Here is a 57,671-nt window from a genome sequence, read left to right on the forward strand (position 1 = left end):
GGTCGGGTGTGTAAGCGCTGTGAGGCGTTGAGCTAACCGATACTAATGGCCCGTGCGGCTTGGCCATATAACGCCCAAGGGGTGTTGGCGCCGTAACGCAAGACAAAGAATTGAACGACTTGGATCGCCGACGACGGAAAGCGCCGTCGGACAGACACTTGAGAAGAGACTTGATCAGTGCGAATTGGGTGTACTGCACCGGAACGGGAAAGCCATAGTGAGCGATCCTGAACCATACCGCAGTCACCAACCAGTTTGCTTGACGACGATAGAGCTGTGGAACCACCTGACTCCTTGCCGAACTCAGAAGTGAAACGCAGCCTCGCCGATGGTAGTGTGGGGTATCCCCATGTGAGAGTAGGTCATCGTCAAGCTTTTAATACCAACCCCCGGTACCGATAGGTATCGGGGGGTTTTTATGGTCACCGCTTCGGTTCGTCAGACGATGACCGACTCAACGAGTAGCGGAGCGCCGCCCGGGTCCTCGTAAAGCTTTTAATACCAACCCCGGACCAGAGATGGTTCGGGGTTTTTGCGTTGTGGGGTCGGGACATTGGCGTGCCGATGGAGTGTTCCGGCGCAGCGTGAGGTTCGATGGTGGGCATAACGCGCCCACCGTCACTCACCACCGCCTCAACCTACTCTGTGTTCTATTGAAGATGAACCTGAGGTTCAGTAATCTGAACCCGAGAATAGGTTGCCGATGATTCTACCTTTAGTTGTCTGTTCTATTATGATGCAGATTCAGTGAGCTTCTCCCGGTTTATATTTCCTTGAGATAGCTCGAGGGCTTGGCTTTGGTCGAGACAGCCTTTTCTCTCAGACTGCAACCCAAGTATATTAGGATTGACCAATTAAATACCCGGTAGCAGTAATCCAATCTAATAACTGAAAAGGATTGTCCGGATGGCCAATAAATTAATTCCCGCCCTTATGGCATTGTGTGCCCTGACCCTTTCACTTCCTGTTTATGCCTCGAACTTAGGTTTGCAATTTCAAACGGGTCGATATGCGATAGATTCGGAAGTGGCTGAGCGTGAGGGTATTGAGGATTCAGGTTTTTCCCTGGGTTTCGATGCTTACACTGTGCTGGCTAACCATGTTCGCTTAGGTGGCGGTTTTTTCACGGTATTCACGGAAGACCATGAGAGCTACAGCGTCATGGTCGAGGATCAAAATGGGAATGTCAGTGAGGCTGATAGCTCCGCAGCGGTTGGTTCCTTTTATGGTGAAGCGGGTTTAACTGCAAGACCACTTCCCTGGTTGGTCACTGATTTGACAGCTGGGTACGGTGTCGGTCTATCCACCCGTACCGTCAGTAACTGTATGGATTGTCCCGGCGAGAAGTTGGATGTTCCCATCGGTGCTTATATTAAACCCAGAGTCAGTTATGTTCATGCTATGACCGATGATGGTTATTTCAATATTGGCCTTGAATACGTTGGTTTCCTCGGGGAGTCGGGGATGGAAAACGGGATTATGCTGAACTTGGGTTTGTTTGTAGATTTCTAGGATTCCGCCAATTTCATTCGGCTGGACGTCAGGTCGCCATCATGCGACCTGACTTAAGCTGTGTTTGCTAATGATAGTCTCTGGAAGCGATTCTTGGTTCCTGGCTGGAGATAGCCTGCACCCCATCCATACTTTCGGCTATCACATGAATCACATCGTTGTCCCACGCCTTCTCCAGTAACCCCGTCACCTTCACCAGTTGCTCGGTCGTCAGCACCCTCATGAACTCAAGCGCCTGCCGACGCCAAACCACGACATTGATATTTCCCGTGTCATCTTCAAGCGTCACGAACGTCACCCCGGTCTTGGTTTTCGGGGCCTGACGGTTCACGATTACGCCAATCACCTGAATTGGAACCCTGACCCGGTCCGGTAATGTCAGGCCTTGTTCCTGGGCCAGCCGCGTCAACCTGTCCTGTTCTACCTTGGCCAGATCCAGCAGTTTATTCGCGGCGTGGGTATTCGGAATCTGTCGACTCTCGCGCAGCAATTGAATCAGATGCGGTCCGAGGCTCAGCCCCTGGCTGTCATAGTCTTCGACCAGGTTGGCCCAGGCATCGGGCGCGGGCAGTGCGTATTGCTCGGGCAGGGTCTCATCGAAGGCATCGCTCAGCAGTGGCGCCTGCAGGCGCAGCGCCGAGGTTTCCCAACGGGCCTGATGACGATGCTCGGTCAGATACTGGAAGGCATTGGCCGAGGCCAGGGCGTCGAGATCGCCGGTCGTGATGTCGGGCAGGCGTTCGAGTTCCTTGATGCGACGGTAGCCGGCCTCGGGACGATGTTGGACCAGGCTGCGCCCCGCCTCTTCACTCAAACCTTTGACGCGCCGGAAACCGAGACGAATGTCGGGATGGTCCCGGTCGCCTTCCAGACTGCTGTCCCAATCACTGGCGTTGATGTCGATCGGTAAAGCAGTCACACCGTGGCGCTGCACGTCCTGAACCAGTTGCGAGGCGGAATAAAATCCCATCGGCAGGCTGTTGAGCAGCGCGCAACAGAATGCAGCCGGATGATGGTACTTCAGCCAGGCGGAGAGGTACGCGATCAACGCGAAACCGGCGGCGTGGGATTCGGGAAACCCGTATTCGCCGAAGCCCTCGATCTGTCGATTGATGCGCTGGATAAACGTATCCGGATAGCCGTTGGCGCTCATGTTGGCGGTCAGTTGATCGCGCAGTTGGGTGATGTGCCCGGTTTTTTTCCAACTGGCCATGGAGCGGCGCAATTCGTTGGCCTGCTCCGAGGTGAAGTCGGCGGCCGTCATGGCCAGCGAGATGACTTGTTCCTGAAAGATCGGTACACCCAGGGTCCGTTCCAGAATCGGTATCAATGCGGGGTTGGGGTATTCGACTTTTTCCTGACCGACGCGCCGTTTGAGGTAGGGGTGGACCATGTCGCCGTGAATGGGGCCGGGCCGGACGATGGCGACCTGCACCACCAGGTCATAAAATTTCTCCGGCTTCAGTCGCGGTAACATGTTCATCTGAGCGCGGGATTCGATCTGGAACACGCCGACGGTGTCGGCTTGCTGGATCATGTTGAAGACGTCGGCGTCGGCCCGGTCGATGTTCTGGATCTTCAGGGTTTTTCCCTGATGCTCACGCACCAGGTCCAGCGTCTTGCGCACCGCGCTGAGCATGCCGAGGCCAAGCACATCTACTTTCATCAGACCCACGGCCTCCAGGTCGTCCTTGTCCCATTGAATGACGGTCCGGTCGGCCATGGTGGCGTTTTCGATCGGGACCAGGTCCGCAACCACCCCTTCGGTCAGGACGAAGCCACCCACGTGCTGCGACAAGTGACGCGGAAAGCCGTGGATCTGATTCAGCAACGATTTGAACAAACCGATCTGATGGTCGGACAGACCCATGCCGTCTTCGATGATCTCGTCGATCCAGTTCTTGCTGCGATAACGCCAGCCATAGTTTGCGATTTTCTGATTCAGCTGGTCGAGGTTCAGCCCGAGAACGCGACCGATGTCGCGCAAGGCGCTCTTGCGCTTGTAGGTGATCACGGTGGCGGCCAGGGCGGCTCGTTTACGGCCGTATTTTCGATACAGGTACTGGATCACTTCCTCGCGCCGCTCATGTTCGAAATCGACATCGATGTCCGGCGGTTCCTTGCGGCCGGCCGAAATAAACCGGTCGAACAGCAGCGAGGCTTCCTTCGGGTTCACTTCGGTGATGCCGAGGCAGTAACAGACGACGGAATTGGCGGCGGACCCCCGGCCCTGACACAGGATCTGTTGCGAGCGCGCGAACCGGACGATGTCGTAAACGGTCAGGAAATAGTGCTCGTAGCCCTTCTGCCGGATCATCGCCAATTCACGCTCGATGGTTGTTTCGAGCTCTTCGTTCAAGCCTTCCGGGAATCGTCGCCTGGCCCCCTGATACACCAGCAGTCGCAAATACTCCGGTGCCGTGTACTGGCCCGGCAGCACATCCTTGGGATAACGGTACTGCAGTTCATCCAGAGTGAAGTGACAACGCTCGGCGATGCGCATCGTCTCCGCCCGTTGTTCGTCGGTGTAGAGCGAACGCAACTTGTTGAAGGAGCGCAAATGGTTTTCCGCGTTGGGAAACAGGTGCGGCATGGCTTCGTGCAGTGTCAGGTTATGGCGGATGGCGGTCAGCGCATCCTGCAGATTCTTGCGATCCGGGTGGTGCATGTGCACATTGTTGGCGCAGACCGCCGGCACGTTACAGCGCTCGCCCAGCCGTTGGCTGTTGCGCGCCTCCTCAAAACCGGTGTTGGTCAGCAGGTTTTCCACCAAGACCCAGCAGCGTTCGGGGAAATAGTCTTTGAACCGAAGCAGGGAGGCTTCATCCTCGTCGATGTGCCGGGGCGACCAGAGACACAGGCAGTGATCGAGGGCCTGTCTGAAGTCCGCTTCGGTGACGCGGTAAGCGCCCTTTTCGCAGCGCCGCCGGGCTCGGGTGATCAACTGACACAACTGGCTGTAACCGGTCATGTCCGGAGCCAGCAGAATCACCAACTGGCCTTCGAAACGGAACTCGGCACCGATGATCAGCGTCATCGGTAGCTCGTGCGCATCAATCACCCGCCAGGCCTTGACCACCCCGGCGACCGAACATTCGTCGGTGATCGCCAGGGCCCGGTAACCCAATTCGTGGGCGCGCCATACCAGCTCTTCCGGGTGGGAGGCGCCGCGCAAAAAACTGTGGTTGCTGATGCAGTGCAACTCGGCGTAGGGAAAGGGGGCGGTCATGAAAACACCCCTTCGAGAAACCAGCGACGGTCGTCGTGGCGCGCCAGCCAGTGAAGTTGTTGATGCTGTCGGTGCCAGGCCCGGAAATAGTCCCGGCGGAAGGGGGCCGGTTGCAGCCAGTCCCCCGGCGCGATGCGTTCCGGTCCGCTGAGCCAGTCGTAATCCCCGGGACGGACCGCGACCGGTTCGGGCAGCAGGAACACCGGATGATGTCGGCTGAATGTCGCCGATTGAACGGACCGGTCGGCCTCGGTGGCCGGATCGAGCCGGCCGGCTTGCAGCGGTCGCGGATCGGCGCCGCACATCGGTGTGCGCACCCGGTCGTGCCCCAGGCGCGAGACCAGCAGGGACAGCAAACGGTCGGCGTCGGCCGCGGGGTAGGCCGTGCCCAGCAGATCCCCGGCCTGACCGGCATCCGCATGGAAACGGTGGGCGCGCACCAGCACCGCGAGCACCGGGGCCGGCAGCGGCTGGCGTTCCAGCGCCAATCCCACCAGGTGCTGCCACTCCTGCGCCGTCTTGGCGCCGCGTACCGCCTGAACGTGCAGCCGGGTGGGCGGCTGTTCGCGATGCTCCAGTTTCAGGTGCAGACTGTCGATGCTCTGCTGACGGGCCTGCAGATAGGCCTCCAGGGTGACCAGCAAGCGTTTGACCGGGAACAGCAAGCCATCGGCCTGGGTCGCCTCGTGCAGCAATTCCAGGCGCTCGTTGAAATGCGGGGGCAAGGTGAACCGTTGCCCCAGGGCATCCGGCTGTTCCAGGGCGTTCAGGTGGCGCACCATCTCCGGGCCGAAGCGATAACCCAGTTCGGCCCGGGGGGCACGGCGCAGTTGGGCATAGGTGGTCAGCCCCATTCGGGTCAGTTTGGCGGGGTCCTTGATCGGTAAGTCGAGCGCGTCGACCGGCAACGGGTCGAGTTCGGCGCGGATCCGGACGGCATCCTGGCTGAACAACGCGATCCTGTTCCGGGCCAGCAGCCGCGCCGCCAGGGCGGTGTGCCCGGTGGCGCAGTGGTAGCGGTAGCCACTGCGGTGCAGGTGCGCCCACAGCTGTTCCAGGAAGGCGTCGAGCCCACCAAACAACCGCAGCATGGAGCCGATTTCCAGTAACATGCCCGACGGCGGGCACAGGCGGATGTCGGCGCACAACCGATACAGCACCAACGCCAGCCGGCCCAGTTGCTCGCGTTCGAGCTGGGCGTCGTACTGGGCGATCTCGACCGACTCGAGCAGGCAGTAGGCGGTGTTGGTGCTCATGCCTTCGCGAACGCCGAGCGCTGTGGCCGCGGCATTGCATTGCAGGACCGACTGGCCGTTCCCGGCCAGCAGCAATTGCGGCGGCCGCTGCGGGTCATCCGGCCCGAACCAGGCTTCGAGCGCCAGCGCCGGGAACTCGATGAACAGCCAAAGGCGCCGTGTACTATCCATGGCCCCCCGCTCCTTCGCCGAACAACGGCAACGGCAGTTCAATGTCCTGCACCGGCCAACCGGCCCGGCGTTTCAGAATGTCCACACACGCACGCTCCGGTCCGGGCGAGGTCAGCCGCAGCCTCAATGCGGCCACCGACGGGGCCGACTCGAACCGTGCCGGGCGCAGCAGAAACACAGGAATGCGCCCTTTCTCCGCCGCCAGTTGCAAGCGGCGCATCCGCGCCTTGTCGAGCTGTTCCACCCAGGCCACCACGGCCTGGCTGCCGCCGGTGTTCAGGCATTGCTCCAGGCTCCACAGCAGGTCGTCCGCCCCCCGGGTCTGACACACCAGCATGCGGTCGAGCGCCAGCCCCCACTGGGCCAGACCCGGCCCGTAGGGCTGAAAGGGCGGGTTGAACCAGACCTGCCAGCGGCTGTCGTTCCGGCTCAATTCCGACAGGGCGGGCAGCAACAGGCGCAGCTCGCCCTGACCGGGACGATGAACCAGGATCTCGGTGACGGCGCCGAGAGGCCAGCCGCCGCCGGGCAATTCGGTATCCAGGGCGGCATGGCCGCTGGGCTGGGCTTGTTGGCGGGTGCGGCGCCAATCGTGGCCGGTCCAGACCTGGCCATTCCGGGTCAGTTCATGCAACAAGGTCATGGTGTGGGGACTGCTCGATACTGTATGTATGTACAGTATAATCAGAGTCGAAAGGGATGCCAGTGACGGTTGGTATCGGTCTGTATCCGGTGCCAATCTTAGGTGCTGTGGCTGGTTTTTCACGGCTGGGTGGTCTTGGTTATCCGGAACACGTACCCGGGCTGGGTGATGCTCTTCCAGGGACCGCTATAAACCCATCCCTGGGCGCTTAGCTTCGGCATCCTGCCTCAGATGTCCCCTACAGAGCATCACCCACCCCGGGTACTCACCCATGCAGTCACATTCCTACCATACCATCTGCCAAGAACCCTAAGCAGACACGGATTCCCAGCAGCCAAGCCGTGCAAAACCAATCACTTACCTCAGCCCGGATGCCACCAAACTCCCTCCGGACCCGATCAGCAACGCGAACGCCAACCGCCGCATCCAGAGCTCGGGCAGTGGCGGCCCAAAACGTTTGCCGATGAGGGTGCCGGTGGCGACCACGGGCAGGCCGAGCAGAGCGGTGATGATCAAAGCCGGGGTGACATCGAGATAGGGCAGGGCCATGGGTAGGCGGATGATCGATGTCGCGGTGAAGGTCATCAGCAGGGTCAGGCGCACGCGCAATAACGGTAACGGTTGGCGATACATAAGGAAGGCCAGCGGTGGGCCATAGGTGGCGAACAGGCCGCCGAGCACTCCGGCCAGGGCACCCATGGAGGCGAAGGTCCAGGAGCGGGATACTCTGGGTTGCGGGTGGGGTTTCCACATCATCAACAGGCAACTGGCGATGATGGTGGCGCCGAGTATCAGCTTGAGGGTGCCGACGTCTTCGGCGCTGAATCGGGCCAGCAGCCAGAGGCCAAGTCCGGTCAGCGGGATTGCCGTGGCGAGCATGGCGAACAGGGCCGGCTTGTAGACGTGGTGGGTGTGGCCGCGCAGGGCGATGCCGGTGTTCAACAGGCTCAGCGCACTGGTGACGAAGGCGGCGAATTCGAGTGAGACCAGGCCGAACGCCGAGGTCAGACCCATGACCACAAGGCCGAAGGCGAAACCGGTGACGGTCTGGATGTAACTGCCCAGGAAGAAGATGCCGAGCAGGGGCAACAGAAGAATCGGATCCATTGATTAATGTTATCAGATTTGGAGGTGGCTGAACCCGCACCGGCGGCCGGGTAAACCTATTCGGGTGGTGCGACACATCGCTCGTCGTGTACCCGTCCATGGGGGCTTGGCGGCCGCCATCCCCGAATAAGCCTACCCGGTAGCCGGTGCTGGCCATCCGAGAAGTCAGAAACCAGAGTCATCGCATTCAGATGAGAGAAGTGAACTGAAAGAGATTCAACTGAAACGCAGTGTTCAACCGTCGGGCAGGAGCGCGCCAATGTCGGTGTGCTGGGAGACCAGTTGTTCCAGCGCTCCCGGATTGATCAGCTGGTAGAGACGGTCCTCTTTTTCGAAAGTGCCCTGGATGTAGCCGCCGGCCATGTTGGTGTCCATGTTGTCGACATCGAAATACTGCACGCCTTCTACCTTGGTGACGGCGAATCCGATGCGGGATTCGGAAAAGTCGAGCACCAGCATGAAACTGGGGTTTTCCATGACGCCGTAGCCGGTCATTTCCAGCAGGTCGATCACCGCCAACGTCTCGCCCCGCAGGCTGACCAACCCCATCACGCCGATGGCCTCGCTCGGTACCGGGTGCAGCGGCTGCCAGGGCACCACTTCCTTGATCATGGTGGCGGGGAAGGCGAGGGGTTCCGAGTCCAGCTGTACCACGACCCACATTTCATTCGACATAATGACTGGCTCCTGAAGCCCAAAACGGACCGTTGAACAGACGTTGCTACCCGAATAAGCCTAGACAGCCCTGGTTCGGTGCGCAACAGCGATGCTCTTTGTATCGTCCGTTGGATGAAAAATTGAAGGATTCTGATAGCCTTGCGGCCCTGACGCGAGGACCCTCATGCCCCTGACCGACGAACAACAGGCCATTATCCGGCATCCGGACGGGCACGCCCGCATCGTCGCCGTGGCCGGATCCGGCAAGACGGCGACGTTGACCGCCTATGTCTCCCGTCGCCTGCGCGATGGTGTGAACCCGCGTCGCCTGCTGGTGCTGATGTACAACAAGGCCGCCCAGCAGGATTTCTCGCGCCGGCTGCAGCAGCAGAACCGGGCGTCCGGGCTGAGCCTGCCCGAAGTGCGCACCTTTCACTCCCTGGGCTACCGCATTTACCAGCGCCTGGTCAGCGACGGCGATCTGCCGCCGTTCGACCGCAACCTGATGAACGATGCCCAGGTCGAACCGATGGTCTGGCGACTGTTGCGCGAGCTGGCGGATGACGAACAGGCGGAAGACATCCTTAATCGCAAGAAAAAATGGGTCGAGCCGGCGCTGTCCTATTTCGAACTGGTCAAAAGCAATCTGGCGAGCCCCACCGCTGTGTTCGAGCAGAGCGGATTGCCGTCGCAGTGCCGGATCTTCATCGAGGCGTTCGAGCGGTTCGAGGCCTGGCGCTCGGACCATCGTCGTGTCACCTTCGCCGACTTGCTTTACGACCCGGTGCGCTGTCTGAATGGCGACCCGGCCATCGCCACTCGCTTCGCCGGACACATGGAAGAGATCCTGGTCGACGAATTTCAGGACATCAACCCGATCCAGCAACGCCTGCTGGAAATCCTGCACGGCGATCGCGGCCAGGTCATGGCCGTGGGCGATCCGGACCAGACCATCTACGAGTTCCGGGGCTCCGAGCCCGCCTTGTTGACCGAAGGGTTCACCGAAGCGTTCAACGACGTGCGGGATTACCAACTGAGCTGGACCTTTCGTTACGGTCATCACCTCAGTCTGCTCGCCAACCAACTGATGGGTGCGGCCGACGATCCGGTCGCCGTACGCACGCTGTGCCTGTCCTATCCCGATACGCCAATGACACGAGTGGAACAGGTGCGCAGCGACGACTGTGCCAGCGCCGCCCTTGGGCTGATCCAGCAGTGGCGCCAACAGCGGCCGTTGGCCGATATTGCTGTTCTTAACCGGCTCTGGGCGAACAGCGCGCGTCTGGAACTGCTGTTACTGGCGGCCGATGTGCCCTATCACCTGGACCACCACCAGACCGTGCTGGAACGCTACGAATTGCAGGGCTTTTGGGTCTTGCTGGATCTGGCCAGCGGCACCTTCACCCAATACGACAATGAGACTCGCCGCCAGGCCTGGCGCACCCTGCTGACCCAGCCGTATCTGAAGATCCGCAAAGTCGTGGTCGACGATCTGGTCGAGCGTCTCAAGGGCGTGTCTACCGAGGCGGGCCGTCATTTGCGCAACGCCATCCCGGAAAGTTTGTCGGCGTTCCAGGCCGATCAACTGCTCGAACGCGCCCGCTTGCTGGACAAGGCCGAACGTGCCAGGTGCATGGCCACCGAATTGGTCAGCGGCTGGATCCGTGTCACCGACTATTACAACGCCCTCAAAGACAGCGCCTTCTCCGCCCAGCAGGTCGACGACCAGATCGCCACCGTCAAAGCCTTCGCCCAGTTTGTCGCCGCGCAGGACTGGCCGGCGGCGGAGGCCGGCGACCGGTTGCGTCAACTGCAACAGCATCGGGCCGGGCGCGGCCAGGACGGGGTCCACATCACCTCCATCCACAAGGCCAAGGGCCGCGAATGGCCGGTGGTTCTGATCCCCGAGCTGAACGCCCGCTTCTTCCCCTACCATCCCGAAGGCGATCTCAGCCGTCCGACCTCGGACGCCAGTGAACGCCGGCTGCTGTATGTCGCGATGACCCGCGCGCGGGAGCAACTGGTGTTGTTGACGCCCGCGGACCGCAGCGACAACCCGGACAGCCCTTTTCTCGCCGATCTCGCCTGGGACGACTGTCTCGCCCTTTCCCAGGCCATTAACCAGAACCGCTCCGCTGTGGGACTGACCCGAAACCTGGATCCGGACCGCACCGAAAGCTACCTGCGCGCCATTCAGTGTTCGCTGACCATCGACTGGCGCGACCCGCCCAAAGATACCCGTTCACCGAAGGATGCCCTCAGCGACGAACCCATCCGGGTGCGCCACGCCCGGTTTGGCGCCGGGCGGGTGCTCAGCCAGGACGAACACCGCCTGACCATCCGCTTTCTCAAGGACGGTGATATACGCCAGTTCGACCGGGCCACGGTGGCTCCCTTGCTGGAATGGCTGAGTTGAGGTCGATCCGCACCGACCCCGCATTCGTATAAGGACAGTCAATCAAACGAGGAGTGGAACAGTGTGGAAACGCATTATAGGTCTGGTCACAGCCTTCGCTCTTGTCGGATGCAGTTCCGTGCGGGTCAGTGACTATCAGGGTCGTGAACCCGAGTTCGACCCCGAAGAGTTTTTCAATGGCACCCTGGTGGCCGAGGGGGTGGTGTTGAGCCGGGGCGGCAAGGTGAACCGGTATTTCACCGCCACCATCGATGCGCGATGGGACGATCAGTCCGGCGTGCTCGATGAAGTCTTTCAGTGGAACGACGGCGAACGCCAAACCCGGATCTGGCGTTTCGAGCGGGTTGGACCCCGGCATTTTCAAGGCACCGCCGGCGATGTCGTCGGTACGGCCGACATGCGCTATGAGGGCAGCGCCGTCAACATGGCATACGTCCTTGAGGTGCCGTTGTCCAACGGCCGGACGATCCAGGTCAAGATGGACGATTGGCTCTATCAAACCAGCGACAATACCTTGATCAACGTTACCGAGATGACCAAGTTCGGTTTTCGGATTGGTGAGGTTGTGCTGACCATGCGCCGACTGTGAACGGTTTGCCAGCAAGCCGTCAGTAAACTGAAAAATTCCGGGGCGGATCAGGTCCCGCCCCGTTGAAACCCCTGTCCGCTGTTCCTATTTTCTGGTTCGTCGTGCCTGCCTCGGTCGGCATTCGAGCGGACCTCCCTGTCCCTGCTCGACGCACGACAAAGCCGCTGCCCCGGTTCGGGATTCCTCAGCGACTTTGATATCCGCAGTGCCTGCCCAGGTGTTGCGAACGATAGAACTGAACAACGACAACCCATCTCATCCAAAGGGAGAGATCGCTATGCTTGAATGCCAGAGCGTCACGCGTCGCTTTGCATCCTTCACGGCGGTGGATTCGGTGAGTTTCCGGGTGGAGCCGGGCGAAATCGTCGGCCTGCTCGGTCACAACGGGGCCGGTAAGACCACCATCATGCGTATGATCACCGGAGCGCTGGAACCCTCATCGGGCCAGGTCACGCTCGACGGCCTGGACATGCAACGCCACAGCCTCGAACTGCATGCCCGGATCGGCTACCTGCCGGAACAACTGCCGCTCTATCCGGAAATGACCATCGTCGAATACCTCGACTACTGCGCCGGCCTGCGTGGCATCGATAACCGGCGAGAACGCAAAGAGGCCGTGCAGCGGGTGGTGTACGACACCCAGCTGGAAGACAAACTGACCAGTCCCATCCAGACCCTCTCCCGCGGCTACAAGCAACGCGTCGGCGTTGCCCAGGCCCTGTTGAACAATCCCAAGCTGCTGGTTTTGGACGAGCCGACCAACGGCCTCGATCCGGAACAGACCCGACACATGCGCGACCTGATTCGCCGCCTTGGTCAAAGCGCCACCGTTATTCTGTCCACGCACATTATGCAGGAAGTCAACGCCGTCTGTGACCGGGTGCTGATGCTCCAGCAAGGCCGGTTGACCCTGGATGAGCCGATCGCCGAGCTGGCCGATCGCGCGGTACTGCACGTTCAGTGCGGCGACCCGAAACGTGCGTTGGAACGGATCGAATCGATGGCCGGCATAGACCGGACAACCCTGACCGACACCGGGTTGCGACTGGCGCTGGCACACACGGCCGATCGCCGACAACTGGCCGCGCAGGTCAGCCGCACCCTGGTGAACGACGGCATCGACCTGTATCAGATCGCCGGCGAACAACGCGATCTGGAACAGCTCTTTTTCGAAGCGACCGACACCGAACCCCGGGCCGCTCAACCGAAGAAGGAGGCAGCAACCGATGTGGCTTAAAGGAACCGTGCAGATCGCCCGCAAAGAACTGGGCATCTTCTTCGCCTCGCCGTTGGCCTATTTATTCCTGGGTGCCTTCGCACTGATCAACGTCTTTATCTTTTTCTGGGTCGAAGCCTTCTTCGCCCGTAACATCGCCGACGTGCGCCCCCTGTTCGAGTGGATGCCGGTGGTGTTGGTCTTCCTCGCCGCCGCGCTGACCATGCGCAGTTGGAGCGAAGAGCGCCGTACCGGCACGCTCGACCATGTGTTGACCATGCCGGCGCGCAGTGTCGCCTTCGTGTTCGGCAAATTTCTCGCCGCCTGGTCCTTGCTGCTTATGGCGCTGGTGCTGACCTTGCCGATCCCGGTCATGGTCGGTGCCGTCGGCGAGCTTGACTGGGGACCGGTCTGGGCCGGGTATCTGGCGACCGCGTTGCTCGGAGCGTTGTATCTGGCCATCGGCCTCGCCGTCAGCGCCCGTACCGACAACGCCATCGTATCCCTGTTGCTGACCACGGCTGTGGCCGGCGCTTTCCTGCTGATCGGTCATCCGCTGCTGACCAGCCTGGTGCCGACGAATCTCGCCGACGGGATGCGGCTGATCGGCAGCGGTTCCCGGTTCGAGTCGATCACGCGCGGCGTCATCGATGCGCGCGACCTGTATTATTACCTGGGCCTGACCGGGGTCTTCCTGGCCTACAACGTCTACACGCTGGAACAGGTACGCTGGGACAAGCAGGCGCACCAGACCCAGCACGGCCGCTGGCGAGTGGGCATCGGCCTGCTGGTGGCGAACCTGCTGCTGGTCAATGTCTGGCTGCAGCCGACTCACGCATTGCGTGTCGACACCACCGAAGGCAACCTCTATTCGATATCCGACACCACCCGCCAGACCCTGGCCCGGCTGGACGAACCGCTGGAGCTGCGAGGCTATTTCAGCGCCAAGACCCATCCCCTGCTGGCGCCGCTGGTGCCGAGATTGAAAGACTTGCTGCGGGAATACGGTGCCCTCGGTGGTGACCCGGTTAAAGTGCAATTGATCGACCCGACCGAGGAGCCCGAACTCGAACAGCAAGCCAACCAGACCTACGGCATCGAGCCGGTTCCCTTTCAAGTGGCCGACCGACACCAGTCGTCGGTGGTCAGTTCCTACTTCAACGTCTTGGTCAAATACGGCGACGAGCACCGGGTGCTCGGCTTCGACGACATGATCGAGGTGAAACAGGGCCGGAACGACCTGAACGTGCGCCTGCGCAATCCGGAATACGACCTGACCCGGGCGATCAACTCCGTGTTGGAAAGCTATCGGGCCGGCGGTGAGATTTACCCGCTGCTGGACGAACGCGTGACCCTGACGGCCTATGTATCCCCGGATGACACCCTGCCGGACGCCCTGGTCGACTTCCGCGCCACGCTGGAAGACACCGCCGGCGAGATGGCCGACGCCTCGAACGGTAAACTGAACGTCGAGGTCCGCAACCCCGAAGCCGACGGTGGCCGGCTCGCGCAACAGATCCGGCAGGACTACGGCTTCCAGCCCATGGTCGCCGGACTGCTCGATCCACAGCCGTTCTACTTCTACCTGATGCTCAGCGACGGCAATCAGAACGTCCAGGTACCCTTGCCGGACGACCTCTCCGAAAATGCCCTGCGCGACGGACTGGAAGCCGGGCTGGAACGCTTCGTCACCGGTCTGACCGAGACAGTCGGCCTGGTCACACCGTCACCGGGCGCCAACCCCTATGCGGCGCAACGCGGCGGCAAGCGGTTTACTCAACTGCGCCAGGCGTTGACCGAGAATTACAGCGTGCGGACCCTCCAGCTCGACAACGGCCAAGTGCCGGCCGCCATCGACCTGCTGATGGTGATGGCGCCCGAGGTGCTGAGCGAAAAAGCCGTCTTCGCCATCGATCAATACCTGATGCGCGGCGGACGCGTCGTCCTGGCGACCGGCCCGCAATCGATCCGGTTGTCGCGGCAGCAACTGTCGGCCAGCGCGCACGACTCCGGACTGACGGATTGGCTCAGTGGGCAAGGCATCTCAGTCAGCGACCAACTGGTCATGGACCCGCAAAATTCCGCCTTCCCGGTACCGGTCATCCGCGAGGTCAACGGCATGCGCTTCGAGGAACTGCGCATGTTGAACTACCCGTATTTCATCGACGTTCGCGGCGAAGGTCTAGCCGATCATCCGGTCACTTCCAACCTGGGGCGGCTGACCGTTCCCTGGGCCGGTGCGGTTCAGTACCAGGCGCCGCAGTCCGAAGCGGATGAATCCACCGGTGCCCTGTCCGTCACACCCCTGGCCCAGAGCTCCTCGAGAGCCTGGCTCGGCTCGGCCAACCAGGTCATGCCGCGTCTGAACGCCAGCGGCGACGTGACCTACACACCGGCCGAGACCACCGAGCGGTATCCGCTGATCGTCTCGCTCACCGGTCAGTTCCGTTCGCATTTCGCCGGGCAGGATTCGCCCTTGCTGGAAGCGGAAACCGAGACGACCGAAGAGAGCAGCGAGGGGTCCGAGGCCGCGGAGTCGGCGGATACCCAGCCGACCATCGGTACCGTGATCGAGCGTTCGCCTGAATCCGCCCGCTTGATCGTCATCGGCTCGAACGACTTCGCCGAAGACACCGCCCTGCAAATGGCCGGCGCCGCCCAGGGCACCCAACTGACCGGCGAAATCGACTTCCTGACCAACCTGGCCGAATGGTCGCTCGACGACAGCGGGCTGATGAGCATCCGCTCCGGCGGCGAATACAACCGCACCCTGCCCGCCATGAGCGAAGACAGCCAGCGTGCCTACGAATACGCCACTTATGGCGCCGCGCTCGTGCTGCTTGCCGCGCTCATCGTCATCCAGCGCTGGCGCCGCCGTCAGCGTTTGCATCAACTGACCCAGTGGGCCTAAGGAGGACCGACCGATGTTCAACCGATTCAACCAGGGACTGCTCGTCGCGTTTGTCCTGCAGCTCCTGCTTGTCGCCGTCGTTCAGGGCAATGTTCTATGGAACGACGACGGTATCGATACCGAACCCCTGCTCGCCTTCGAACGCGAGCAGGTCACCGAAGTGCGCATCGACGACCACAGCGGCGACACCGAACGCAGCCTCACCCTCGTCCGCCAGGACGACCGCTGGTGGCTGGAACGCAACGGCCAGCGCTACCCGGCAAGCTCGGCCACCGTCGACACCGTTCTCGGTCCCCTGGCCGAGGCTCAACTGACCTGGCCGGTCGCCGACAGTGGCACCGCCGCCGAACGCTTCGAAACCGCCGACGACAACTACCAGCGCCGCTTGGCGCTGGTCACCGACGGCGGCGATAAACAGCACCTCTACTTCGGTACCTCTCCGGGGTACCGCCAAGTGCATGTGCGTCGCGGTGACCAGGCCGACGTGCACTCGATTCAACTGAACGCGGTCGACCTCAACGCCAAGGCCGACGCCTGGCTGGATCGCGGTTTATTGCAGGTCGATCTTGAGCCAGTCACCGAAGTGGCACTGGGGGAACGGTCCGTCCAGCGTCGGGAGGATGGTTGGCGATTGGCCGATGATGCCGACGCGAACCTGGACCAGGGTGCCTGGAAGGACTGGCTGCGCAAATGGTCCACTCTGACTGTCAGCGGCTGGGTGGATGAGGAGCTAGAAACCCAATTGGCCGACGCTGAACCCGCTTTGACCGTTGAATTTGGTGGCGCGGAACCGATGCAAGTGGCCCTGTACCACCAGGACGGCACCTACGCCATCCAGCGCAGTGACGTGCCCGGGTATTTCCGGGTGGCGAATGGTGTGGCGCAAGGATTGGTGGACGTTGATGGACTGTGGGTGGCCGTTGGGAAGGATGAGGCCTCGATCACCGAATGAGGCGGGGTGTGATTGTTGGATTACGGCCTTCGGCCTAATTCAACCTACTCCTAGGGTGGGCACTGCCCACCATGGATGGGAACGGGCCACGGAATGCCGTGATTTAATCCACTTTTATCGGATATGGGTGGATTTGCGGTTGCTCTGACCCTTTTGGTGGGCCGTGCCCACCCTACAGGTGCCAGGAACATGGGTATGCATCCACAATTCCGAGTGCCGGCTGGGTGGGGTGCCCCTGCAGGGATGTCCGCAGCATGGATGCTGCGGTCAAGCTTACATGGACGTATTCACAGCGACCCTGCAGGGGCACCCCGCCCAGCCGGTACGGGCCCTTGGCACCCACGCAAGCCCTGCCACCTCAAACTATGGGCACCCAAGCCATCCAACCCCCAAGCACTGTAAAACCCAAACAGACTCTGGCTTAATACGCCCCTCACATTCGATGCTCGGGAGAGAAACCACATGTTGTTAGCCTGGTTGGCTGTCATCGCCGGATTGGCCCTGCTTGTCTGGAGTGCCGACCGCTTTGTCGACGGCGCCTCCGCCACCGCCCGATACGCCGGTATGTCACCGCTGCTCATCGGTATGGTCATCGTCGGCTTCGGCACCTCCGCTCCCGAACTGGTCGTTTCCGCCATCGCCGCGCTCGATGGCAACCCCGGCCTCGCCCTCGGCAACGCCTACGGCTCCAATATCACCAACATCGGCCTCGTGGTCGGTCTGGTCGCCGTGCTGTCACCCATCCAGGTGCATTCCAGGATCATCACCAAGGAACTGCCGATCCTGCTCGCCATCACCGTGCTGTCCGGCTGGTTCCTGCTCGACAACCAACTGACCCGGGTCGACGCCACGGTCCTGTTGATCGTCTTCTTTGTCATCATGGGCTGGTCCATCTACCAGGGCAGCAAAGGCGGTGATGACATCATCGGCGTCGAAGTGACCGCCGAGCTCGATTCCCACCCCATGTCGCTCAAAGTCGCGCTGACCTGGCTCGTCGTCGGTCTGATTCTGTTGGTCATCAGTTCGCGCCTGTTGGTCTGGGGCGCCGTCATCATCGCCCAGAGCCTCGGCGTCAGTGATCTGATCATCGGCCTGACCGTCGTCGCCATCGGCACCTCCCTGCCGGAACTGGCGTCCTCGCTGGCCGCCATCCGCAAGAACGAACACGACCTCGCACTCGGCAACGTCATTGGCTCCGGCCTGTTCAACACCCTGGCCGTCGTCGGCATCGCCGCCGGTATTTCGCCGCTGGCGACCGACCCCGAAGTACTGACGCGTGACTGGATCGTCATGACCGGCCTGACCATCGCACTCCTGGTCATGGGGATCGGGCTGAAAGGCCGCCAGGGGCGTATCAATCGGATCGAGGGCAGCCTCCTGTTGATTGTCTACGCGCTCTACACTGGCTATCTGGTTCAACTGGCGTTGACTTAAGTCAGGGCAATACCTAAACACACTGTCTAAATTATGGCGAAACCCTGAAAAGCTGACTAAATTTTAGTCACTGGTCCGAGTTCCCGGTACCAATTTTCGGCGGAGGGTTCGTCATGAAGTTTTCAACCATCGGTGGGCGGTTGTTATTGATTCCGGCTCTGTGTCTGCTCGGGCTGGTTCTGATCGGCTGGGTGTCGGTGTCCAGCCTGGAACGCAGCCTGATGGAAGGGCGGGAAGCACGGGTCGTGGCCGTGGTCGAACTCGCCCAGGGCCTGGTCGATTTTCATCAGGACCAGGTCGCCGCCGGCGCCTACGACCGCGAAGAGGCGCAGCAGCGGGCCAAGGACGCCATCCGCGAATTGCGTTACTCGGGTACCGAGTACATCTGGATCAACGATCTGGGCCAACCGCATCCGCGCATGGTCATGCATCCCACCGTGCCGAGTCTCGACGGCCAGGTGCTCAGCAGCTCCAACTACAACTACGCCACCCTGGCCCGCAGCCTGGATGGCGACTTCGAACAGCGCCTCGACAACAAGAACCTCTTTGTCGCCTTTACCGACCTGGTGCAACGCGAAGGCAGCGGTTTCGTCGAATACCAGTGGCCCAAACCTATCGAAGGCGGCGGCGTGACCGAAGAGAGGTACACCAAGTTGTCCTTCGTAACCAAAGACGATCAGTGGCAATGGGTCCTCGGATCCGGCATCTATGTGGACGACGTACGCTCCGCTTTCATGTCCCAGTTGCTGAGCGTCGGTACCGTTGTGCTGCTGGTTGTGGCCGCCATTCTGGCGTTGTCGCTCTACACTCGTCGCTGGGTCCTGTCCAAACTGGGTGGCGAGGTCGATGATACCGTTGCCATCATGAACCGTATGGCCACGGGCGACTTCAGCGTCGACATCGAGCTGCGCGAAGGCGACGACAGCAGCCTGATGGCGGCGGTCAGCCGGATGACCGACAACCTGCGCGATCTGATCGGCACCCTGACCGGGTTGTCCGGCTCGCTGGCCGAACAGTCCTCCACCCTGGCGTCCTCCGCCGAGCAAACCCAAGAAGTTCTGGGGCGCGTCCAGGGTGAAACCGCCCAGGTGGCCACGGCTGTACACCAAATGTCCACAACAACCGGCGATGTCGCCCAGAACGCCACCTCGGCCGCGAAGTTCACGCGCGAAGCCGACGAAGAAGTCGGCGAGGGGTCCCGTGCGGTGGAATCCACCATCGAGGCGATGGAAGCGCTGAACACCAGCATCACCGAACTGGCCGGTGTACTCGATAAACTGGCCTCCGGCGGCGAGGAAATCGGCGTGGTGACCGAAGAGATCGGCGGCATCGCCGAGCAAACCAACCTGTTGGCGCTGAACGCGGCGATCGAAGCCGCCCGCGCCGGTGAACAGGGCCGGGGCTTCGCCGTGGTGGCCGATGAAGTGCGCAAGCTGGCCAGCCGTACCCAGGATTCGACCCAGGAGATCAGCGAGAAGATCGGCCGGGTTCAGGAAGGCTGCGAGCAGGCGGTGAGCAGCATTCAGCAGGGCCAGGCACAGGCGTCGAAAACCATCGAACAGGCGGGACTCTCCGGCCAGGCACTGTCGGGCATTCGTCAGTCGATGACGACCCTGACGGACATCAACACCCAGTTGGCGAGCGCGGCCGAACAAATGGCGGCGGTGTCCAACGACGTGAACCGCAACATGGACAGCATCGCGCAGGCGATCGAGCAGACAACGGCGGATGCGAATCGGATCTCCGAAGCGAGTCAGTCGCTGCAGACCATGGCGGACGAGTTGTCGCACCGGTTGCACGAATACCGGCTCTGATCACCGGAGCCCACGAACAAGGGACGGGAAGCCGGCGACCCTGGACGGGCGTCGGCTTCTTTTTTTCGGGAACCGGGTAGCACCAATCCAGGGTGGGCACTTGGGGGGCAGTAGGTTGGATTAGGATCGAAGATCCGTAATCCAACAACGTGGTTCATGGCACGACCCGTCAGTTAACTCTTGGCCGCCAACAAGGCCCCGGCCCCGATCATGATCGACCCGGCTGTCCGGTTCAGCCGTCGCATGGCCTTGGTGGAACGGGCATAGACCCGAACGCGGGACGCGCCCCAGGCGATCAGCATCAGACCCAGCATCAAGGCGGCGACCGTGAGGCCGCCGGCGAGCACGATGTCGCCGGTGGAAAGGCTGGACAGATCCATGAACGTCGGCAGGAAGGCGACGTAGAACAGAATCACTTTGGGGTTGGAAGCGGAAATCAGAACGCCCTGCACCAGACTGCGCAGCGCACCGCTGCGGGGAGCGGCGTTGTCGAAGTCGGTGTTCACCGGACTGGTCCACATTTTCCAGCCGAGGTAGAGCAGATAGGCGGCGCCGGCCAGGCGAATGACAGTGAACACCTCGCTGTAGTGGGTCGCCAGCGCCGAGAGACTGAAACAGGCGAGGACCAGATAGACCAGGTCGCTGATCACCATGCCGAATGCGAGCGGGGTGCAGGCGAGGGCGCCCCGGGTGAGGGCTCGCGCCAGGATAGCGAAGATGCCGGGCCCCGGAGTGATACTGAAAATGAAAATGGCGATGAAGAAGGTCAGGCTGCTTTCGATTGTCATGGCGACGTCCCCGGGGCGCGAACAGGCGCTATTGTCTCAGGTTTCGGTGGTGCCGGGGAAGAGGCGTCGACGGAAGCGGTCTCAGGCGCCAAGCGTTTGGTGTAAATGGCTAAATCGAACGTCCATGCAGGGTGGAAAACGCCATAATCCGTGCGGTTGCGGCTTGGCATGATTCCTGTAAGGCCCAATATAGACCTTACAGCCTCATTTTTGGGAGCAACACCTGATGGCCTACTATCGATACGACGACTATGATCCTTATCCGAGACGCCGACGCGGCTTCTGGGCAACGCTGTTTCGCCTGGCGGTCATCGCTGTGTTGGTGGTCTTTGCCCTCAGCGGCGCCTTATGGTTGCTGGGCATCGCCCTGGGACTGGTGTCCACACTGTTTGTACTGGCGCTGATGGCCGCCCCTTTTCTGTTCCTGGTCTGGCTGATCTGGATCGTCTGGGTGGTCATACTGGGCAAATAGGGCTTAAAACCGCCAAACGGTTGGCAAAATACACCTTTGGGGGCACTTAAACCGTTTGGTTAACCTCTGTAAGGCGCTACACTGTAAAGAGTTTATCAATAGTCGACCCACAGAGCCGATGGTGATCAAGGACAGAATTCAAACACTGGGCTGGGTGCTGACCCTGGCACTGGCCCTTACAGGATGCAATCTGGAAAGCGTCAGCGACACGCCCGAAGCGGAGCTGACCTATCCGGAGATGCCGTTGCGTGCGCGTGAACACTCCAGCTTCGGCATCGTAGACCACAGCCCCGTCGACGGCGAGCGGAACCAGTCGCTGGTGCGCGACGTCATGGTCAGCTTCGACGCCCCGCTGTTGATGGAAACCATCACCGACGACACCGTTCGGCTGTGGCGGGACGACACCCGGGTGAACGCCGCCGTCGTCTACGTGGCCGACACCCACACCATTCGTCTGTTGCCCGAACAGTCCCTGCAGCCGGATCAACACTACCGAGTCGAGCTGACCCGGGAACTGATGTCCAACACCGGCGAGCCCTACGGGGGCGCGGACTGGTCCTTCACCACCGCCGGCCAGATCGGCCAAACCTCACAGGAAACCCTCGATCGCTGCGTCACCCCGGAGCGCCAGGCCCTGCTTGAAGCCGTGAACGAGGCGCGACAAACCGCCCGTCAATGCGGCAACCAAACCCTGCCGCCGGCTCCGCCCCTGACCTACCAATGCGCCCTGACCGACATCGCCCAGAGCCATGCCGACGCCATGGCCGAACAGTCGCTGCTGAGTCATTACTCCAGCGACGGTACCACCCTGCCGCAACGGGCCGACGCGCACGGCTACGACTGGCAAGCCCTGGGCGAGAACATCGCCCGCCTCAGCTCGACCGATGCGGACAAGGTCGTCGATGGTTGGCTGGCCGAGACGATCCCCTGCGACACCCTGATGAACCCCGACTACAGCCACATCGGCCTCGGGCTGGCGTTCGACGACAAAGGCCGCGCCTACTGGGTTCAGGACCTCGCCAAACCGGCCTCGGGTCCGCGGGACGATTGATCGGCGGATCAGTCGCCATATCCTCCCTGCGTCTGTCGTGCCTCCCGGGCCATATCCAGCCGGAGCAGGAGTTCACCGCCTTCTTCCCGTCGGACCGTTTGCCAATGCCGGTCGCTTATAGCACCTTCCAGAGCATAGAGAAGATTAAGAGAGAGTTTGAATCCCAGCTCTTCCACGTCGAGAAAGGTCTCAACTGAACCTCGAGATCGCAACTCATCAACGGTAGTAATACCGGCATTAGCCAACCATTCCGTAGATTTGGGACCGAGATTCAGAGCTTTGAGCGCCATGGGGGTGTACCCGTTAAAGAGTTATTGAAAGGGCTAGCGTTCGGAGGTGGGGTGCAGGTCCTGCAGGGGAGTCCGCAGCAGGACCGGTTTGTTGCTCCTGCAAAACCGGCACTTCCGCCATCCATGGCGGTCGGCTGCTGCGGCCTAGCTTACATGGATGTATTCACAGCGACCCGGCAGGGCCTGTACCCCACCTCCGAAGGCGGGTTATGAACACTGAATTACTATTGGCCACGGGATAGCTGATTCGACCACAGTCAGTAACAGTAACGCACCGGATGCGCCTGATTCTGGAAACTGAAGAAAGCGTTATCGGAAACCTGGACCGTGACTTTCGCCTGGAACCGGAAACTCGCCGTATCGACCTGAAAATTCAGATCATCCTGCGCTCGCGCCAAACCGGCCTTGAACGGCGGCCGCCAATCCACATCGTAGGTCTCCCACAGCGTCACCTCCACCGGGATCTGACCGTTCAAATCCGCCTGCGCCGCATTGTTGATCTGGCGCATCAGACTGCCCAGCTTCAGCTCGATTTCCGTATCGCCGCTGCTCAGACTGCGATTCAACGTCCAGCTCTCATCCCCACACCAGGCGGTAAACGACCAACCGCGCGGACGATCCGTCTCGCCTCTCACCGACAGCGTCAGCTCATCGTTGCGATCGAACAACTTCCCGCGAATCGACGACGTCCCGCTCAACCGAACCGGCTCCCCGATCGGCAACGTCATCTCCGCAAACCCCGGCAACACCAACCGGTACGGACCCAGGTCCGGATCCAGTTCCAACCCGTAGCGGCCGTCTTTTACGCCCCGGTTCAGCGTCAGCACCTCACCACCACTCGTCACCAATTCAGGCCGGTTCGACTCCGCATCCACACGCCGATCCCAGAACCCCGTCTTGAAGGTCGTATCCAGATCCACCCGATTCGGCCGATGACGATAATCCACCGTCACCTCCAACTCCTCGGGGTCCACCTTCTCGATTGGCACCGCACTGCATCCCACCAGCGTTGCCACCGCCAATAAACCCGTTGCCAGCTTCCACATAACCTTGATGCTCTCAACCCGTAAATAGTGTCGCCATTATAGTGCTTGTCCCCGTTGAACACAGGCGCCATCGGTCACAGAGCTGGGTCAAATTGTTTGGAAACTGTTGGAGCGACCGCCTTGAATATTGTGGATGCAACCGCTCAAGGTCAGTGTCGGGGGGAGGGAGTTGCCCTAAGGGGATGTCCGCAGCAGGGATGCTGCGGTCAAGCCCCCATGGACGGGTACACGGCGACCCCTTAGGGCAACCCCCTCCCCCCGACACGGGTTAGAAGGCACAATAAGCAACCACCATCATCGATAGGAGCAAACAGAGCATGCGGATAGACGGCCCGGATTCGGCTACAACCCTGGTGCTGGCCCACGGCGCCGGCGCCCCCATGGACTCCGACTTCATGAACGATATCACCCGCCTGCTCAACGACCGCGGCATCCGCGTCGCCCGCTTCGAATTCCCCTACATGATCGAACGCCGCCAAACCGGCAAAAAACGCCCCCCGGACCGCGCCCCCAAACTGCTCGACAGCTACAACGCCATCCTCGACGAGCTCGGCCACCCCGAACGCCTCTTCATCGGCGGCAAATCCATGGGCGGTCGCATGGCCACCCTGGTCGCAACCCAGCGCCCCGTCGCCGGTGTCTGTGTCCTCGGCTACCCCTTCCACCCGCCTGGCAAACCCGACAAACTGAGGCTCGACCACCTCGGCGACATCCAATGCCCCACGCTGATCTGCCAGGGCGAACGCGACGCCCTGGGCAAACGCGAGGAAGTCGACGGGTATGACCTGCCGGAAGCGATTCAACTGCACTGGCTGCCCGACGGCGACCACAGCCTGAAACCGCGCAAGGCCAGTGGCCATACACTGGAGGAAAACCTCGCCAACGCCGCCGATGCCCTGGTCGACTTCATAAACCGCACCGGAACCGGACACTGAGCATGCGACTGCTGCCCCGGGAACACGTCCTCCAGTACGACTGGCTGGTTCATGTGATGAACTACGGCCCGGTCATCTTCTTCCTCGGGCTGTTGTTCGAAGGCGTGCCATTATCCGATTGGGCCCAGGCCGTGGTGATCGCGGGAGCCGGCTCCCTGTGCTGGTATTCCGGCATGTGGGCGCGGCCGTACTACAACCTGATCTTTTTCACTGTCCTGACCGGGCTCGGGCTCTGGGCTGTGTCCCTGCACTGGACCGGCGCGATGTACCTGTTCTACGCCCTGGTGTTCGTCATGGTCATGCCCCGTGTTTGGCAGGTCACCCTCGCCCTGGTTCTGCAGACCCTGATTGTGATCGGGCAGGGTGTCTGGCTGGACATGGGCAACCTCTACAACTCGATTCTGGCGATCCTGATCCTACTGGGTGGCCACGCTGACTATCTCTTCTTCCGGCATATGACCGCTCTGCGCGTACTGCTGCGCAGCCAGGAAGACCTCGAACACCTGACCCGGGAGGCCGAACGCGAGCGGATCGCGCGCGATCTGCACGACGTACTCGGGCACACGCTCAGTTCGATTGCGCTGAAGTCCGAACTGGCGGAGAAATTGATGACCCGGGATCCGGAGCGTGCCGGCCACGAGATGCGGGAAGTGGCCGAATCCGCCCGCCGGGCCCTGGCCGAGGTGCGCCAGACCGTGACCGGCTATCGCAGCGGCAACCTGGCCAACGAGCTGTCGCTGGCCCGACACGCCCTGGAAGCGGCCGACATCGAGGTGGACCTCCCCGAGCGGGTGCCCGACGGGCTGGATCGGCAGCAGGAAAACGTCCTCTGTCTGGTACTGCGCGAGGCGGTCACCAACGTCGTGCGCCATGCCGAGGCCCGTCATTGTCGCATTCACTGGCAGGCGCGCGACGGTCAGTGGCTGCTCAGCGTCGAGGACGATGGCCGGGGCTGGAGTGGCCGTTTCGGCAACGGTCTGGAAGGCATGCGCGAACGGCTGGGGTTATGCGGCGGTGCCCTGCATCTGCGCTCGGCACAGCCCGGCTGCCGTCTGGAAGCGACCATCGGCGCCTCACCTGCGACACCGACGACGGAGGAACCCGCCCGATGAAACCCATACGTGTGCTGGTGGCCGAAGATCAGGGCATGGTGCTCGGCGCGCTCTCGGCGCTGCTGGAACTCCAGGGCGGATTCGAGGTCGTCGCCCAGGTCATGGACGGTGAGGCCGCGCAGCAGGCACTGCGCGCGCATTCCATCGACCTGGTGCTGACCGACATCGAGATGCCCGGCCTGACCGGCCTGGAATTGGCCGCCTGGATTCGCCAGCAACCGGAACCCCGCCCCCGTATCGTGATTCTGACCACCTTTTCCCGCCAGGGTTACCTGAGCCGGGCCCGAGAACTGGGCGTCGACGGCTACCTGCTCAAGGAGGCGCCGTCGGACGAGTTGGCACGCAGTCTGAAGCGCGTGATGCGTGGGCAATCGGTGTTCGACCCGTCGCTGGAGGGGCTGGCCGACGCCGACACCGGCCCCCTGAACGACCGCGAACGCCGCATGCTGCGTCTGGCCGGGGACGGTCTGACCACGGCCGAAATCGCGGCCCGGGTCTTCCGTTCCGAGGGGACGGTACGCAACACCCTGTCTGATGTGATCAAGCGGCTCGGGGCCCGCAACCGAACCGAGGCTACGCGTCTGGCCCGTGAGCGGGGCTGGTTATAGAGGCAGGCACACGCCTTCTGTAACATAGGTTTTCTTTTCTGCCCGGACTCGCACTGTTATTCTAGGCGTCTGAGCGATAAATCGGTCGCCGGATCGGCTATGCCGGCTCGATGCATCCGCCACCGGCCTGTGCCCCCTGTGCCCCAGGCTGTAAATTCTCTGGTTGCAATTAAGTAAGCAGCCGCCTCCAACAGGAGTCCCCTATGAACATTGCTGAACAACGCGTTGTATCCATCCACTACGAGGTCAAGGATGAAGACGGCGTTGTCGTAGATTCCTCTGAAGGCCGCGAACCGCTGGTCTATCTGCACGGTCACAAGAACATCATTCCGGGCCTGGAAAAAGCGCTGGACGGCCTGGACGTCGGTGAAGCATTCGATGTCACCGTCACTCCCGAAGAAGCCTACGGCGACTACCAGGACGGCCTGGTGCAGTCCGTACCCAAAGATGCCTTCCAGGGCGTCGAAAAGGTGGAAGAAGGCATGGTCTTCACCGCCCAGACTCAAGGCGGTCCGCTGCAAGTGACCGTAACCCAGGTCGAAGACGACACCGTCACCGTGGATGGCAACCATCCGCTGGCCGGCAAGTCTCTGAGCTTCAAGGGCGAAGTGGCCGAGGTACGCGAAGCCACCGCCGAAGAACTGGAACACGGCCACGTCCACGACGAAAGCTGATTGTTCATTGAACGGCCGGACACCACCGTCCGGCCGTGCCGACCCCCGGGTCGGCGCATGTCTTTATCCGACAGGGACCGTTTCTGGGTCCGACAGGCACCCGGCCAGTGACCCAGCGGTTACCATCGTCTCTCTGACCGACACCGGTCGGCCCATTCGATGCCGTACACATCAAGGAGGAATTCAATCGCCTGCCTGGCGCTTTTGGGCGGGTACAGCGTAAGAACAACGAGAACATTATGACCGTCAAGTTCTGGCCGACAGCCGTTCCCGGCGACAGTGAGCTGCGCAGTCTGTCACTGAGGATGTCGCTCTGGGTGGGATTGATTGCCTACGGCATTTACATCCTGGCACTCGAATTCACCGCCGAGTCCGGTTTTTTGGTACCTTTTCTCCTGCTCTGCGCCGGCCTGCACGGGCTCGCCCTGATCTCGTATTATCTGGACAAACCGCTGTTCGCCGCGACCTGGATGGTGCTGGTGTTCCTGTTCTGCTTCACCATCATGAATCTGTTCGGCTTCACCCGCATGCAGTCGGCGGAATACTACTTCCTGCTGATTCCCGCCCTGATCTTCATGGTACTGCCACCGGAACGCCGCGAATGGCAAAACACCCTGCTGACGCTCACCCTGGCGCTGTTGACGCTGGTCTTCATCGTGCCGGAACCGGCCGAACCCTGGTTCGTGATGTCCGAGGACGCCTACCGCCGTTTCAAATGGCTGGATCTGGTGGTCTGTTTCATCGGCATGGCCGTGGTGTGCCGTTATTTCATCTACCGGTTGATGCACCAACGCAATCAGCTCGAACGCCTCGCCCTGACCGACGCCCTGACCGGCCTGCCCAACCGGCACGGCCTGATGCGGCAGTTGGCGACCTGGTACAACCAGGGGCAGCCGTTCGCGGTGTACCTGCTGGACGTCGACGAGATGCGCGCCATCAACCGTCGCCACGGCCATGAGATCGGCGATACGCTGATGCGCAAACTGGCCCAGCGTCTGCGCGCCGACATCGACGAACTGGCGCTGATCGCCCGCGTCGGGGCCGACCAGTTCGTCATCGCCGTCGAGGCCATGACGGACGAGGATGTCACCCTCAGCCTGGCGCGACGCATCCAGTCCTCGGCGTCGCGCATGGCGTTCGATCTGGGTGGACGCGCCGAGCGCATCGAGGTCAGCATCGGAACCACGCTCAGCCTGGACCGCGAAGAACCCCAGGCTCTGCTGGCCCGGCTCGGCCAGGCCTTGCGGCAGGCGCGTGACAAGGCGGACCGTGTCCACCTGATGCCGGCTCAGGCCGACGTCGCCGAGGGTGTGTCCGCCGAGCCTTCCTCCGCACCCCTGGCCACTCGACCCTGAACGCCATGGCACTGTGGCGGCGTTTGTTCGGCGCGCTGGCGCTGGTCGCCATGGTCTGGCTGGTGGTGTTCTCGGACGGTAAAGGGCTGGTCATGGCCTGGCTGCAAGCGCGCGACTACCCATTGGTCTGGGTACTGGTCGTGACCTCGTCGCTATACGCCCTGGCGCTGGCCGTGCCGTTCCTGCCGGCCGTCGAGCTCGGCTGGATGATCATGGCCGCCTTCGGCAAACCCGCCATTTTATCCATCTGGCTCGCCACACCGATCGGCCTGCTGGTGGCCTTCGCCCTCGGCTACTGGATGCGTGAATGGCCCTGGGTCGGGCGACTGCGGGGGCGTTTTCAGGACCGGGTCGAGCAGGCCACCGGAACCGGCTTAGGCGACCGGGCGCTGCGTTTCTCCGATCGGCACATCGCCAGTCATCCGTATTGGATGCTGGTGGTGCTGATCAACATGCCGGGCAACTGGCTGATCGGCGGCGGAGGCGGTATCGGCATCCTCGCCGGCGCGTCCGGCATGTACCACCCGCTGCGCTATTTTCTGGTGTTGATTCCGGCAACCGGCGTAGTGGCCACCCTGATGCTGGCCGGCATCCACACCGGCCGCCCCTGAAGCAAGTACCGCTATCCCGTAGGGCAGAAGAGGCTACGCCGACATCTGCCAAATGGGCGAAGCCCATCCGGGGAACCCATGGTTTCACCTGATCCAGAGAAAACGGCAGATATCGCTCCGCCCAAGATGTCGGACCACTTCAACCCTACCCGGTTTCGTCACCCATCAGGTTACAACAACGGGCTCGCCAACTGCGCCAGATTCTCCAGCACCCGCTTATACACCGGCCGGCGCCGCCACTGCGTTAGTTCCAGTCGATGGCTGGATCGTCTGTACTCGTCGATGACATGGGACATCGCCCGATAAAAGCCGTGGTCGTCGATCACCAGGGTCGATTCGAAGTTCAGCCAGATGCTGCGCATGTCCAGGTTCACCGAGCCGATCAGCACCAGATGGTCGTCGATGATGACGCATTTCGTATGCAGCAAACCGCCAGTGAAGCGCAGGATTTCCACGCCGACGCTCATCAGTTCGTCGTAGAAGGAGCGGCCGGCATACTGCGCCATGCGGCTGTCGATGCGGCGGGGCACCAGTAGGGTCACCTTCAGCCCGCGTTTGGCGACCGATTTGAGGGCCTGCATCACCGCTTCGTCCGGCACGAAATAGGGCGTGGTGATCACCACCTGCTCACGGGCGTTGTGGATAGCGGTCAGCAACACCTGCAGCATAATGTCTTCATCGAAGGCGGGTCCGGTGGGCAGGAACTGCATCAGACTTTTCCCGGTGGCCGAGTCTTTGGGCCAGGCCAGGCCGTCAACAAGTCGCTTGCCGGTTTCCATTTCCCAATCGAAGATCATCGAGCCCTGCATGATGGCGGCCACCGGGCCTTCCAGTCGCACCATCAGGTCGATCCAGGGGCCGACCCCGCTGTCCTGGCGGAACCAGAGCGGGTCGGCGAGGTTCATCGAACCGGTGTAGGCAATGTGGTTGTCGATGCTGATCAGTTTGCGGTGCTGGCGCAGATCGACCCGCTGCAGCGACATCCGGAACAGGTTGGCGTGCAGGACATCCAGCACTTCAACACCGGCGGCTTGCAAACGCTGGCAGCGTCGGCTTTTCAGGAAGTCGTTGGAGCCGACACTGTCGAGCAACAGCCTGACTTCCACACCCCGGGCCCGAGCCGCTTCCAGGGCCTGAAGGACCTCCTCGACCCGGCCTTTCTCCTCGACGATATAGAACTCGATGAATACTCTTTCGCGCGCCTCGGCCAAATCCCGCAGTAATTGATCGAACACCACGCTCGGGCTGTAGAGTAAACGCCAGTGATTGCCGTGCAATGCGGGCATGCCCAGGCTGCCCAGCGTTAATTCCATCACCGGACGCAGCGGCGAGTTGGTCTCTTCGGTCGACAGCAGCCGGCGTTCCGAGACTTCGTCCAGCCATTGCCGGTAGAACCCGTATTGTTTACGGGCCCGTTTGACCCTTAGACGGCCGAGGTAGCGTTCCCCGAACATGCCGTAAAAAATGAACCCCACCAACGGCAGTGCGTAAATCAGCAACAGCCAGGACAAGGTCACACCGACGCTGCGCCGGCGCATCAGAATACGCAGGCTCAACGCCAGCAAGACCGGCGGGTAAATCCAAAGGAAGAGGGTGAGCAGCCAGTTCCAGTTCATCTAGGGAGTCGAACAGTCATAGACAGCGCCAAGAGTGACGACTTTTCACGTCGAGCACAAGCGTGGTGGTTCGGCGTCGGTTAGGCGGGGGAGGCGTCCAAAACCAGATGGCGGGTATATTCCTGCATGTAAACGCCATAGCTGCCGTCCAGCAGCATCGATTTGACCCGAAAACGCGCTTTGCCCTCGGCATCGCGCAGTTGCTTCAGGTTCACCACATGCTCGGCGACCGGATTTTTGTTGCGATCGCGGATGATCGCCACCTTGGGCAGCAGACGGGCATCGTGATTCTGGCCGATCACCACGGCCACTTCACCGCTGCTCAACTCGACCAGGGTACCCATCGGGTAGACGCCCATCAGCTCGATGAACTGGTCGACCAGGGCCGCGTCGAACTGGCTGTTGCGACCGTGGTACAGCACCCGGATGGCCTCGTAGACAGTCCTTTGCTGGGCGTAGGGCCGGTAGCTGATCATGGCGTCGAAAGCGTCGAGAATATGGATCAGGCGGGCGGCCAAGGGCACCTGGGTCCCGAGCTTTCGAACCGGGTAGCCCCGACCGTCCGGTCGCTCATGGTGGTAATAGCACGCCATGACCACGTCCTGTTCGAAACCGGATTTTTCCAGCAAATAGCGGGTCCATTTGGGGTGCTCGCGGAACAGTTGCCACTCGGTCTCGGCCAGTGGGGTCGGCTTGCCCAGCAGGGCCTTGGGTATGCGTAGCTTGCCGAGGTCGAACAACAGTCCCGCCAGACCGGCCTGGCGAACCTCGTGACGCGGCCAGCCGCAGTGAATACCGAACACCATACACAGCAGGCTGACGTGCATGGCGTGTTCGTAAGTGTAGTCGTCGTGGCTTTTCACGCGTGACAGCCAGGTCATCGCCGGAATGTTGTCGATCAGGGCGTTGATGCACTCGTCCACCTGACCGGCCAGCCGTTCCGGGTTCAGCGGGTGGCCACGGCCGACTTCGCGCAGTGCCTGTTTAACACCTTTCAGCGTGCGGGTGTAAGTCGGCAGCACCTCGCGCAGACCGAGACGAGCCATGTCCCGGTCGACCGTGGGGGAGAGGGTGGGCGGCTCCGGTGTTTCGCGCCTTGACCGGCGACGTTCGCGCGGCGAGCGCAGTTGGATCAGGCTCTTGTTCGGATCGACGAAGACATGACTGCACAGGGCGCGGACGCTTTGCAGAGTCTCCCGGTTGTCGATCAGGAACCCTTGCATCAGGAAGGGTGTGCCCAGCCAGGGGCGGTCCAAACGGCACACGAACATCCCTACCTGAAGCAATGCCACCGGCATCTTCAGTGTGGTTTCGTTGACCTTTTGGGTGTACTGGGTCACATGTGTCGCCCGGAAATCGCTCTAAGTGTGAGGGTGGTCACAAAACAAACAGAAACTCCATTGTTTGCTATATCCTATTTTCCGTCAAGGTGCGCTCACTGTTTTAATCGGCTCCATAACGGGCCACTTTAGCGCGGCGCTGCGCCCAATGGAGCAAACTCATCGGTAGGTGGCGCAGTGCTGTGACGATCAATCGGTAGTTCCAGCCCGGTATGCAGACGATGCGCCCCCGCGCCAGATCGTTCAGTGAACGGTCGACCACCTGGTCCGCCGTCCAGGCACGCACCAGGCCTTTCGACCGGTAAAAAGAGGCGGGATCGATGCCCAGTTTCTGGTGAAAGTCGGTCACCGTGAATCCCGGACATAAAGCCTGTACCTTCAGACCGTCCGGGTGATAACTGAGTGCAAGCGTCTCGGAAAAGCTGCGCACGAACGCCTTGGTCGGGCCGTAGAGCGCACTTTGTGGCGTCGGCAGCCAGCTGGCGACCGAGGCCACGTTGATCACAGTGCCTCGCTGTTCCAGCAGCTGGGGCAGTGCCGCGTGTGTCAGTTGCATTGTGGCCTGCACATGCACATCGAGCAGAGCCTGGTGACGCGGCCAGTCGATGTCGCCAAAGCGGCCGTCTTCGGCGTAGCCGGCGTTGTTGATCAGCACATCCAGGCGAGGCAGGGCGCGGATGCGGTCTTCCAGGGCCTGGCGGTCCTCCGCCCGGGCCAGATCGCCCGTCTGGAACGTCGCCGATATACCGAATTGCTCTTCAAGCTCGCGACACAGTGTGGCCAATTGCGGTTCGCGCCGGCCGGTCAGAATGACATCGTGACCCTCGGCCGCCAGGCGTCGGGCAAAGGCCGCGCCGATGCCGCTGGTGCCGCCGGTGATCAATGCCTGTTTGTTCATCGTGGTCTCCGTAGGCTTCTCTTGAAAGCCCCTGTCATCGTGAATGCCCGTCATCTATACTCCGCGCCGCGTCCGAATCCGTGAGAATGGCATGTCCGAGCGACCCAAACCCCAAGCCTGGCCCGGCTACCGCTGGCCCCATCTGATCAACCTGACCGACCGCCTGGTGCGGGAAGACCGCTGGCCACAAACCGACCGTTGGCTGGCGTTGCAGTTCCGCGAACACAAAGCCTTCGGGCGCAAGGATCGCCGCTTTTACAGCGATGCCATCTTCCGGCTTTGTCGTGAAGCCGCCGCCCTGGTGTGGCTGCAAGCCCGCTTCAAGGACGAGGTATTGGACTGGCAGCGTGACGCTGTCTGGGCTCGACTGCAAACCATTCCCCCGGCCGAACTCTGGTCGTGGCTCGTGCTGCTGGACGGTGCGGACGACCAGCTGCCCCGCGAACTCACCGACGCAGCCGAACGCCGCCGATGCCTCGATGCGCTGAGCGACGACGAACAAGCACAGCTCAACCCATTACGTCAGGGCTGGGTGCCCCCTTTGAAAGCCCGGCTGGAACGGCGAATTCAGACCAGCGACTGGAGTGCGGACACCTTACATCACTGGCAACAGCTGCAACAGCGGCGCCCACCGCTGTGGCTGCGCCTGGTGCCCGGACATGAACGGGAGGCACTGGAATCACTGACCGGCAATGGACTGACCCCCATCGAACAGGACGGTCTGGCCGTCGCCATCGATGGCGACAGCCGCCTCACCGATATCGATGCCTGGCGCAACGGCTGGCTCGATATTCAGGACCGGGGCAGCCAGCGCATCGTCGAAGCCGTGAACGCCCGACCCGGAGAGCGTATCTGGGACCTGTGTGCCGGCGCCGGCGGCAAAGCCCTGGCCCTCGCCAGCCTGGTCGGCCCCGACGGCCACATTCTCGCCACGGACATCCGCGACCACGCTCTGGACAAAACCGTCCAGCGCGCCAAACGCCTGGGCCTACCTCAGCTCGAAACACGCACGCTCGACGCCACCGATCCGGAGCAGATCCACCCCCTCAACGGACTCGACTTCGACGCCATCTTGATCGACGCCCCATGCACCGCCAGCGGCACCTGGCGCCGCAGCCCCGACGCGCGCTGGCGGCTGGACGAAGACAGCCTGCGGGCCTTCACCGACCTGCAGGACCGCCTGCTTGCCCAGGCGACCGGAGCCCTGGCTCCGGGAGGTCGTCTGGTGTATGCCACCTGCAGTTGGCTGGTGGAAGAGAATGAAGATCGGGTGTCCGCTTTTCTCGCTCAGCATTCCGACTTCAAACTGGTCAGCCAGAGAATTGTCGGGGCTCCCGAAGATGATGCGGATACCTTGTTCGTGGCCGTGATGAACAGGCGCTAGCGCTCACCGCCTGTGACGCCCTATCAGCGTGTCTTTGCTACCATCGTTAAGGAACATCCCTGCGGGTGTTGTGTGGCTCCATATCCACACCCACGCTCGTTAACAATGGCTGGAGACACATCAATGCACTACATCCTTTTCTACGAATACGCACCGGACTACCTGGAGCGGCGCGGTGAATTCCGCGACGCGCACCTGGCCCTGGCCAAGGCGTCCATCGATCGGGGCGAGTTTTTCCTGGGCGGTGCCTTTGCGGATCCCGCGGACGGAGCTGCCATTGTGTTCAAGGGCGCCTCACCCGAAGTGGCCGAGTCGTTTGCACGAGCCGACCCTTATGTCACTCACGGCCTTGTTACATCCTGGCACGTGCGCGAATGGACCACGGTCGCCGGTAAAGACGCCGACAATCCCATCGTGTCCTGATCTATAGTGACTTTATCGGGTGTGTTCCCAGCGGGTGCACGACACTAGCCAGAAACGTTCGGAGGTCGAATGGTGTCGCTGTCGAGTACCGGGTTTGCCGTGTTTGGCGCTTCATTGGTCGCCATCAGTTATGGTCTCGCACGTTTCGCCTTCGGGCTGTTTGTGCCTCCCATCCGGGCGGACCTGCAACTGACCCCTTATGTGGTGGGGATCATCGGGGCGTTGCCGCTCATCAGTTTCCTGTTGTCCACACTGGTGGCGCCGCTCGCGGCCGATCGCCTCGGTGCGCGCAACACCGCCGTCCTGTCGGGCGGGTTTGGTGTGGTCGGTCTGGGGCTGATCAGTCAGGCGATCGGTCCGATCACACTGGGCGCCGGTGTCTTCGCATGCGGTGTCTGCACCGGGCTGATGATGCCCGCCTTGACGGCCGCCATGCAGGTACTGGTGAGGCGCTCCATGCACGGGCGCGTCAGTTCGGTGATGAACGCGGGCACCAGTATCGGTGTGGCCGTCGCCGTACCCACCGTGTTGTTTCTGGATGGCGCCTGGCGCTACGCCTACGCCTCTTTCGCTCTGTTGGCGGGCATCGGAGTGGTGGCCGCCTGGTTTTTCATACCGTCGGTGTCTCGAATCATCCCGTCGAACGCAGAACCGCCTGCGCCGATCAACCGGGATCAATGGGTTCGCCTCGCCTGGCTCTCGGTATTCGCATTCCTGATGGGCTTTGTGTCATCCGCCTACTGGATTTTCGCGCCCGATCTTGTGGTGACGCTGGGGGCCCTTCCGCTGAGTCAGACCGGGTGGGTTTGGCTGGCCGTTGGCATCGCCGGTCTCGGCGGAGCCGTTGTAGCGGATCTGGCCGATCGCAACAATCCTCCCATTACCCATGCGCTGATGCTGACCCTGCTGTCCGCCAGTCTGGCCTTGCTTGCGGCGAGCCCTGGGCAAGTGTTGCTCGCGGCCTATTCCGCCCTGGTGTTTGGTTTGGCCTACATGAGTTTGACCGGGCTTTACCTGATGACGGGCATCCGGTTATTGCCGGGTCGGTTGTCGATGGGGCCGGTTCTGCCTTTCATGGCGGTGTCGCTCGGTCAGGCAACCGGTTCACCCGTGGTCGGTAGGCTGGTGGATGTCTTCGGGTATGCCAACTCCTTTTCCCTGTTTGCCGCGATCGGCATACTGGTGGCTATTCTCTCGCCGTTGTATCCGCGTCACATCGACCATGGACCCGAGGAAGAAGAACACGAGGATGATACCGGTCTACAAGCGGCGTACGATCACCAACTGCAATGGGTGGATGGCGAAGAACCGCCCGAGATCGAGATGTTTGAGTCGGAAGAAACTACAGGCTCCTAATGGCGAGTGAATTTAGAAACTCCGGCGCCGAGTGTGATCGACGCCAGAGTCATTCTGTCCATAAGTCAGGTTTCTGCAGAGTGAAGGAAGGGCTCTCCTAAAGAAGGGTTCTACGATGCCTCAGCATCAAGGCGCCCAGTCCGAGTATCAATAATCCCAATGTGGCAGGCTCCGACACCGCCACCGGGTCTTCAGGGGCGTAGGCGACAAAACCACCGGCGCTGAAATTGGCGTTGATGTTCAGCTGTGAAAACGAGCTGCTGGCGACAGTGCCGTCCAGCAGGCTTTGGAAACTGTCGAAACTGGCCAGGAACACTTCGCTGCCGGCATCGCTGTCCGCGTCGGATTCGAGCAGCAACTGGTAGGCCGAGCCGTCGAAGGCCAGGCCTCCCGAACTGAAGTTGGCGTTGATGTTCAACTGAGAAAACGAACTGCTGGCGACCGTGCCGTCCAGTAAACTCTGTAAGCTGTCGAAGCTGGCCATGAACACTTCGCTGCCGGCGTCGCTGTCCGCATCGGATTCCAGCAGCAATTGATAGGATGAACCGTCAAAGGCCAAGCCGCCCGAACTGAAGGTCGAATTGAGATTCAACTGAGAGAAGGAGCTACTGCTCACGTTGCCGTCTATCAAATTTTGATAGCTGTCGAACGATGCGATAAAGAGTTCACTCCCGGCATCGGCGTCGCTGTCGGACTCCAGCAGCAATTGGTAGGACGAGCCGTCAAATGCGAGCCCGCCGGAGCTGAAAGTTGAATTGAGATTCAATTGAGAGAATGAACTGCTGTTGACTGTGGCGTCTATCAGACTTTGGTAGTCGTTGAAATTGGCCAGGAAGAGTTCACTCCCGGCATCACTGTCCGTGTCGGATTCAAGCAATATATCAATGGGCATCGCATGCGTCTGGGCCAACCCCAGGTACAGTACTGCGGCGGAAATCACGGTTAAAGCGGATCGGCTTAACATGGTCTGTCCTCCATTGATGGATCAGACTGAAAAACGCTGCATTTTCAGCGCCAATATCGTTTATTGTTATCATTCAACCGGTTAGGCTGAAGAGCCGATTGAAGATGTAAAGAAAATCGACATCGGCGGTCCGGGCTGAACCCTTGAAAGGGGTATTCACGTAAATCCATCCATGTGTATTGGGAGGCAAAATGCAGCAGACCATCGAAGACGGTGTGATCGCCTGGGCCGAAGCGGCGGGGCTTGCGCTGCTTGCCATCCTGTTCGGTTTCGCGCTTTATAAAGCCCTGGTTTTTCTGGTCGGTCGTTTTTCCAAGTCGACCTCCGTCACCCGGATCTTCTTCGATTCAGCGGCTCGCGCACTGAGTGTTTTCTTATGCCTGTTGGCCCTGAACAGTGTTCTCCATTCAGTGCCTCAAAACCTCCCTTATCTCGCCATTGTTCAACAGGTCACAACACTGCTGCTGATCATTTCCATTACCTGGATTGCGGTGGGGCTGACGTCGGCCATTGGCGATGTCATCGTAAAGCTGAACCCGGTTCTCGAAGACGAATGGAAAAAGGCTCGAAAACTGGAAACGCAGACCCGGTTTCTCGTTCGGGGTTTGAACATCGTGATTGTCCTGGTGGGTGTCGGCACCGCCTTGATGACGTTTGAATCGGTCCGGCAGTTGGGGACCAGCTTACTGGCCTCGGCCGGTATTGGTGGCATCATCATCGGGTTTGCGGCGCGCCCGGTACTGAGCAACCTGCTGGCGGGTATGCAGATCGCGCTGACCCAGCCGTTTCGCATCGACGATGTGCTCTATGTCCAGGGTGAGTGGTGCTGGGTCGAAGAAGTCACGGCCACCTATGTGGTGCTTCGTGTATGGGATCTTCGGCGCCTGGTCATCCCGTTGCAGTGGTTCATCGAGAATCCGTTCCAGAACTGGTCCAGAAACAATACCGATTTGGTCGGCAGTGCCTTTATCTGGACGGATTACGGAATTCCTGTCGATCCGTTACGCGAGGAATTCGCGCGCCTGCTGGAAGCCTCGCCCGACTGGGATGGTGTGACCGGAACGGTGCAGGTTGTGGATGCCGGTGAAAAAGCGATGCAGATCCGTTTCCTGATGAGTGCCAAAAACTCCACGGTATTGTGGAACCTGAGATGCCATATCCGCGAGCGTATGATCGACTTCATTCAACAGCGGTATCCTGAATCATTGCCCCGGTTTCGCGCGCAATGGGTGGCGGCCGATGAATCCGGTTGATGCAGCCGTGTTCGGCACTCGGACACAGCCATCCATCAGTTCTGTTTAGAAATGTGAGAGTCATCACATTAACGATGACAAAATGGGCTACAGTGGGATGACCGGTCGGAACTCAGAACAAGAATATGAGAAAAGTCATTCTTTCAATCGGTGTAATGGTGCTCCTATCCGCCTGTGGTGAAGAAATGGCGGCTTCCGATTCCGATCAAGAGTCCGAATCCGAGGTCGACGTGGCCACCACTTGGGACGACATGCATTGGGACAGCGGGGAATGGCAATAACGCCGTTTGATACACAGGAGGTGCCCACCGTGAATATTCCAGTCCGTATCCAACGTCATATCCTTTTCCTCTCACTGATCTCAGCAGCGATGGTTTTGTCAGTACACGCCAGCGAACTGGATACCCCTAACAGCTTTACCAGCGGAACGCCTGCCGTTGCGGCCGAGGTTAATGAGAACTTCACCGCCGCCGAGGAGGCGATTAACGACAACGATTCGCGGTTGACCACCGTCGAGACAACTCTCACCGATGTTCTTTCCCGGTTGGAAACGCTGGAATCGAAAAGCCCCGCACTGACGGTGGATACGTACTTTGCCACCGATCTGGTGTTTCTGTTGGCCAACGGAAGCCTCACCATTCCAGCGGGTGTGGATGGCAACCAGTCAGAACCTGGAAGCGCCGGCACTGGCCGTGAGTGGCATGCCTTGCCGGGATTAACCGCTGTATCCTTCACCGTAGAAGACGACGGCACCCTCATTCTGCTCCAGGCCGAAGGAGAAGCCTATTACCCGTACTGGTCCTCTTTCGCTGGAATGGAAGCAGGCATTCTTGTCAATGGCGAAGGGCCCGCCCCAGGAGCGCAGGAAGGTCTGACGATTGTTACCGACGATACAACGTCCGCTGGCCGGGACAAGTGGCATATTCTTCATCCAGTGGAACTGGATGCCGGAGAGCACACTTTTTCAGTAGTTGTGCGCGTTCCATATTCAGGGAACGAAGGGGATGGCTCCATTGGTCTCGACGGGCGGTCGACTGGCGACCATCCCGGAAAAATCAAAGCGACGGTGTTCACCATTCACTGAAACCAGTGCTGGAACATTAGAAAAAGGGCACCTGTTCAGGTGCCCGGTTTTCTTCTTAGTTCAAAAGGCTTGATGTCTATCCGTTACTTAACCCAAACACCCGCTGCTTGACCCATCCCCCGAACTGCTGCCGACGCCGATTCGCCGACTCGACGTAGGTCAGGGTCGCGGGGATCACCACCAGCACCAGCAGGGTCCCGTACGACAACCCGAATGCCAGCGACGTCGCCATGCTCTGTACCAACTGCGCCTGAACTGAATCCGACAGCAGGATCGGGATCAGGCCGGCCACTGTAGTGATGGACGTCAGCATGACCGCGCGGAAGCGTTGGCAACTCGCTTCGATGATGGCCAGTCGGCTATTCAGGTCCGGTTGTTCGGTGCGGATTTCCTGGTAACGATTGATCAGGATGATGGCGTCGTTGATGATGATGCCGCCTAGACCAAACAGGCCGAAGAAGGACAGGAACGTCAGTTCGAAACCGAGCAGCCAGTGGCCGAAAATCGCGCCGGTCATGCCGAGTGGAATGGCGATCATCACCGCCAGTGGCCAGCTGTAACTGCCGAACATCCACGCCAGGATGAAGTAAATCATCGCCAGGGCGCCGATGGCGGCGAGAATCAGGTTTTGCTGCATTTCCTTGATGTCCTCGGCGCTGCCCTGAATTTCGGCGGTCAGGCCGTATCGATCCAGAATCGGTTGCAATTCACCGGTCCGGATGTCTTCGGCGATCTCGCTCAGGTTGGCGTCTTCGCCGAGTACGTCGGCTTTCACTTCCAGACCCAGTTGACCGTTCTGGTGGAAGAGGGTGCCCAGCCCCCGTTCGCTGCGGAACTCGGCCACATCGGCCAGACGCACGTAGCGACCGTCCGCGGTGCGAATGGGCAGGTCGTAGAGCGCGCCGGCTGCATCCCGATCGGTCTCGGACAGTCGTACGGTGACCGGGATGTCCTGCCCGTCTTCGGTGAAAGTCTGCGCTTCAACACCCATGAACGCCTGGCGAATCTGTCGGGCGAGCTCGGGTTCGGTGAGCCCCAATCCCTGACCCATGGCGTTGATTTCAAACAGACGTTTTTCCTCGCCCCAAGGGAGGGTGTCGCGCACATTGGCCAGCCCCGAATAGTCTTCCAGCCGGGCTTTCAGTTCCTCGGCGCCGCGTTTCAGGGTGGTCAGGTCACGCCCGGCGAGGAAAAAGCTCAGGGTTTCCCGACCACTGCCGTCTTCATTGCTGCCGGTAGAAAGGTAGGACACTTCCGGTCCGGTCTCGATCCGCTCGCCCCAGGCTTTCAGGAAATCTCCGTTGGAAACGGGACGGTTGTCCCGGTCGACCAGTTTGGCCTGAACCTGGGTGAATCCTTCGTCGGCGCTGTAAATCTCGTACACTTGCTCGACAATGGGTCGGCCTTTACCCAATTCGGCTTCGGTGTCTCGCATGGCGGTTTGCATGCGACTCGTGTAGTCGTCGATGGTGCTTTCGTCCGTACCGTCGTAAAACTCGACATAGGCCGTCACCATATTGTCTTCGATGTTGTTCATGTCGGTGACCGGAACAATACCGGAGAATGGCAAACCGTAGGCAATGGCACAGAGACCGAACGCAACACTGAGTGTGATGGCACGGTTGTGCAGCGCAAAGGAAACGAACGGCCGATAAATGCGCTCACGCACGCGCATCACGGTGTTGTCCATGGTGACACGGAAGCGACTGCGTTTGGGTGCGCGACCGCGAAAGCCGTGGTTCAGGTGGCCGGGCAGAATCAGGAAACACTCGACCAGCGAGGCGATGATCACACTGATCACCACTACCGGTATCGGTCGCAGGATTTCCCCGAATACACCGGGCACCAGTAACAACGGAAAAAACGCGGCGATGGTGGTCAGCGAACTGGCCATCACCGGACCGAACATGCGCCGTGCGGCGATCAGGGTGGCGTCCGCCGGGGTATGGCCTTTCTCCATCTGGGTGACGGTTTCCTCGCCGACCACGATGGCGTCATCGACGATGATGCCCAACGCCATCAGGAAGGCGAACACGGCCAGGAAGTTGATCGAGCCGCCGGAACCGTACAGCAGGATCAGGGTGCCGAGTACCGAAACCGGGATGCCCATGGCCGTCCACCAGGCGACGTGCCGGTTCAGGAACAGGAAGAGAATGGCGACGACCAGCACCAGCCCCATCAGACTGTTTTGCAGCAGCATGTCGAGGTTACCGCGCACGAATTCCGACAGGTCCCACCAGACGCGAATCTCGGCGCCCCGGGGCAGCTCGGGTCGCACCTCGTCCAGCCAGTTGTAGATCAGGTCGCTGGTTTCCAGGCTGTCGACGTTTTCCGAGCGGAAGATCAGCAGACGGGCAACGGACTGGCCCTCGAGCACATAGTGCCGGGCGCCCGGGGCGACCTGACGTTCCACCGTCGCCAGCGTGGACAGCGGCTGTCCGTTGGCCATGGGTAATTCGGCCAGACGGTGGACCGATTCGGTGCGACGCTCGCTGACCACAGAAGCACGACTGAAATCCTCGCCGACCTGGCCGGCGCTGTCGTCCCGGTTGGCGGCGCGAATCTGGCTGGCGATGTCGCCCAGGGACGAGCCGCTGGCCAACAAACGGTCCAGCGGTACATCGACGGCGATCTCGTGGTCCGGAAAGCCGCGTACATCCACCCGGGCGACGCCGCGACTGAGCAAGTCGTTCTTGAACTGCTGCACCAGCGGGCGCAATTCTTCCAGCGGACCGGCGGAACTGACCAGCAGTGAGAACACCGCTTCCGGTTCTTCTTCCTGCTGGAAAGTGGGTGTCTCAGCGCCCTCGGGGAGGTCGCCGAAACCGTTCACCAGACTCGTCATATCGGACAGGGCCGCGTCCATGTCCGCATCCAGGCTGTAGCGTGCGACGATCTCGCTGTGCCCCTGGTTAGACCAGGACCAGACTTCCTCGACGTCGTCCAACTGACGGATCGATTGTTCCAGCGGAGTGGTCAGGTACGCTTCCACGGTCTGGGCGTTGGCCTCGGGCCAGGCTGTGGTCACCTGGATGGCGGGAATGCTGTAGTCGGGCATCAACTGGGTCGGCAGCCGGTTCAACGCCACCAGACCGAACAGGATGACGACGATCATCACCAGGTTGGCGGCGACGCGATGCTGGCTGAAATACGCCAGGATGCCGCGGTCGTCGAAATCTCTCATGATTCGGTCTCCGCGGGAGCCTCATCCGTCGCCAGCTCCGGGTCCGGATCGACGCCGGGTTCATAGACCCGCATGCCGGTCACCGGATTATTCAGGCGGGTGGTCATCACGCGCAGTTCGCCGGACAGGTCCGGCCCGCGGACGATCAACCAGCGCTGGTCCCCGTCCTGATTCACGCCCAGCACCTCGATGGACAACGCCTTGAGACGACCTTCCCCGGTCACCCCATAGAGCCAGTTGTCCTGAAATACGGCCGACTCCGGCACCCGGTAGCTGTACACCGCCGGCTGTTGAACCGTCAGACGCGCATAGCCACCCGGCAGCCAACCTTCGCCATCGACCAGATCGAACCAGGCCGTCACCCCGCTCTGACTCGTCCCCAGGCTGGCTTCGGCCCGATCGAAACGCAGTTCAGTCGTGCGACCATTCTGGCTCGCGTGTGCCCCCAGGTCGGACTCGTTGCCGGCCAGAAAGTGCGGTAGCTGCACTTTCATTTGCATGGCCTGATCGGAATAGAGCGTCAGCAGTGACTGACCGGGCTGGGTGGTCTGGCCAAGCTGAACACCCAGGCGGGCGATGCGACCACTGAAAGGAGCGGTCACCTGCGTTTCCGCCTGACGACGTTCAGCCTGGGCCAGGCTCAGTTCCAGTTTCTGCAACGACGCTTCCAATTGCGCCAACTGCGCCGGCTGGTTTTCAACCTGGGTCTGATGCTGCAACACGCTCAACTGCTGTTGTTCCACCTGTTGTTGCAGATCATCGGCCTGCTGCTGCGGGCTAAGCCCCCGGTCGACCAAACGTTGCTGCTGTTGCAGCCGGTCCTTCAGGCGTTCCAGCTTGGCTTTTTCCACCGTCAACGCCTGCTCGTCCATCCGGTGTTGCTGGCGCTGGATCGTCAGCCGGGCCGACAACTCCTGCAAATCCGCCTCGACCTGACGCAGTTGCTGAGAGGTATCGAAATCGTCGAGTTCCACCAACACATCACCCTGGGCGACCCGTTGCCCTTCCTTGGCCGGTATCGCCAGAACCTCACTCGACAGCGGCGTCGTTAATTGCTGTTCGCGCCGGGCAACCACCTGGCCCACCAGCCGAATCTCGGGGCGGTAAAAGTCGCTTTCCGCCCGGACACTCTCGATTTCCCAGCGGGCTTCCTCCGCTTCCGCCTTCTCCGGTGCCGGTGTCTGATTCATCATCACGCCGACAGCCGTTCCCGCTGCCGCCAAAATGACCCCGCTGACCAGCAGGGTGGTCCAAGTCTTCATTGATCTGCCTCTCCTTGAAGCCGTAATGGGCCGATGTCTGATTAGCGCGCCAGTGTCCTCGACCGGACAACATCCGGCAAGTGTCGCCGGTCACTCTCCCGATCATGACTTTTGTCCAGCTTTAAGTCCGTGTTCGAAAAACCGGCCAACCCCGGCCTATACTGTGTGAAAAAGGAGACCTCTCATGAGCCGACTGTTGCCCATCATCGGGCTGGCCCTGTCGTTGATAGCCGCCTTCACCCTGGGACTGATCTGGCAACCCCAGCGCCCGACAACCCCCGACTTCACTCAATACACCGCCGGCGATGAACGCAAAGCCCAATTCTTCGACTACCTGCTGCCGCTGGTGCGTGCCGAAAACCAGGCCATCCTCAGCAACCGCCGGGCGCTCAACGCCATCATCGAACGCGGCCATACCACCTGGACCGAACGCCCCTGGCTGAAACAACTCGCCCAGCGCTACGAACTCACTGACTTCGACCCCACCGACCCGCAACACCGCCAAACCCTTCTGCACTTGGTCGACGTCGTCCCACCCTCCATGGCCCTCGCCCAGGCCGCCAACGAAAGCGCCTGGGGCACCTCCCGCTTCGCCCGCCTGGGCAACAACTACTTCGGTCAGTGGTGCTACCAAAAAGGCTGCGGACTCGTTCCCAACGCCCGCAATGAAGGCGCCACCCACGAAGTCGCCGCCTTCGACAGCCCAAGAGAGTCCGTGCGCCGGTACATGAACAACATCAACACCCACAACGCCTACCAAAGCCTGCGCCAGCGTCGTGCCGCGTTGCGTAAGGAAGGGCAGGAGATTACCGGGCTGGCGTTGATACCTTCGTTGACGCGTTACTCGGAACGGGGGCAGGCCTATGTGGATGAATTGCGGCACATGATTCGCGGGAACGATTTGGATCGGTTGGATTGATCTGGTGAGTCGTCCGGATGTTCTAGGAGAAGCGGTCTTTTAGGTTGGATCGGCCGGCGATCCGGTAGCCGAAGGTGTAATCTAACATAACCATGCCAAGGTTCTTATGGTGCCAAGAGTCGAGTGTTGGATTACGCCTTCGGCTAATCCAACCTACTATCTTGAGTCGTGTGTCGTGACCAACCAATGGTGGGCGGTGCCCACCCTACAATGTAAGTCAGAGAGCTCGCGATTGGCACAGTGGACTAGTGGAGGGTGCCCGGTCGGCCCTTTCGGGGATGTCTGAGGCATGGACTGGAGCGCCAGCCCGGACCGAAGCCAAGCCTACATGGATGTATTCACGGCGACCCCGAATGGGTTGACCGGGCAGCCTCCAAGGGTTCAACCACAGAACCAGTACAACCACAGCCACCATAACGAGCCACAGCCACCCAATCCTCGTGATATGATGGCGAACACACCCCGCCACCCGCATGGAAACAGCAGAAGATGATTGAAGCCCCCCACATCGACACCCTCAGCCGCATCCTCCCGGAAGAGCCCCTGTTGATGATGGGTGCCGGACCGGTACCCATCCCAGGTCCGGTCGCCGCCGCCAACGGCATCGTCATCAACCACCTCGGCGGCACCATGGCCCGCATCATCGACCAGGTCAAAGCCATGGCCCGCTATATCTTCCAGACCGAATCCCCCTGGCTCATGGGCGTCGCCGGCCCCGGCTCCGCCGCCATGGAAATGGCCGTCACCAACCTCATCTGGCAAGACACCAAAACCCTGTGCGTCTGCAACGGCTTCTTCAGCCACCGTCTCGCCGAAATGGCCCGTCGCGCCGGTGGCCAGATCGAGGAACTGCACGTCCCCGACGGTCACAGCGCCGACCCGGACAAGATCAAAACCCTGCTGGAAACCTTCCGTCCCGAAGTCATGACCATCGTCCAGGGCGAAACCTCCAACACCACCCACAACACCGAACTGCCCGAAATCGCCCGGCTGGCGCATGAATACAACTGCCAGATCATCGTCGACGCCGTCTGCACCCTCAGCACCATGCCTCTGAACATGGATGACTGGGGCATCGACGCCGTCATCACCGGAGGCCAGAAAGGCTTGAGCTCCATTCCCGGCGTCTCCCTGGTCGCCTTTTCCGAACGCGCCTGGGAGCGTATCTCGCAGCGGCCGGTGCCGATGCCGCACTGGACCCTCGACGCCACCCTCGCGACCAACTTCTGGCACCGCGCCTCCTATCACTACACCGCACCCGTCTCCGGCCTGCTCGCCCTGCATGAAGCCATGCGCCTGGTCTGCGAAGAAACCCTGGCCCGCCGCTTTGACCGTCACCGTGTCAGCAGCCGGGCCCTGCAAGCGGGTATCGAAGCGCTGGGGCTCGACCTCTACGTCAAACCCGAGGCCCGCCTCAATTCCGTCGTCGGCATCGCCCTGCCGGAGACCGTCGCCTCCAAAAGCGTCTGCGCCCACATCTCCGACCGCTACCGCGTCGAGATCGCCGGCTCTTTCGGCCCGCCGATCGTGCGCATCGGGCAAATGGGCGAGCAATGCCGCGTCCACAACCTGTTTCGCACGCTGCACGCGCTCGGGTCCACCTTCAACGACCTTGGCCACAGGGTCGACGTGCCGTCCGGCATGGCGGAACTGGAAAACCAGCTACAAAAAAGCTCGCCGGAGTAAGAGGGCGGTATGCAGCATTGGTGGATCGCCGACGCCTTCCTGGCCCTGACCTGTTGGTGGGGCAGTCATCGCCTGTTGGCCACGCGTACCTCGGCCGCGACGCTGATCGCCATCACCCTGGCCCTGCTCGGCTTGGCGTCTACGATAGGGGCGATTAAATTCGGTTTGCAGATGCAGGCCGAACTGGACTCCCTGCATTACTACGCATCTCGCGCCTTCGGCGTGGGCGGGCTCTATCTGTTGTTCATGGGGTTGCTGGACTGGACGGGCTGGTTGCGGCTGCACAAGGGCCTGTGGCTGGCCCACCTCGGGGACGCCTGTCTGGTGTTCGCGCTGGCCTGGTGGCTGGAACAATTGCCGAATTTCCAATTGGTCATCGGGTTGTGCGCCACCGTTCTGTGCCTCGTCGTCGCTGTGTTTTTATGGCGCGGCGGTCGTGTGGTGCATGGCAAGTGGCTGGCGTTTGCGGCCCTGGTGTTCGTGATCAATGGCCTGGTGATCGGCGGTGGACCGGCGCCGCTGTTCGGGCTGCCGATCCGCATGGATGTCTTCCATCTGCTGTTGGCGCTGTGGGTGTTTTGCATCACCCAGGTGGTGCGTTACCCGGTCGATGCCCCCGCGCAATGAGCCTCAGGCCCGGGCGCTGAACAGGGCGGCACAGCCGACCCGCTCGATGGTTACATCCGTAAACCGCTGGTTCAGCGCCGACTCCAGGCCGGCCAGCGTGTCCTCGGTGTTCGAAAAAATCCCCTTCTTGTTGTAGAACGCCATCAAGCGCTTGGCCAGACCGCTGCGCGGCACATCGCCCTGAAGCAGGGTCGAGCCGAAAACGGTGGCACCGTCGGTCATCACCGGTTTCAGGTGGTCGAACATCACCGCCTTGGTTTCGATCGACCCCGGTACACAGTGCAACAGGTAGTTGACCCCGATGGAGTCGAACGGTTCGATCTCCTGAAACAGCGGTTCCAGGACGTTGTGTGCGTAGACTTCGGGCCGGTAGCGGATGATGCGGGCGGAGGCATAGGCGAGGGTGTCGGAGTTGAGGTCCATCAGGCCGATGCGGGGATTGTCACTCGGAAAATCGCATTTGTCGGGGAAGTAGCCGGTCCCGATGCCAATGTCGAGGTGGTTGGCGGTGACGTGTCGGTTATAGTGGTCGATCAGGCGTGGGGTGGGGCATTTCCAGATCCAGGGGTTGGAAACCGTCAGGACGATGAAATCGTACAGGTTGAGGGTTCGTTTGGTGTAGACGGCCTGACCGGCCTTGACCTGATCTTGAGTGACGTTCATTGAGGTTCCTTGTCGGGTTCAGAGGTTTGTTTATAAGGTGCCGGGAATCCGTAACCGCTGCCAGGGTGACTCATTCGGGGCCGCCGTGAACCCGTCCATGGGGGCTTAACTTCGGCATCCATGCCTCAGATATCCCCGAATGAGTCACCCTGGCATCGGTCACTCAGTTGTTGTACCAGCCGTAAATCCCCTTGCTACTACTACCAAAGGGGTGGGCAAAGGTCTATGTTTGGGTGTTCAACACAGGTGTAAAAGGTGAGGTTGGAATGCTGATTGCCCGCTGCTGTATGGGGGTTCTGGCTGTGTTGCTGGCCGGTGGTGCGCTGGCCGAGGCCTGCTTTGACCGCGAGACGGAGTCGCATCATTTCGTGGTGGACAGTCATTTGCACTTTCAGCCGTTCAGCGGTCGGTCGCTGGATCATCTGAAACTGGTCGATTACATGCGCGATGCCGGTGTGCGATTTGCGAATGTCTACGGCATCGGACAGACGCGGATCGAGGACTGGGCGTGCCTGCAGCATCGCGATTGCAGTGGCGAGCAGATCATCAAGCCGACGATGAAGAACGATTTCGTCAATGCGAAGAACGTGACGAACTATTTTCAGCGGGATGTGCGGCTGACCCTGTCGATGACGTTCCCGGATCTGCAGAATCCGGAAGGCATCCTGACACGAATGAACATTCTGGATGAAGACTTCCCCGGCTATTTCCAGTGGATAGGGGAGTCGAACGTGGTGAAACAGGCGTTGTTCAACATGGGGCATGAACCGGCGACGCTGGAGGACATCGAGAACTGGGCACCGTTCATGGCGGAGTTGCGTCGGCGCGATATGCCGTTGGCACTGCATTCGGATTTGGGCAACGACGATGAACCGACCAAATACCTGCATCTGATGGAGGCGGTGCTGGAGCGGTACCCGGACAACACCGTCGTCTGGATGCACCTGGGTATGTCACGCGAGCAGCGGGACATGAATCCTGAAGATCATGCGCGTATTCTGCGACGGCTGATGGAACGGCATCCCAATCTCTGGCTCGATATTTCCTGGACGGTACTCTACGACTATTACTTCAGCGACGATGATCGACGCCCGTACTATGTGGACGTGCTGAACAGCTATTCGAATCGTGTCTTGACCGGAACGGACATGGTGGCCAGTGAATTCAGCAGCGAACAACAGTACGAACGACTGGTGGAACTGAACAGCTACATCAATCGGTTTCTGGATGACCGGGCCTTTCGCAACATCGCCCTGGGGCAGAGTTATTTCGATTTGCTGTCGTTCGATGTCGAGGCGCCGGCGATCTGTGATTGAATGAATCCCTTCGTCGATTCGGTCTATACTGAGAGTCCCTGTCGATGTGAGCCCGGGAATCGCCCGGCGATGATGCCCGGTCATGAACGATCCTCTGCCAAACACCAAGTTTCTCGTACCCCGACAGCCGCGTACCGTGGTAAAGCGGGCGGCGTTGCTGGGCCGTCTGGATGATGGGCTGACCGGTCGGGTGACCTTGGTGTCGGCGCCACCGGGGTTCGGCAAGTCGACCCTGATAGCGGATTGGCTGGAGGATCGTGATCATACTCATGCCTGGTTGTCACTGGACGAGGGTGACAGTGACCCGCAACGGTTCATGCATTGTCTGATGTCTGCTCTGCGTGTCGAACTTCCCGGGTTGGGGGAATCGGTTTCCGGTGCCCTGGCCTCCCCGCAACCACCCGAGCCTCATGCGGTACTGACCGTTTTGTTGAATGAACTGGCCGCCATCCCGACGACGATCGTTCTGGTGCTGGATGACTATCACCGCATCCAGTCGGCGGCTGTGGATCGGGCTCTGGTTTTTTTAATCGAGCACATCCCGCCTCGGCTGCACCTGGTAATGCTCACGCGAGAGGATCCGGCACTTCCGCTGGCTCAATGGCGGGCCAAGGGCTGGCTCAATGAATTGCGGCAGACCGGGTTGCGATTTTCGTCGGAAGAGGCCACGTCGTTTCTCAATCACTCCATGCGGTTGGACCTCCCCGGACCGGTTGCGACCGCGCTGACGGAACGCACAGAAGGCTGGGTGGCCGGGTTGCAAATGGCGGCGGTGTCACTGCGTGGCGAGCGGACGCCGGAGCAATGGCTGGATGACTTCAGCGGCCGACATCGATTCATCATGGATTATCTGATCGAAGAAGTATTGAACGCCCAATCGGTCGAGTTGCAACGATTCCTCCTGTGCACCGCATTTCTGACTCGTTTGAATGGCCCCCTGTGCGATGCCGTGCTGGCGACCGAGCCGGGAACGAGCCAGGCCTGGCTCGAGTACATGGAACGTGCGAACCTTTTTCTGATTCCTCTCGATCAACAGCGGCAATGGTATCGCTACCATCACCTGTTCTCCGACCTGTTGCGTCAACAGGGGACATTGCGTTTTCAAGAGGATGCGATGGCCGCCCGGGCTCGGGCCATCCGCGCCAGCGAGTGGTTTGAAAGCCGGGATGACCGGCTGGAAGCGTTTCGCTATGCGGCAATGGCTCAGGACATCCCGCGCGCCCGACGCCTTGCGGAAGGCCGCGAATCACCCCTGTACATGCAAGGAAACGCCGGACCGGTACTGGATTGGCTGCGTACACTGCCGACACAAACACTGGATTCGTCCCCTGTCCTGTGGGTGCTGTACGCAACGGTGTTGTCCGTCACCGGACGCAATTCCGAACTTGATCCTGTGCTGGTTCGAGCCGAGGCGGCCGTTGGCCGGCACGACATCCGGGACGAACAAACGGACCTGACGGGTCGGCTGGCGGCATTGCATGCCATGCGGGCCGCACCCCGATATGAGGCGGATTCGGTGCTTGCACACAGTGAAACCGCTCTGGCCCGACTGGCCGACACTTCGGTCGCAATGCGCTCCCAGGCGACCTGGAGTCTGGGCTTCGCTCATCAGTTGATGGGTCGGGTCGAGCCGGCGGCCGCATGCTTCCAATCCGCGCTGACGCTGAGCGAACAATGCGGCAACGACTTTGTGCGCAACCTGGCCGGTACGGGTTTGGGATATTGTCGCGAGGCCGAGTTGCAGCTGTATCCCGCTGAAAGGCTGTACCGGTCCCTGGCGGAGGTGCCGCCCGCCCGTCGATTGCCGTCCGCCTGCGAGGCCTGCTTTGGACTGTCGCGCGTGTTGTACCAGTGGAACCAACTGACCGAAGCCGACGAATGGCTGGATGAAGGCATTCGTCTGGCCGGCTTTATCGAACAGATCGACAGCGTCTGGACCATGAAAGCCTTTCGGATACGTTTGGCTCTCGCCCGAGGCCATCACGACCAGGCGGCTGAACAACTGAGGGCCCTGAGTGAAGCGGTCAGGCGACAGGGCTATCCGGTCGATTGGCAACCATTGCGTGAAGCCGAAGCCTGGCTCGCATTGAGTCAGGGCGACATGCCGCGTGCAACAACGGTCACAGATCCCAATGCAGCGGCGCTCTGGTCGGCCCGACGTGACCTGGCCAATCAGGACTGGGATGGGGCCCTCCGCTGCCTGAACAGTCTGGCAGACGATGAGAACGGGTCGGACACGCTGCAATCGGCTCAAGTCGGCCTGCTCACATCGTTAGTCTGGCAGGGGATGGGATACACCGAGGACGCCCGAGGCCAACTGATCGATTGCCTGGCAAGAACCGAACCCGGTAGCCTGATCCGGCTCTACCTCGACGAAGGCCGCGATGTCCAGGCCGCGTTACTCGACCTGAAGCAGGCCGGCCACAGTTCGAGTTATCTGAATGCCTTGCTGGATGCCTTTGGCGGCTCTGGCACGGATGAAACACATTCGGGCCGGCCATCCGCACTGATCGAACCGCTGACCCGTCGTGAATTGGCGGTCCTCACGCTGATGGCCGACGGTCTCTCCAACCAGGAAATCGGCGACCGCCTGTTCCTCGCGCTCAGCACCGTCAAAGGCTACAACCGCGCCCTCTTCGACAAACTGCAGGTCCGCCGACGCACCGAAGCCGTCGCGCGGGCCCGTGAGTTGGGCGTACTCTAGAATTCTCGAAAACCCTACTTCGAACCCTACTTTGGTATCTGCCGCCTCAACCGGCCCCTCCTTACTCTTCCTCCGGCAACGCCCCGAAGCGCTGTGGCAACCGTTCAGCACAGCATAAACCCTGAAAATACCTCATCCGGAGAGGACAGCCATGCAACCCCAATCCAACCCCGCCTACTTCCATGCACGCCTGGCCGGTGTGCTCTACTTGATCATCATCGTCTGCGCCGGATTTGCCGAAGGCGGAGTCCGGGCCAGCCTGATCGTGCCGGGCGACGCCGCCTTGACCGCCGAACACATACTGGGGTCGGAGTTTCTGTATCGACTCGGGTTCTCGCTGGACCTGGTCGCTTTCCTGTGCGATCTCGGTGTCTCCATCCTGTTCTACGTCCTGCTCAAACCGGTCAACCGGACCCTGGCACTCACGGCAGCCATGCTTCGACTGCTGGCGCATCCCGCCATTGCCAGCGTTAACCTGATCAACCACTACGGCGCCTTACAGATCCTGACCAATGAGAGCCTGAACGCCGCGTTTTCAGCGGAGCAACTGCAATCCATCGCTTTGTTGTTCACTGAATTCCACACCACAGGATACCTGATCGCCGGCGCTTTCTTCGGCATGCATTGCCTCTTGCTGGGCTACTTGTTGGTTAAATCCGATCTGTTTCCGAGTCTGATTGGCGTGTTCATCGGTATCGCCGCCGTGGCCTATCTCCTGAACAGTTTCGGTAACTTCCTGATGCCGGAACACCGGACGTTCTTCGATGCCATCGTCGTCGTACCGGCTGTCATCGCCGAACTCTCGCTGGGTCTCTGGCTGCTGTTCAAGGGTGTCTATAACCGAAGATCGGTACAAGTAATGTCCGGCTGAACCGGTGTTGGCACCAGAAACATGGATCGAGCCGGCCGAAAGTGACGTTCGATCCATCCTGGTCCCGACTCCACCCAACCGGTGGAGGTCAAGCAGCCGAATATGTGAGTGAATGGGTCAATGCCCACGGACTACTGTGACAACAACAAACGGACATCCGCATCAATGAACATCGTCAAATCACGACCGGAGTTGCTGGTCGAACGCCTGAATCAGATCGCCGACTCACTTGCGAACACCGGCACCGCACTGGCTCTGCTGGGGTTGGGGTCGGCGGGTAAAGAACGGGACCGAATGGACGACTACTCCGATCTCGATTTTTTCGCCATCGTCGAACCCGGCCATAAATCCGACTATCTGGAAGACTTTTCCTGGTTGTCACGAGTATCGCCGGTCGCTTACTACTTCAAAAATACCGCCGATGGCTGCAAGTGGTTGTACGACGACGGCGTCTTCTGTGAATTCGCTGTCTTCGAACCTCAGGAACTGGAAACCATACCGTTTGCCGAAGGGCAGGTGGTCTGGGCAAGGGAAGGGTTCGATACCGAACATCTTCTGCCGCGCAGTCGGGAAGGGCGGTATCAACCGAACCCGGACCGGGACTGGCAACTCGGCGAAGCACTCACCAACCTCTATGTCGGGCTCGGTCGTTATTGTCGCGGCGAGCGGTTGTCAGCCTTCAAGTTTGTTCAGCATTTCGCGCTGGATCGGCTGGTCGATCTGATGCACCTGATGGAACACGACGACAGCCAATCCATGGACCCGTTCATGCCCGACCGCCGACTGGAAGCGCGCTTTATCCAGGCCAGAGAACGCATGGCACGTTTTTGTCAGGGATACGAACAGACGCCTTTATCGGCGCTGGCCCAGTTGGACTGGTTGGAGCAGAATTGCCAGGTCAGTCCGTTCATGGCTTATGAGATCCGGCGGCTGGCGAAAGCCGCCGTTCGACTGTAACGAGCGTCTGGCGTGGAAACGATCAGTCCCGAAAATTCTCATACTGCAACGGCAGTTCAATGTCGGATTTCTTCATCAGCGCGATGGCTTCCTGCAGGTCATCCCGCTTCTTGCCGTTGACCCGAACCTTGTCGCCCTGAATGGAGGCCTGAACCTTCAGCTTGGCATCCTTGATCATCTTGACGATCTTCTTCGCCGTCGGCTGGTCGATGCCTTGTTTGAACGTCATCGTGATTGAAAACGTCTTACCGCTGTGCACCGGTTCGTCGTCTTTGTCGGCACCCGCGGCGCTGATGCCTTGCTTGACGCAGGCCTTGCTGAACAGGTCCTCCAACTGGCGCACCTGAAAATCCGATTCCGTCTTCAGGGTGACTTCCAGGCCTTTCTGCTCGATGCTGGCTTCCACGCCGCGAAAATCGAAACGCGTGGACAATTCCCGGTTGGCGTTATCGACCGCGTGGCGCAGGGCGACTTCATCGATTTCCGAGACGATGTCAAAAGAGGGCATGATTCGGCTCCAAAGCAAGGGTTAACGGGGCGGCAGTATACCACGACACCGTCATTCGAACGCCAACCGCGCCAACTCGTTCTGGTTGCGCAGCGCATCGTCCCGGTTCGCGAACAACTGAATCGCCGCCGGCGTGATCAGCATCGCCTTATCGTCCATCAAGCCGATGTAGCCCGCCCGATGCTCCCGAACAAAGTGCCCGTCTTCGCGTACCAGAGCGTGATCGCCGGTCAGCTCCGCCAGGGTGATCAAGCCGTTCCCCAGCGGATCGTCCGGGCTGTCGGCATCCCGGTACAGCGCCATCGCCTCCTCCGTCAGCACCAGCACCGGGCCGCCGCGCAGCTGCAGGCGCTCCGCCGGGGTGCCGTTGGCCAAAGGCTCGGCCTGGATGGATTCTATGATGTCGGACGTGCCGTAGAACATTTGCATGGTGGTTTGACCCTCTTCAGCCCTCTCCCAACAGGAGAGGGGCTTAAATTCCGTGCAACATGATAGTCTAGGGGGCACATTCAAAACACCACCTGTCCATGGCCAAACTCCTTTTCCGCCTCAACGGCGTCACCGACGAAGAAGCCGATGACGTCCGGCAACTGCTCGACGACCACGACCTCGAGTACTACGAAACCAGCGCCGGCCGCTGGGGCTTCTCCGTCGCCGCCATCTGGCTGGTCGACAACGACGACTTTCCCGCCGCCCGCGATCTGCTGGACGATTACCAGGCCGAACGCCGGGAGCGGGTTCGCGGCGATTACGATCGTGCGCAAAAAGAAGGTCGGGCGGAAACCCTCTGGCAGCGCTGGCGGGAAGATCCGGTGACCCTGATTCTGGTGTTGGTCGGGTTGGGGGTGGTGATCGGGTTGTCTACGGTGCCGTTTTTTAAATTTATGGGGTGGGTTTGACTGTGTTGGATTACGCCGCTTCGCGGCTACCGAAGCGTCGGACCGATCCAACCTACGGTTGAAAGTGTGGCTGAGCTTGTAGGGTGGGCATTGCCCACCATTGTGGGTGATTTAGCCGTCCATTGAGACCGTTGTCGGTGGTTGGGACGGTGGCTCGTAATTCTTCCTTGGTGGGCGGTGCCCACCCTACGAGTCTACGGTTGAATTTGTGGCTGAGCAGACCAGGGAAGGGTGCCGGGGGCTCCCAGGCGGGGATGTCCGCAGCATGGATGCTGCGGTCAAGCCCCCATGGATGGGTTCATGGCGACCCCGACTGGGAGTCCCCGGCACCCTTCCCGGGTTCCCGGCACCCAAACATACCCAGCAATAACCAACCCAACCTATGTAAAGTAACCGTAGAGACGCCGAACAACCGGCCGCCAGGGTTTGACCCCAAACCCCACAGCCATAAAATCCCAACGACCCAGGCTGTGCAACTCAGGGAGACCCATGGACGCCACCCATCCCGTCATTCAACTGAAAGACGCTCTGCAACACCGCATACTCGGCCAGCCCGAACTGGTTGAATCCCTCTTGTTGGCGCTCCTCGCCGACGGCCATTTGCTCGTCGAAGGCGCCCCCGGTCTCGCCAAAACCACTGCCATCAAAGCCCTGGCCGCCGGCCTCCAGGGCGACTTCAGCCGCATCCAGTTCACACCCGACCTCATGCCGTCGGACGTCACCGGCTCCGACATCTACCGCGCCGATGAACACCGCTTCGAATTCCAGCCCGGGCCCATCTTCGCCAACCTCGTCCTCGCCGACGAAATCAACCGAGCCCCGGCCAAGGTCCAGTCCGCACTGCTCGAAGCCATGTCCGAACGTCAGGTCTCCGTGGGTGGCCACACCTACCCGCTGCGCCAACCCTTCCTGGTCATGGCCACCCAAAACCCGGTCGAGCACGAAGGCACCTACCCGCTGCCCGAAGCCCAACTCGACCGCTTCCTGATGAAGGTCAACATCGACTACCCCGACGTGCGTACCGAACGCCAGGTGCTCGAACTGGCGCGCCAGGAAGAAGCTCATCACCCGGTCGAACTGCCCCGGCTCGACCCGGACCAGATTCTGCAGGCGCGAGAAGCGCTGAACGACATCCACGTCGCCGAAGCCGTCAGCGACTACATCATCCACCTGGTCGACGCCACGCGCCGGCCCGAGCGCTACAGCGAGGCACTGACCGGTCTAATCGACTTCGGCGCCTCGCCGCGCGGCACCATCGCGCTCGACCGCTGTGCCCGGGCCCTGGCCTGGTTCGATGGCCAGAGCTATGTCACCCCCGAGCACGTCCAGCGCATCGCCCCGCGCGTGCTGGCGCACCGGCTGGTGCTCAGCCTCAGTGGCCAGGCTGCCGGCTGGACCGGTGCCAGCCTGGTGGACGCCCTGCTGGAGAGCGTGGCGGTCGGCTGATATGACACACCCGGCGGATCACTTCACCCTGAGCGGCACCGAGGTCGCCCTCGACGACTTGCTGGCGCTGCGCTACCTCGCCCAGGATCCGGATCGCATGCCGCACCGGAAAGCCCAGGGACAGCGTCTTGGCGAACAACGCTCGGCCTTTCGCGGCCAGGGCCGGGAATTTGCCGAGCTGCGCCGCTACCAGCCCGGCGACGACGTACGCCGCATCGACTGGCACGTCACCGCGCGCAAACAATACCCCTACGTCCAGGTCATGGAGGAAGACCGCCAGACGCCGCAACTGATCTGGCTCGACCTGAGTGAGAGTCTCTACTTCGGCAGCCGGCGCCTGTTCAAATCGGTGCTGGCCTGTCATTGGGCGGCTTTCATCGCTTGGCGACTGGTCGAGCGCAAGCTCCCGACCGTCGGCCTGGTCACCGGCGCCGGGAATCCATTGCCGTTGACACTGCGCCGTCCGGCCGACGTCGCGCAGTTCTGCCAGCAGTTGGTGACCGCTCACCAACAGCTGGCGCGGTCCTATCGCGAACGACTGCCCAAACCCGAGCCCGCGCGGCTCTGGCCGCACCTGCGGCAACACCCCACGGTCTGGATGGTGTCCGATCTGGACCACTGGCAACCGAGCGAACTGGACTCGGTGCTGCCACCGGGCCGCATTCAACAGCTGATGCTGCTGCAACCCGTCGATGCGCTGGAAAGCGACCTGCCCGACGCGGGCACACTCGACATCCAGTCCGGCGACCGACTGGCGCGGCTGAACACCGCATCGCCCCGGGTACGCGCGGCCCATCACCGTCGTTTTGAACAGCGTCAACAGGCCTGGCACGACTGGACGGCACAGCGTGGAGCCCGTTTCCTGCCGTCGCTCAGCCAGACATTCGATTGGTCGGAGGTCCGTCGATGGCCGTTGCACTTGTGACGACAGCGACCGCCAACCCGGCCCTGCAAGGCCTGATCGAGAGCCTGGCGCCGAACACCCCGCCCGCGCCGCCGTCACCCTGGCCGCCGGCCCCGATGGTCTGGATCGGGCTGGCGGTACTGGCCGTTCTGATCGCCCTGGCGGTCGCCCGGGTCTGGAAAACCCGCGAGCGACGCCGCTACCTGGGTGCCCTGCGCCGATTGCAACGGCAGAGTGACAGCGAACGCTTACTCAGGCTCCATCGCCTGTTGCGCAACGCCAGCGCGCATCAGGACCCGGCCCGCAAGAGCCTGTCGGACGCCGATTTCGCCCGCCTGGTGGCGGACAGCCTCAACCAATCCGAGCCGCCGGCCTGGGTGAACGCTCACTACCGGCCCGAACCCACGCCCGACGTCGACTGGCGTCAGGCCCGCCGACTGGTGCGGAGGTGGTGCGCATGAGTCTGGCCTGGCCCTGGATCTTTGTACTGTTGCCGCTGCCCTGGCTAATCTGGCGCTTTGCGCCCGGCACCAGCCGGCGAGACCCACTCGAACACCC

At 61.0% G+C, this 57,671-nt stretch carries 51 protein-coding genes and 1 rRNA gene (1 of these 52 running past the window's edge); 35 read left to right on the top strand and 17 right to left on the bottom strand.

What is annotated here, in order from left to right:
• Positions 1–258 precede the first annotated feature (258 nt).
• Both rrf and IE111_RS22655 read left to right on the top strand, forming a co-directional pair.
• Positions 259–374, top strand: a 5S ribosomal RNA gene (gene rrf, locus IE111_RS22650).
• Positions 375–906: 532 nt separating this feature from the next.
• Entirely contained in the window at positions 907–1,512 is a 606-nt protein-coding gene (locus tag IE111_RS22655) for a hypothetical protein (RefSeq protein ID WP_189613207.1), read from the top strand.
• 67 nt (positions 1,513–1,579) lie between these two features.
• Here IE111_RS22655 and IE111_RS22660 read toward each other — a convergent pair whose 3' ends face one another.
• From IE111_RS22660 to IE111_RS22680, 5 genes are all read right to left on the bottom strand, one after another.
• Positions 1,580–4,741 (bottom strand): error-prone DNA polymerase, encoded by a 3,162-nt coding sequence (locus IE111_RS22660; RefSeq protein WP_189613209.1) that lies wholly within the window; start codon positions 4,739–4,741, stop codon positions 1,580–1,582.
• Complete coding sequence (locus IE111_RS22665) at positions 4,738–6,168, bottom strand: Y-family DNA polymerase (protein WP_189613211.1); 1,431 nt, start codon at positions 6,166–6,168, stop codon at positions 4,738–4,740. The genes IE111_RS22660 and IE111_RS22665 overlap by 4 nt, the downstream gene beginning before the upstream one ends.
• On the bottom strand, positions 6,161–6,811 hold the full coding sequence (gene imuA / locus IE111_RS22670) for a translesion DNA synthesis-associated protein ImuA (protein ID WP_189613214.1): 651 nt from the start codon (positions 6,809–6,811) through the stop codon (positions 6,161–6,163). Before imuA ends, IE111_RS22665 begins: the two co-directional genes overlap by 8 nt.
• 357 nt (positions 6,812–7,168) lie before the next feature.
• Positions 7,169–7,918 (bottom strand): sulfite exporter TauE/SafE family protein, encoded by a 750-nt coding sequence (locus tag IE111_RS22675; RefSeq protein ID WP_189613215.1) that lies wholly within the window; start codon positions 7,916–7,918, stop codon positions 7,169–7,171.
• Between the two features lie 234 nt (positions 7,919–8,152).
• A complete protein-coding gene (locus IE111_RS22680; protein ID WP_189613217.1) occupies positions 8,153–8,593 on the bottom strand; it encodes a chemotaxis protein CheW in 441 nt (146 codons plus the stop codon).
• Positions 8,594–8,759: 166 nt separating this feature from the next.
• Between IE111_RS22680 and IE111_RS22685 the strand changes: the two genes are divergently transcribed.
• The 7 genes from IE111_RS22685 (at position 8,760) to IE111_RS22715 (ending at position 19,907) form a co-directional block, all read left to right on the top strand.
• Positions 8,760–10,991 carry an ATP-dependent helicase gene (locus IE111_RS22685; RefSeq protein WP_189613219.1) on the top strand — a complete coding sequence of 744 codons (2,232 nt, stop codon included), beginning with the start codon at positions 8,760–8,762 and terminating at the stop codon, positions 10,989–10,991.
• A gap of 61 nt (positions 10,992–11,052) precedes the next feature.
• Complete coding sequence (locus IE111_RS22690; protein WP_189613221.1) at positions 11,053–11,580, top strand: DUF3833 domain-containing protein; 528 nt, start codon at positions 11,053–11,055, stop codon at positions 11,578–11,580.
• A gap of 277 nt (positions 11,581–11,857) precedes the next feature.
• Positions 11,858–12,817: an ABC transporter ATP-binding protein gene (locus IE111_RS22695; RefSeq protein WP_189613223.1), complete on the top strand. Its 960-nt coding sequence runs from the start codon at positions 11,858–11,860 to the stop codon at positions 12,815–12,817.
• The gene (locus tag IE111_RS22700) at positions 12,807–15,707 is read left to right on the top strand and encodes a Gldg family protein (RefSeq protein ID WP_189613225.1); all 2,901 of its coding nucleotides are present in this window, start codon (positions 12,807–12,809) and stop codon (positions 15,705–15,707) included. The genes IE111_RS22695 and IE111_RS22700 overlap by 11 nt, the downstream gene beginning before the upstream one ends.
• A 13-nt stretch (positions 15,708–15,720) precedes the next feature.
• Complete coding sequence (locus IE111_RS22705) at positions 15,721–16,659, top strand: DUF4340 domain-containing protein (RefSeq protein ID WP_189613228.1); 939 nt, start codon at positions 15,721–15,723, stop codon at positions 16,657–16,659.
• A gap of 462 nt (positions 16,660–17,121) precedes the next feature.
• Positions 17,122–18,093 carry a calcium/sodium antiporter gene (locus IE111_RS22710; protein WP_189613230.1) on the top strand — a complete coding sequence of 324 codons (972 nt, stop codon included), beginning with the start codon at positions 17,122–17,124 and terminating at the stop codon, positions 18,091–18,093.
• Positions 18,094–18,206: 113 nt separating this feature from the next.
• The gene (locus IE111_RS22715; protein ID WP_189613232.1) at positions 18,207–19,907 is read left to right on the top strand and encodes a methyl-accepting chemotaxis protein; all 1,701 of its coding nucleotides are present in this window, start codon (positions 18,207–18,209) and stop codon (positions 19,905–19,907) included.
• A gap of 173 nt (positions 19,908–20,080) precedes the next feature.
• On the opposite strand, the gene IE111_RS22720 is transcribed toward IE111_RS22715, so the two are convergent.
• Positions 20,081–20,695: a LysE family translocator gene (locus IE111_RS22720; protein ID WP_189613234.1), complete on the bottom strand. Its 615-nt coding sequence runs from the start codon at positions 20,693–20,695 to the stop codon at positions 20,081–20,083.
• A gap of 226 nt (positions 20,696–20,921) precedes the next feature.
• Here IE111_RS22720 and IE111_RS22725 point away from each other — a divergent pair, with 226 nt between their 5' ends.
• Both IE111_RS22725 and IE111_RS22730 read left to right on the top strand, forming a co-directional pair.
• Positions 20,922–21,167 carry a hypothetical protein gene (locus tag IE111_RS22725; protein WP_189613236.1) on the top strand — a complete coding sequence of 82 codons (246 nt, stop codon included), beginning with the start codon at positions 20,922–20,924 and terminating at the stop codon, positions 21,165–21,167.
• Positions 21,168–21,288: 121 nt separating this feature from the next.
• Positions 21,289–22,218: a CAP domain-containing protein gene (locus tag IE111_RS22730; protein WP_189613238.1), complete on the top strand. Its 930-nt coding sequence runs from the start codon at positions 21,289–21,291 to the stop codon at positions 22,216–22,218.
• A gap of 8 nt (positions 22,219–22,226) precedes the next feature.
• On the opposite strand, the gene IE111_RS22735 is transcribed toward IE111_RS22730, so the two are convergent.
• Complete coding sequence (locus tag IE111_RS22735) at positions 22,227–22,508, bottom strand: TfoX/Sxy family protein (protein ID WP_189613240.1); 282 nt, start codon at positions 22,506–22,508, stop codon at positions 22,227–22,229.
• A gap of 257 nt (positions 22,509–22,765) precedes the next feature.
• A complete protein-coding gene (locus IE111_RS22740) occupies positions 22,766–23,497 on the bottom strand; it encodes a hypothetical protein (protein WP_194523978.1) in 732 nt (243 codons plus the stop codon).
• Between the two features lie 374 nt (positions 23,498–23,871).
• Between IE111_RS22740 and IE111_RS22745 the strand changes: the two genes are divergently transcribed.
• From IE111_RS22745 to IE111_RS22770, 6 genes are all read left to right on the top strand, one after another.
• On the top strand, positions 23,872–24,489 hold the full coding sequence (locus tag IE111_RS22745; protein ID WP_189613244.1) for an alpha/beta family hydrolase: 618 nt from the start codon (positions 23,872–23,874) through the stop codon (positions 24,487–24,489).
• 2 nt (positions 24,490–24,491) lie between these two features.
• On the top strand, positions 24,492–25,601 hold the full coding sequence (locus IE111_RS22750) for a sensor histidine kinase (RefSeq protein WP_189613247.1): 1,110 nt from the start codon (positions 24,492–24,494) through the stop codon (positions 25,599–25,601).
• Positions 25,598–26,209: a response regulator transcription factor gene (locus IE111_RS22755; RefSeq protein ID WP_229805493.1), complete on the top strand. Its 612-nt coding sequence runs from the start codon at positions 25,598–25,600 to the stop codon at positions 26,207–26,209. Before IE111_RS22750 ends, IE111_RS22755 begins: the two co-directional genes overlap by 4 nt.
• 203 nt (positions 26,210–26,412) lie before the next feature.
• A complete protein-coding gene (gene slyD, locus IE111_RS22760; protein WP_189613249.1) occupies positions 26,413–26,883 on the top strand; it encodes a peptidylprolyl isomerase in 471 nt (156 codons plus the stop codon).
• Positions 26,884–27,122: 239 nt separating this feature from the next.
• A complete protein-coding gene (locus tag IE111_RS22765) occupies positions 27,123–28,238 on the top strand; it encodes a GGDEF domain-containing protein (RefSeq protein WP_189613251.1) in 1,116 nt (371 codons plus the stop codon).
• A 5-nt stretch (positions 28,239–28,243) separates the two neighbouring features.
• Positions 28,244–28,849: a hypothetical protein gene (locus IE111_RS22770; RefSeq protein WP_189613253.1), complete on the top strand. Its 606-nt coding sequence runs from the start codon at positions 28,244–28,246 to the stop codon at positions 28,847–28,849.
• A gap of 170 nt (positions 28,850–29,019) precedes the next feature.
• Here the strand turns inward: IE111_RS22770 and cls are convergent, their stop codons facing one another.
• The 3 genes from cls to IE111_RS22785 all read right to left on the bottom strand — a co-directional run bounded on the left by cls (position 29,020) and on the right by IE111_RS22785 (position 32,703).
• The gene (gene cls, locus IE111_RS22775) at positions 29,020–30,465 is read right to left on the bottom strand and encodes a cardiolipin synthase (RefSeq protein ID WP_189613255.1); all 1,446 of its coding nucleotides are present in this window, start codon (positions 30,463–30,465) and stop codon (positions 29,020–29,022) included.
• Between the two features lie 80 nt (positions 30,466–30,545).
• On the bottom strand, positions 30,546–31,805 hold the full coding sequence (locus IE111_RS22780; protein WP_189613257.1) for a cyclic di-GMP phosphodiesterase: 1,260 nt from the start codon (positions 31,803–31,805) through the stop codon (positions 30,546–30,548).
• A 103-nt stretch (positions 31,806–31,908) separates the two neighbouring features.
• A complete protein-coding gene (locus IE111_RS22785; protein ID WP_189613259.1) occupies positions 31,909–32,703 on the bottom strand; it encodes an SDR family NAD(P)-dependent oxidoreductase in 795 nt (264 codons plus the stop codon).
• Between the two features lie 91 nt (positions 32,704–32,794).
• On the opposite strand from IE111_RS22785, the gene IE111_RS22790 reads away from it, so the two are divergent.
• The 3 genes from IE111_RS22790 to IE111_RS22800 all read left to right on the top strand — a co-directional run bounded on the left by IE111_RS22790 (position 32,795) and on the right by IE111_RS22800 (position 35,866).
• A complete protein-coding gene (locus tag IE111_RS22790) occupies positions 32,795–34,087 on the top strand; it encodes an RsmB/NOP family class I SAM-dependent RNA methyltransferase (protein ID WP_189613261.1) in 1,293 nt (430 codons plus the stop codon).
• A 123-nt stretch (positions 34,088–34,210) separates the two neighbouring features.
• The gene (locus tag IE111_RS22795; RefSeq protein ID WP_189613262.1) at positions 34,211–34,510 is read left to right on the top strand and encodes a YciI-like protein; all 300 of its coding nucleotides are present in this window, start codon (positions 34,211–34,213) and stop codon (positions 34,508–34,510) included.
• 69 nt (positions 34,511–34,579) lie between these two features.
• On the top strand, positions 34,580–35,866 hold the full coding sequence (locus tag IE111_RS22800) for an MFS transporter (RefSeq protein WP_189613264.1): 1,287 nt from the start codon (positions 34,580–34,582) through the stop codon (positions 35,864–35,866).
• Between the two features lie 97 nt (positions 35,867–35,963).
• Here IE111_RS22800 and IE111_RS22805 read toward each other — a convergent pair whose 3' ends face one another.
• The gene (locus tag IE111_RS22805; RefSeq protein ID WP_189613266.1) at positions 35,964–36,830 is read right to left on the bottom strand and encodes a PEP-CTERM sorting domain-containing protein; all 867 of its coding nucleotides are present in this window, start codon (positions 36,828–36,830) and stop codon (positions 35,964–35,966) included.
• 191 nt (positions 36,831–37,021) lie between these two features.
• On the opposite strand from IE111_RS22805, the gene IE111_RS22810 reads away from it, so the two are divergent.
• From IE111_RS22810 to IE111_RS22820, 3 genes are all read left to right on the top strand, one after another.
• Positions 37,022–38,083, top strand: coding sequence for a mechanosensitive ion channel family protein (locus IE111_RS22810; RefSeq protein WP_189613268.1), 1,062 nt, complete (start codon positions 37,022–37,024; stop codon positions 38,081–38,083).
• 125 nt (positions 38,084–38,208) lie between these two features.
• The gene (locus tag IE111_RS22815) at positions 38,209–38,364 is read left to right on the top strand and encodes a hypothetical protein (RefSeq protein ID WP_189613271.1); all 156 of its coding nucleotides are present in this window, start codon (positions 38,209–38,211) and stop codon (positions 38,362–38,364) included.
• A gap of 29 nt (positions 38,365–38,393) precedes the next feature.
• Positions 38,394–39,167 (top strand): hypothetical protein, encoded by a 774-nt coding sequence (locus IE111_RS22820; RefSeq protein ID WP_189613273.1) that lies wholly within the window; start codon positions 38,394–38,396, stop codon positions 39,165–39,167.
• A gap of 76 nt (positions 39,168–39,243) precedes the next feature.
• Here IE111_RS22820 and IE111_RS22825 read toward each other — a convergent pair whose 3' ends face one another.
• Both IE111_RS22825 and IE111_RS22830 read right to left on the bottom strand, forming a co-directional pair.
• A complete protein-coding gene (locus tag IE111_RS22825; protein ID WP_189613275.1) occupies positions 39,244–42,351 on the bottom strand; it encodes an efflux RND transporter permease subunit in 3,108 nt (1,035 codons plus the stop codon).
• On the bottom strand, positions 42,348–43,613 hold the full coding sequence (locus IE111_RS22830) for an efflux RND transporter periplasmic adaptor subunit (protein ID WP_189613277.1): 1,266 nt from the start codon (positions 43,611–43,613) through the stop codon (positions 42,348–42,350). Before IE111_RS22830 ends, IE111_RS22825 begins: the two co-directional genes overlap by 4 nt.
• Before the next feature lie 184 nt (positions 43,614–43,797).
• Between IE111_RS22830 and IE111_RS22835 the strand changes: the two genes are divergently transcribed.
• The 3 genes from IE111_RS22835 (at position 43,798) to IE111_RS22845 (ending at position 46,845) form a co-directional block, all read left to right on the top strand.
• Positions 43,798–44,532, top strand: coding sequence for a glucosaminidase domain-containing protein (locus IE111_RS22835; protein ID WP_189613279.1), 735 nt, complete (start codon positions 43,798–43,800; stop codon positions 44,530–44,532).
• Between the two features lie 489 nt (positions 44,533–45,021).
• Positions 45,022–46,218 carry a pyridoxal-phosphate-dependent aminotransferase family protein gene (locus tag IE111_RS22840; RefSeq protein WP_189613281.1) on the top strand — a complete coding sequence of 399 codons (1,197 nt, stop codon included), beginning with the start codon at positions 45,022–45,024 and terminating at the stop codon, positions 46,216–46,218.
• A gap of 9 nt (positions 46,219–46,227) precedes the next feature.
• Positions 46,228–46,845 (top strand): DUF6962 family protein, encoded by a 618-nt coding sequence (locus IE111_RS22845; protein WP_189613283.1) that lies wholly within the window; start codon positions 46,228–46,230, stop codon positions 46,843–46,845.
• A gap of 3 nt (positions 46,846–46,848) precedes the next feature.
• On the opposite strand, the gene IE111_RS22850 is transcribed toward IE111_RS22845, so the two are convergent.
• A complete protein-coding gene (locus tag IE111_RS22850) occupies positions 46,849–47,508 on the bottom strand; it encodes a class I SAM-dependent methyltransferase (protein WP_189613285.1) in 660 nt (219 codons plus the stop codon).
• A gap of 266 nt (positions 47,509–47,774) precedes the next feature.
• Between IE111_RS22850 and IE111_RS22855 the strand changes: the two genes are divergently transcribed.
• The 4 genes from IE111_RS22855 to IE111_RS22870 all read left to right on the top strand — a co-directional run bounded on the left by IE111_RS22855 (position 47,775) and on the right by IE111_RS22870 (position 53,356).
• Positions 47,775–48,824 carry an amidohydrolase family protein gene (locus tag IE111_RS22855; protein ID WP_189613287.1) on the top strand — a complete coding sequence of 350 codons (1,050 nt, stop codon included), beginning with the start codon at positions 47,775–47,777 and terminating at the stop codon, positions 48,822–48,824.
• Between the two features lie 82 nt (positions 48,825–48,906).
• A complete protein-coding gene (locus IE111_RS22860) occupies positions 48,907–51,528 on the top strand; it encodes a winged helix-turn-helix domain-containing protein (RefSeq protein WP_189613289.1) in 2,622 nt (873 codons plus the stop codon).
• Positions 51,529–51,679: 151 nt separating this feature from the next.
• Entirely contained in the window at positions 51,680–52,399 is a 720-nt protein-coding gene (locus IE111_RS22865) for a DUF4386 domain-containing protein (protein WP_189613290.1), read from the top strand.
• A gap of 165 nt (positions 52,400–52,564) precedes the next feature.
• Complete coding sequence (locus IE111_RS22870) at positions 52,565–53,356, top strand: hypothetical protein (protein WP_189613293.1); 792 nt, start codon at positions 52,565–52,567, stop codon at positions 53,354–53,356.
• 22 nt (positions 53,357–53,378) lie between these two features.
• Here the strand turns inward: IE111_RS22870 and IE111_RS22875 are convergent, their stop codons facing one another.
• Entirely contained in the window at positions 53,379–53,864 is a 486-nt protein-coding gene (locus IE111_RS22875; protein ID WP_189613296.1) for a YajQ family cyclic di-GMP-binding protein, read from the bottom strand.
• Between the two features lie 51 nt (positions 53,865–53,915).
• Complete coding sequence (locus IE111_RS22880) at positions 53,916–54,293, bottom strand: hypothetical protein (RefSeq protein WP_189613298.1); 378 nt, start codon at positions 54,291–54,293, stop codon at positions 53,916–53,918.
• 98 nt (positions 54,294–54,391) lie between these two features.
• Between IE111_RS22880 and IE111_RS22885 the strand changes: the two genes are divergently transcribed.
• The 5 genes from IE111_RS22885 to IE111_RS22905 all read left to right on the top strand — a co-directional run.
• Positions 54,392–54,763 (top strand): DUF6164 family protein, encoded by a 372-nt coding sequence (locus IE111_RS22885; RefSeq protein WP_189613300.1) that lies wholly within the window; start codon positions 54,392–54,394, stop codon positions 54,761–54,763.
• A 489-nt stretch (positions 54,764–55,252) separates the two neighbouring features.
• The gene (locus IE111_RS22890; RefSeq protein ID WP_189613301.1) at positions 55,253–56,209 is read left to right on the top strand and encodes an AAA family ATPase; all 957 of its coding nucleotides are present in this window, start codon (positions 55,253–55,255) and stop codon (positions 56,207–56,209) included.
• Position 56,210: 1 nt separating this feature from the next.
• The gene (locus IE111_RS22895; RefSeq protein ID WP_189613303.1) at positions 56,211–57,134 is read left to right on the top strand and encodes a DUF58 domain-containing protein; all 924 of its coding nucleotides are present in this window, start codon (positions 56,211–56,213) and stop codon (positions 57,132–57,134) included.
• Positions 57,116–57,574 carry a DUF4381 family protein gene (locus IE111_RS22900; RefSeq protein ID WP_189613305.1) on the top strand — a complete coding sequence of 153 codons (459 nt, stop codon included), beginning with the start codon at positions 57,116–57,118 and terminating at the stop codon, positions 57,572–57,574. Before IE111_RS22895 ends, IE111_RS22900 begins: the two co-directional genes overlap by 19 nt.
• A protein-coding gene (locus tag IE111_RS22905) for a VWA domain-containing protein (protein ID WP_189613307.1) crosses the window boundary here: on the top strand, positions 57,571–57,671 show its 5' end (the start). The gene runs 862 nt beyond the window's last position; the window shows 101 of its 963 coding nt (coding positions 1–101); the start codon lies at positions 57,571–57,573; the stop codon falls past the right edge of the window. Before IE111_RS22900 ends, IE111_RS22905 begins: the two co-directional genes overlap by 4 nt.

This window comes from Saccharospirillum salsuginis (genome assembly GCF_014651855.1).
In the GTDB taxonomy this organism is placed as follows: domain Bacteria; phylum Pseudomonadota; class Gammaproteobacteria; order Pseudomonadales; family Natronospirillaceae; genus Saccharospirillum; species Saccharospirillum salsuginis.

Excerpts from the sequence above, each read along its gene's own strand:
- IE111_RS22655 (WP_189613207.1), top strand. The coding sequence starts at position 907 with ATGGCCAATAAATTAATTCCCGCCCTTATGGCATTGTGTGCCCTGACC.
- IE111_RS22660 (WP_189613209.1), bottom strand. The coding sequence starts at position 4,741 with ATGACCGCCCCCTTTCCCTACGCCGAGTTGCACTGCATCAGCAACCAC.
- IE111_RS22665 (WP_189613211.1), bottom strand. The coding sequence starts at position 6,168 with ATGGATAGTACACGGCGCCTTTGGCTGTTCATCGAGTTCCCGGCGCTG.
- imuA (WP_189613214.1), bottom strand. The coding sequence starts at position 6,811 with ATGACCTTGTTGCATGAACTGACCCGGAATGGCCAGGTCTGGACCGGC.
- IE111_RS22675 (WP_189613215.1), bottom strand. The coding sequence starts at position 7,918 with ATGGATCCGATTCTTCTGTTGCCCCTGCTCGGCATCTTCTTCCTGGGC.
- IE111_RS22680 (WP_189613217.1), bottom strand. The coding sequence starts at position 8,593 with ATGTCGAATGAAATGTGGGTCGTGGTACAGCTGGACTCGGAACCCCTC.
- IE111_RS22685 (WP_189613219.1), top strand. The coding sequence starts at position 8,760 with ATGCCCCTGACCGACGAACAACAGGCCATTATCCGGCATCCGGACGGG.
- IE111_RS22695 (WP_189613223.1), top strand. The coding sequence starts at position 11,858 with ATGCTTGAATGCCAGAGCGTCACGCGTCGCTTTGCATCCTTCACGGCG.
- IE111_RS22700 (WP_189613225.1), top strand. The coding sequence starts at position 12,807 with ATGTGGCTTAAAGGAACCGTGCAGATCGCCCGCAAAGAACTGGGCATC.
- IE111_RS22705 (WP_189613228.1), top strand. The coding sequence starts at position 15,721 with ATGTTCAACCGATTCAACCAGGGACTGCTCGTCGCGTTTGTCCTGCAG.
- IE111_RS22710 (WP_189613230.1), top strand. The coding sequence starts at position 17,122 with ATGTTGTTAGCCTGGTTGGCTGTCATCGCCGGATTGGCCCTGCTTGTC.
- IE111_RS22715 (WP_189613232.1), top strand. The coding sequence starts at position 18,207 with ATGAAGTTTTCAACCATCGGTGGGCGGTTGTTATTGATTCCGGCTCTG.
- IE111_RS22720 (WP_189613234.1), bottom strand. The coding sequence starts at position 20,695 with ATGACAATCGAAAGCAGCCTGACCTTCTTCATCGCCATTTTCATTTTC.
- IE111_RS22725 (WP_189613236.1), top strand. The coding sequence starts at position 20,922 with ATGGCCTACTATCGATACGACGACTATGATCCTTATCCGAGACGCCGA.
- IE111_RS22735 (WP_189613240.1), bottom strand. The coding sequence starts at position 22,508 with ATGGCGCTCAAAGCTCTGAATCTCGGTCCCAAATCTACGGAATGGTTG.
- IE111_RS22745 (WP_189613244.1), top strand. The coding sequence starts at position 23,872 with ATGCGGATAGACGGCCCGGATTCGGCTACAACCCTGGTGCTGGCCCAC.
- IE111_RS22750 (WP_189613247.1), top strand. The coding sequence starts at position 24,492 with ATGCGACTGCTGCCCCGGGAACACGTCCTCCAGTACGACTGGCTGGTT.
- IE111_RS22755 (WP_229805493.1), top strand. The coding sequence starts at position 25,598 with ATGAAACCCATACGTGTGCTGGTGGCCGAAGATCAGGGCATGGTGCTC.
- slyD (WP_189613249.1), top strand. The coding sequence starts at position 26,413 with ATGAACATTGCTGAACAACGCGTTGTATCCATCCACTACGAGGTCAAG.
- IE111_RS22765 (WP_189613251.1), top strand. The coding sequence starts at position 27,123 with ATGACCGTCAAGTTCTGGCCGACAGCCGTTCCCGGCGACAGTGAGCTG.
- IE111_RS22770 (WP_189613253.1), top strand. The coding sequence starts at position 28,244 with ATGGCACTGTGGCGGCGTTTGTTCGGCGCGCTGGCGCTGGTCGCCATG.
- cls (WP_189613255.1), bottom strand. The coding sequence starts at position 30,465 with ATGAACTGGAACTGGCTGCTCACCCTCTTCCTTTGGATTTACCCGCCG.
- IE111_RS22785 (WP_189613259.1), bottom strand. The coding sequence starts at position 32,703 with ATGAACAAACAGGCATTGATCACCGGCGGCACCAGCGGCATCGGCGCG.
- IE111_RS22790 (WP_189613261.1), top strand. The coding sequence starts at position 32,795 with ATGTCCGAGCGACCCAAACCCCAAGCCTGGCCCGGCTACCGCTGGCCC.
- IE111_RS22795 (WP_189613262.1), top strand. The coding sequence starts at position 34,211 with ATGCACTACATCCTTTTCTACGAATACGCACCGGACTACCTGGAGCGG.
- IE111_RS22800 (WP_189613264.1), top strand. The coding sequence starts at position 34,580 with ATGGTGTCGCTGTCGAGTACCGGGTTTGCCGTGTTTGGCGCTTCATTG.
- IE111_RS22805 (WP_189613266.1), bottom strand. The coding sequence starts at position 36,830 with ATGTTAAGCCGATCCGCTTTAACCGTGATTTCCGCCGCAGTACTGTAC.
- IE111_RS22810 (WP_189613268.1), top strand. The coding sequence starts at position 37,022 with ATGCAGCAGACCATCGAAGACGGTGTGATCGCCTGGGCCGAAGCGGCG.
- IE111_RS22815 (WP_189613271.1), top strand. The coding sequence starts at position 38,209 with ATGAGAAAAGTCATTCTTTCAATCGGTGTAATGGTGCTCCTATCCGCC.
- IE111_RS22825 (WP_189613275.1), bottom strand. The coding sequence starts at position 42,351 with ATGAGAGATTTCGACGACCGCGGCATCCTGGCGTATTTCAGCCAGCAT.
- IE111_RS22830 (WP_189613277.1), bottom strand. The coding sequence starts at position 43,613 with ATGAAGACTTGGACCACCCTGCTGGTCAGCGGGGTCATTTTGGCGGCA.
- IE111_RS22835 (WP_189613279.1), top strand. The coding sequence starts at position 43,798 with ATGAGCCGACTGTTGCCCATCATCGGGCTGGCCCTGTCGTTGATAGCC.
- IE111_RS22840 (WP_189613281.1), top strand. The coding sequence starts at position 45,022 with ATGATTGAAGCCCCCCACATCGACACCCTCAGCCGCATCCTCCCGGAA.
- IE111_RS22845 (WP_189613283.1), top strand. The coding sequence starts at position 46,228 with ATGCAGCATTGGTGGATCGCCGACGCCTTCCTGGCCCTGACCTGTTGG.
- IE111_RS22850 (WP_189613285.1), bottom strand. The coding sequence starts at position 47,508 with ATGAACGTCACTCAAGATCAGGTCAAGGCCGGTCAGGCCGTCTACACC.
- IE111_RS22855 (WP_189613287.1), top strand. The coding sequence starts at position 47,775 with ATGCTGATTGCCCGCTGCTGTATGGGGGTTCTGGCTGTGTTGCTGGCC.
- IE111_RS22860 (WP_189613289.1), top strand. The coding sequence starts at position 48,907 with ATGAACGATCCTCTGCCAAACACCAAGTTTCTCGTACCCCGACAGCCG.
- IE111_RS22865 (WP_189613290.1), top strand. The coding sequence starts at position 51,680 with ATGCAACCCCAATCCAACCCCGCCTACTTCCATGCACGCCTGGCCGGT.
- IE111_RS22870 (WP_189613293.1), top strand. The coding sequence starts at position 52,565 with ATGAACATCGTCAAATCACGACCGGAGTTGCTGGTCGAACGCCTGAAT.
- IE111_RS22875 (WP_189613296.1), bottom strand. The coding sequence starts at position 53,864 with ATGCCCTCTTTTGACATCGTCTCGGAAATCGATGAAGTCGCCCTGCGC.
- IE111_RS22880 (WP_189613298.1), bottom strand. The coding sequence starts at position 54,293 with ATGCAAATGTTCTACGGCACGTCCGACATCATAGAATCCATCCAGGCC.
- IE111_RS22885 (WP_189613300.1), top strand. The coding sequence starts at position 54,392 with ATGGCCAAACTCCTTTTCCGCCTCAACGGCGTCACCGACGAAGAAGCC.
- IE111_RS22890 (WP_189613301.1), top strand. The coding sequence starts at position 55,253 with ATGGACGCCACCCATCCCGTCATTCAACTGAAAGACGCTCTGCAACAC.
- IE111_RS22895 (WP_189613303.1), top strand. The coding sequence starts at position 56,211 with ATGACACACCCGGCGGATCACTTCACCCTGAGCGGCACCGAGGTCGCC.
- IE111_RS22900 (WP_189613305.1), top strand. The coding sequence starts at position 57,116 with ATGGCCGTTGCACTTGTGACGACAGCGACCGCCAACCCGGCCCTGCAA.